This is a genomic window from Pedobacter glucosidilyticus, assembly GCF_002483235.1.
Taxonomy (GTDB): domain Bacteria; phylum Bacteroidota; class Bacteroidia; order Sphingobacteriales; family Sphingobacteriaceae; genus Pseudopedobacter; species Pseudopedobacter glucosidilyticum_B.
The window spans coordinates 1-57,671 of sequence record NZ_DLHN01000023.1 but is presented as its reverse complement, the minus strand read 5'-3'; the positions used below and the strand labels follow the sequence as shown (position 1 = coordinate 57,671).

Annotated in this window: 57 protein-coding genes (1 of these 57 running past the window's edge); 15 read left to right on the top strand and 42 right to left on the bottom strand. The window is 34.4% G+C overall.

Features of this window, described 5'->3' with window-relative positions:
• The 7 genes from B2745_RS09205 to B2745_RS09175 all read right to left on the bottom strand — a co-directional run.
• Positions 1-162, bottom strand: partial view of a cytochrome-c peroxidase gene (locus B2745_RS09205; protein WP_304065636.1) — the 5' end (the start) only. Its footprint begins 978 nt before the window's first position; the window shows 162 of its 1,140 coding nt (coding positions 1-162); its start codon is at positions 160-162; the stop codon falls past the left edge of the window.
• Positions 159-800, bottom strand: a complete 642-nt coding sequence (locus tag B2745_RS09200; RefSeq protein WP_304065633.1) for a hypothetical protein — start codon at positions 798-800, stop codon at positions 159-161. Before B2745_RS09200 ends, B2745_RS09205 begins: the two co-directional genes overlap by 4 nt.
• 10 nt (positions 801-810) lie before the next feature.
• Positions 811-2,244 carry a RagB/SusD family nutrient uptake outer membrane protein gene (locus B2745_RS09195; RefSeq protein ID WP_304065630.1) on the bottom strand — a complete coding sequence of 478 codons (1,434 nt, stop codon included), beginning with the start codon at positions 2,242-2,244 and terminating at the stop codon, positions 811-813.
• A 10-nt stretch (positions 2,245-2,254) separates the two neighbouring features.
• Positions 2,255-5,530 (bottom strand): SusC/RagA family TonB-linked outer membrane protein, encoded by a 3,276-nt coding sequence (locus B2745_RS09190; protein WP_304065628.1) that lies wholly within the window; start codon positions 5,528-5,530, stop codon positions 2,255-2,257.
• The gene (locus tag B2745_RS09185; protein ID WP_304065626.1) at positions 5,531-6,547 is read right to left on the bottom strand and encodes a FecR family protein; all 1,017 of its coding nucleotides are present in this window, start codon (positions 6,545-6,547) and stop codon (positions 5,531-5,533) included.
• A gap of 14 nt (positions 6,548-6,561) precedes the next feature.
• Positions 6,562-8,571 carry a T9SS type A sorting domain-containing protein gene (locus B2745_RS09180; RefSeq protein WP_304065624.1) on the bottom strand — a complete coding sequence of 670 codons (2,010 nt, stop codon included), beginning with the start codon at positions 8,569-8,571 and terminating at the stop codon, positions 6,562-6,564.
• Positions 8,572-8,671: 100 nt separating this feature from the next.
• Positions 8,672-9,232 carry an RNA polymerase sigma factor gene (locus B2745_RS09175; protein WP_304065623.1) on the bottom strand — a complete coding sequence of 187 codons (561 nt, stop codon included), beginning with the start codon at positions 9,230-9,232 and terminating at the stop codon, positions 8,672-8,674.
• Positions 9,233-9,394: 162 nt separating this feature from the next.
• On the opposite strand from B2745_RS09175, the gene hemW reads away from it, so the two are divergent.
• The 4 genes from hemW to B2745_RS09155 all read left to right on the top strand — a co-directional run bounded on the left by hemW (position 9,395) and on the right by B2745_RS09155 (position 12,690).
• Positions 9,395-10,534: a radical SAM family heme chaperone HemW gene (gene hemW, locus B2745_RS09170; RefSeq protein ID WP_304065622.1), complete on the top strand. Its 1,140-nt coding sequence runs from the start codon at positions 9,395-9,397 to the stop codon at positions 10,532-10,534.
• Positions 10,524-11,318: an SDR family oxidoreductase gene (locus B2745_RS09165; protein WP_304065619.1), complete on the top strand. Its 795-nt coding sequence runs from the start codon at positions 10,524-10,526 to the stop codon at positions 11,316-11,318. The genes hemW and B2745_RS09165 overlap by 11 nt, the downstream gene beginning before the upstream one ends.
• Positions 11,319-11,420: 102 nt before the next feature.
• On the top strand, positions 11,421-11,969 hold the full coding sequence (locus tag B2745_RS09160; RefSeq protein WP_304065616.1) for a fasciclin domain-containing protein: 549 nt from the start codon (positions 11,421-11,423) through the stop codon (positions 11,967-11,969).
• Positions 11,970-12,105: 136 nt separating this feature from the next.
• Complete coding sequence (locus tag B2745_RS09155; RefSeq protein ID WP_304065614.1) at positions 12,106-12,690, top strand: hypothetical protein; 585 nt, start codon at positions 12,106-12,108, stop codon at positions 12,688-12,690.
• A 413-nt stretch (positions 12,691-13,103) separates the two neighbouring features.
• On the opposite strand, the gene B2745_RS09150 is transcribed toward B2745_RS09155, so the two are convergent.
• The gene (locus tag B2745_RS09150; protein WP_304065613.1) at positions 13,104-13,421 is read right to left on the bottom strand and encodes a DUF1016 N-terminal domain-containing protein; all 318 of its coding nucleotides are present in this window, start codon (positions 13,419-13,421) and stop codon (positions 13,104-13,106) included.
• A gap of 280 nt (positions 13,422-13,701) precedes the next feature.
• Here B2745_RS09150 and B2745_RS09145 point away from each other — a divergent pair, with 280 nt between their 5' ends.
• From B2745_RS09145 to B2745_RS09120, 6 genes are all read left to right on the top strand, one after another.
• Positions 13,702-14,799 carry a vWA domain-containing protein gene (locus B2745_RS09145; RefSeq protein WP_304065611.1) on the top strand — a complete coding sequence of 366 codons (1,098 nt, stop codon included), beginning with the start codon at positions 13,702-13,704 and terminating at the stop codon, positions 14,797-14,799.
• Between the two features lie 136 nt (positions 14,800-14,935).
• Positions 14,936-16,417 carry an AAA family ATPase gene (locus B2745_RS09140; protein WP_304065609.1) on the top strand — a complete coding sequence of 494 codons (1,482 nt, stop codon included), beginning with the start codon at positions 14,936-14,938 and terminating at the stop codon, positions 16,415-16,417.
• A 5-nt stretch (positions 16,418-16,422) separates the two neighbouring features.
• Positions 16,423-17,070 carry a hypothetical protein gene (locus tag B2745_RS09135; protein WP_304065606.1) on the top strand — a complete coding sequence of 216 codons (648 nt, stop codon included), beginning with the start codon at positions 16,423-16,425 and terminating at the stop codon, positions 17,068-17,070.
• A 29-nt stretch (positions 17,071-17,099) separates the two neighbouring features.
• Complete coding sequence (locus B2745_RS09130; RefSeq protein ID WP_304065605.1) at positions 17,100-18,347, top strand: metallophosphoesterase; 1,248 nt, start codon at positions 17,100-17,102, stop codon at positions 18,345-18,347.
• 17 nt (positions 18,348-18,364) lie between these two features.
• Entirely contained in the window at positions 18,365-19,240 is an 876-nt protein-coding gene (locus tag B2745_RS09125) for a hypothetical protein (protein WP_304065603.1), read from the top strand.
• The gene (locus B2745_RS09120) at positions 19,237-19,899 is read left to right on the top strand and encodes an MOSC domain-containing protein (protein ID WP_304065602.1); all 663 of its coding nucleotides are present in this window, start codon (positions 19,237-19,239) and stop codon (positions 19,897-19,899) included. The genes B2745_RS09125 and B2745_RS09120 overlap by 4 nt, the downstream gene beginning before the upstream one ends.
• Here B2745_RS09120 and B2745_RS09115 read toward each other — a convergent pair whose 3' ends face one another.
• The 5 genes from B2745_RS09115 to B2745_RS09095 form a co-directional block, all read right to left on the bottom strand.
• A complete protein-coding gene (locus B2745_RS09115) occupies positions 19,900-20,529 on the bottom strand; it encodes a response regulator transcription factor (RefSeq protein WP_304065599.1) in 630 nt (209 codons plus the stop codon).
• A 1-nt stretch (position 20,530) separates the two neighbouring features.
• Positions 20,531-21,799, bottom strand: coding sequence for a sensor histidine kinase (locus tag B2745_RS09110; RefSeq protein WP_304065597.1), 1,269 nt, complete (start codon positions 21,797-21,799; stop codon positions 20,531-20,533).
• A 246-nt stretch (positions 21,800-22,045) separates the two neighbouring features.
• On the bottom strand, positions 22,046-22,732 hold the full coding sequence (locus tag B2745_RS09105) for a response regulator transcription factor (protein WP_304065720.1): 687 nt from the start codon (positions 22,730-22,732) through the stop codon (positions 22,046-22,048).
• A 2-nt stretch (positions 22,733-22,734) separates the two neighbouring features.
• On the bottom strand, positions 22,735-24,405 hold the full coding sequence (locus B2745_RS09100) for a sensor histidine kinase (protein WP_304065594.1): 1,671 nt from the start codon (positions 24,403-24,405) through the stop codon (positions 22,735-22,737).
• Entirely contained in the window at positions 24,406-26,328 is a 1,923-nt protein-coding gene (locus B2745_RS09095) for an alpha/beta hydrolase family protein (RefSeq protein ID WP_304065591.1), read from the bottom strand. It abuts the gene before it with no gap.
• Between the two features lie 125 nt (positions 26,329-26,453).
• Between B2745_RS09095 and B2745_RS09090 the strand changes: the two genes are divergently transcribed.
• The 3 genes from B2745_RS09090 to rfbC all read left to right on the top strand — a co-directional run bounded on the left by B2745_RS09090 (position 26,454) and on the right by rfbC (position 29,291).
• Positions 26,454-28,271 carry a tetratricopeptide repeat protein gene (locus tag B2745_RS09090; RefSeq protein WP_304065589.1) on the top strand — a complete coding sequence of 606 codons (1,818 nt, stop codon included), beginning with the start codon at positions 26,454-26,456 and terminating at the stop codon, positions 28,269-28,271.
• 163 nt (positions 28,272-28,434) lie between these two features.
• On the top strand, positions 28,435-28,746 hold the full coding sequence (locus B2745_RS09085; protein ID WP_304065586.1) for a DUF4286 family protein: 312 nt from the start codon (positions 28,435-28,437) through the stop codon (positions 28,744-28,746).
• Positions 28,743-29,291, top strand: coding sequence for a dTDP-4-dehydrorhamnose 3,5-epimerase (rfbC, locus tag B2745_RS09080; protein WP_304065584.1), 549 nt, complete (start codon positions 28,743-28,745; stop codon positions 29,289-29,291). The genes B2745_RS09085 and rfbC overlap by 4 nt, the downstream gene beginning before the upstream one ends.
• Positions 29,292-29,360: 69 nt before the next feature.
• Here the strand turns inward: rfbC and B2745_RS09075 are convergent, their stop codons facing one another.
• From B2745_RS09075 to B2745_RS08940, 28 genes are all read right to left on the bottom strand, one after another.
• Positions 29,361-30,233 carry a hypothetical protein gene (locus B2745_RS09075; RefSeq protein WP_304065581.1) on the bottom strand — a complete coding sequence of 291 codons (873 nt, stop codon included), beginning with the start codon at positions 30,231-30,233 and terminating at the stop codon, positions 29,361-29,363.
• Positions 30,234-30,236: 3 nt separating this feature from the next.
• A complete protein-coding gene (locus tag B2745_RS09070) occupies positions 30,237-31,421 on the bottom strand; it encodes a hypothetical protein (protein WP_304065579.1) in 1,185 nt (394 codons plus the stop codon).
• The gene (locus tag B2745_RS09065) at positions 31,422-31,949 is read right to left on the bottom strand and encodes an N-6 DNA methylase (RefSeq protein WP_304065577.1); all 528 of its coding nucleotides are present in this window, start codon (positions 31,947-31,949) and stop codon (positions 31,422-31,424) included.
• Positions 31,934-32,236: a hypothetical protein gene (locus B2745_RS09060; RefSeq protein WP_304065576.1), complete on the bottom strand. Its 303-nt coding sequence runs from the start codon at positions 32,234-32,236 to the stop codon at positions 31,934-31,936. The genes B2745_RS09065 and B2745_RS09060 overlap by 16 nt, the downstream gene beginning before the upstream one ends.
• On the bottom strand, positions 32,233-33,228 hold the full coding sequence (locus B2745_RS09055; protein ID WP_304065573.1) for a restriction endonuclease: 996 nt from the start codon (positions 33,226-33,228) through the stop codon (positions 32,233-32,235). The genes B2745_RS09060 and B2745_RS09055 overlap by 4 nt, the downstream gene beginning before the upstream one ends.
• On the bottom strand, positions 33,228-33,992 hold the full coding sequence (locus B2745_RS09050; protein ID WP_304065571.1) for a DNA-methyltransferase: 765 nt from the start codon (positions 33,990-33,992) through the stop codon (positions 33,228-33,230). The genes B2745_RS09055 and B2745_RS09050 overlap by 1 nt, the downstream gene beginning before the upstream one ends.
• A 3-nt stretch (positions 33,993-33,995) precedes the next feature.
• Positions 33,996-34,322, bottom strand: coding sequence for a helix-turn-helix domain-containing protein (locus tag B2745_RS09045; protein ID WP_304065568.1), 327 nt, complete (start codon positions 34,320-34,322; stop codon positions 33,996-33,998).
• A 665-nt stretch (positions 34,323-34,987) separates the two neighbouring features.
• A complete protein-coding gene (locus tag B2745_RS09040; protein ID WP_304065567.1) occupies positions 34,988-35,824 on the bottom strand; it encodes an OmpA family protein in 837 nt (278 codons plus the stop codon).
• 39 nt (positions 35,825-35,863) lie between these two features.
• Positions 35,864-36,535 (bottom strand): DUF2461 domain-containing protein, encoded by a 672-nt coding sequence (locus tag B2745_RS09035; RefSeq protein WP_304065565.1) that lies wholly within the window; start codon positions 36,533-36,535, stop codon positions 35,864-35,866.
• The gene (locus B2745_RS09030) at positions 36,519-36,911 is read right to left on the bottom strand and encodes a DUF983 domain-containing protein (RefSeq protein WP_304065562.1); all 393 of its coding nucleotides are present in this window, start codon (positions 36,909-36,911) and stop codon (positions 36,519-36,521) included. Before B2745_RS09030 ends, B2745_RS09035 begins: the two co-directional genes overlap by 17 nt.
• A gap of 1 nt (position 36,912) precedes the next feature.
• On the bottom strand, positions 36,913-37,179 hold the full coding sequence (locus B2745_RS09025; protein WP_304065559.1) for a hypothetical protein: 267 nt from the start codon (positions 37,177-37,179) through the stop codon (positions 36,913-36,915).
• A gap of 8 nt (positions 37,180-37,187) precedes the next feature.
• A complete protein-coding gene (locus tag B2745_RS09020) occupies positions 37,188-37,760 on the bottom strand; it encodes a DUF420 domain-containing protein (RefSeq protein WP_026904155.1) in 573 nt (190 codons plus the stop codon).
• A gap of 7 nt (positions 37,761-37,767) precedes the next feature.
• Entirely contained in the window at positions 37,768-38,469 is a 702-nt protein-coding gene (locus B2745_RS09015; RefSeq protein ID WP_304065555.1) for an SCO family protein, read from the bottom strand.
• On the bottom strand, positions 38,466-38,807 hold the full coding sequence (locus tag B2745_RS09010) for a cytochrome C oxidase subunit IV family protein (RefSeq protein ID WP_039450003.1): 342 nt from the start codon (positions 38,805-38,807) through the stop codon (positions 38,466-38,468). Before B2745_RS09010 ends, B2745_RS09015 begins: the two co-directional genes overlap by 4 nt.
• A 19-nt stretch (positions 38,808-38,826) precedes the next feature.
• Positions 38,827-39,525, bottom strand: a complete 699-nt coding sequence (locus tag B2745_RS09005) for a cytochrome c oxidase subunit 3 (RefSeq protein WP_304065552.1) — start codon at positions 39,523-39,525, stop codon at positions 38,827-38,829.
• Between the two features lie 35 nt (positions 39,526-39,560).
• Entirely contained in the window at positions 39,561-40,139 is a 579-nt protein-coding gene (locus B2745_RS09000) for a cytochrome c oxidase subunit 3 (RefSeq protein ID WP_304065549.1), read from the bottom strand.
• Positions 40,140-40,985, bottom strand: a complete 846-nt coding sequence (cyoE, locus tag B2745_RS08995) for a heme o synthase (RefSeq protein WP_304065546.1) — start codon at positions 40,983-40,985, stop codon at positions 40,140-40,142.
• Between the two features lies 1 nt (position 40,986).
• A complete protein-coding gene (locus B2745_RS08990) occupies positions 40,987-42,048 on the bottom strand; it encodes a COX15/CtaA family protein (protein WP_304065543.1) in 1,062 nt (353 codons plus the stop codon).
• A 75-nt stretch (positions 42,049-42,123) separates the two neighbouring features.
• The gene (locus B2745_RS08985) at positions 42,124-44,016 is read right to left on the bottom strand and encodes a cytochrome c oxidase subunit I (RefSeq protein WP_026904148.1); all 1,893 of its coding nucleotides are present in this window, start codon (positions 44,014-44,016) and stop codon (positions 42,124-42,126) included.
• A gap of 17 nt (positions 44,017-44,033) precedes the next feature.
• Positions 44,034-45,212 carry a cytochrome c oxidase subunit II gene (locus B2745_RS08980; RefSeq protein WP_304065541.1) on the bottom strand — a complete coding sequence of 393 codons (1,179 nt, stop codon included), beginning with the start codon at positions 45,210-45,212 and terminating at the stop codon, positions 44,034-44,036.
• Positions 45,213-45,233: 21 nt separating this feature from the next.
• Entirely contained in the window at positions 45,234-46,454 is a 1,221-nt protein-coding gene (locus tag B2745_RS08975; RefSeq protein ID WP_304065538.1) for a quinol:cytochrome C oxidoreductase, read from the bottom strand.
• 16 nt (positions 46,455-46,470) lie between these two features.
• Positions 46,471-47,052 carry a c-type cytochrome gene (locus tag B2745_RS08970; protein WP_304065535.1) on the bottom strand — a complete coding sequence of 194 codons (582 nt, stop codon included), beginning with the start codon at positions 47,050-47,052 and terminating at the stop codon, positions 46,471-46,473.
• Positions 47,045-47,581: a DUF3341 domain-containing protein gene (locus B2745_RS08965; protein WP_026904144.1), complete on the bottom strand. Its 537-nt coding sequence runs from the start codon at positions 47,579-47,581 to the stop codon at positions 47,045-47,047. The genes B2745_RS08970 and B2745_RS08965 overlap by 8 nt, the downstream gene beginning before the upstream one ends.
• Positions 47,582-47,583: 2 nt before the next feature.
• A complete protein-coding gene (gene nrfD, locus B2745_RS08960; protein ID WP_026904143.1) occupies positions 47,584-49,056 on the bottom strand; it encodes an NrfD/PsrC family molybdoenzyme membrane anchor subunit in 1,473 nt (490 codons plus the stop codon).
• Positions 49,057-49,080: 24 nt separating this feature from the next.
• A complete protein-coding gene (locus B2745_RS08955; protein WP_304065532.1) occupies positions 49,081-52,101 on the bottom strand; it encodes a TAT-variant-translocated molybdopterin oxidoreductase in 3,021 nt (1,006 codons plus the stop codon).
• 43 nt (positions 52,102-52,144) lie between these two features.
• Positions 52,145-53,509, bottom strand: coding sequence for a cytochrome c3 family protein (locus B2745_RS08950; RefSeq protein WP_304065530.1), 1,365 nt, complete (start codon positions 53,507-53,509; stop codon positions 52,145-52,147).
• 253 nt (positions 53,510-53,762) lie between these two features.
• Complete coding sequence (locus B2745_RS08945; RefSeq protein ID WP_304065527.1) at positions 53,763-54,743, bottom strand: deoxyhypusine synthase family protein; 981 nt, start codon at positions 54,741-54,743, stop codon at positions 53,763-53,765.
• Positions 54,744-54,915: 172 nt separating this feature from the next.
• Complete coding sequence (locus B2745_RS08940) at positions 54,916-56,304, bottom strand: SGNH/GDSL hydrolase family protein (RefSeq protein WP_304065524.1); 1,389 nt, start codon at positions 56,302-56,304, stop codon at positions 54,916-54,918.
• A 521-nt stretch (positions 56,305-56,825) separates the two neighbouring features.
• Here B2745_RS08940 and B2745_RS08935 point away from each other — a divergent pair.
• Together B2745_RS08935 and B2745_RS08930 are read left to right on the top strand one after the other, a co-directional pair.
• The gene (locus B2745_RS08935) at positions 56,826-57,176 is read left to right on the top strand and encodes a type II toxin-antitoxin system RelE/ParE family toxin (protein WP_304065521.1); all 351 of its coding nucleotides are present in this window, start codon (positions 56,826-56,828) and stop codon (positions 57,174-57,176) included.
• A complete protein-coding gene (locus B2745_RS08930; protein WP_304065519.1) occupies positions 57,160-57,465 on the top strand; it encodes a helix-turn-helix domain-containing protein in 306 nt (101 codons plus the stop codon). Before B2745_RS08935 ends, B2745_RS08930 begins: the two co-directional genes overlap by 17 nt.
• A 63-nt stretch (positions 57,466-57,528) precedes the next feature.
• On the opposite strand, the gene B2745_RS08925 is transcribed toward B2745_RS08930, so the two are convergent.
• Positions 57,529-57,666: a transposase gene (locus tag B2745_RS08925; protein WP_414691927.1), complete on the bottom strand. Its 138-nt coding sequence runs from the start codon at positions 57,664-57,666 to the stop codon at positions 57,529-57,531.
• Between the last annotated feature and the right edge of the window lie 5 nt (positions 57,667-57,671).

The window sequence follows — 57,671 nt, the reverse complement described above, 5'->3', positions numbered from 1 at the left end:
CTTTACAGATTCGTCTACATCCGGAGCTGGCCATTTGGATGGGTCTCCGCTATATAATGCCCTTAGTTCTGCTATACTGTAAACTTTAGGGTTGTCTTGTAAAAAAGCTGTAGTGATGATAAACGTTATCACAACTACCAAAACACACATAATCTTTCTCATAGATTTAAAGTTAAAGCCGATGGGCTCATTTTATAAATACGTTTTACTGCTGCCGGCCCTCCAATAGCGGTCTCATTAAATATCACTTCTAAATCTATGATAGCGGTTCTTTCATCATAAGTACCTTCCCCGCTGATACCAATTTTAAAAGTGGGTACACCTGGCTCAAAAGTTGAATTTGGATTTTTGCTTACCGTAATATCTTGAGGAACTACTCTTACAATTCCAGTTTTAGCACCTTCAAAGTCAGGGAAAAAACCTATGAATTTATCTACATTTATTTTTGCCGTAACCGCATTTGTACTTCCTATTTGGGTGGCATATAATCTATGCATATCTAAAAAAGTAACCCCACTGGTAGCCACCGGATGTACAAAACCTAAATAATTAGGGTCTTGGGTAGATATAATAGAGAAGTGCCCTATTATTCTGTTAGACCATAGTTTCGTATCTTCATTATATCTATAAACAAATAATTGATAATTTGGTATATTCTGATGAAATACATTAATAGCCGATGAAGATGGTGTAGAAAGTGGCTCTTCTGGATATAAATCTTCCTTAAAAGGTGGTTCTTCTTCTCTGCACCCAGCAGATAAAGTAACCATGAATAATAAAAATATTATAAACTTATTCATATTGTAATGATTAATAATCTGTGTTTTGCTCCATTCCCGGATTTACATCAACGGTATTGATAGGTATTGGCATTACCAATCTATTATCAGTAAAAGGTAAACTACAAGTGGCAGCATTACAATCTACCCTATTGATGTTCTTGCCTTTCCTTAGTAAATCGTAAAGTAAATTACCTTCAAAAGCTAGTTCTTTTCTTCTTTCAAGAAGGATAGCATCAATTAAATCTGCTTTGTTAGAAAAATTAGCATCAGCAGCTGTTGGATCTGCTCTCTTGATGATTAAAGAAAGATCTGCATTAGCTTGTGTAAAGTTTGGCTGTGACTTCTCTGCCGCAGCTTCTGCTCTTATCAAGTATACTTCTGATAATCTTAATACTTTAACGGGAGTAGCGTTAAGACCTCCAGCAGCATATTTTTTTGTAAACGAGTAATTTACATTATTAATAATAACCGTATTAAATAAAGATGAATTTCTACGAATATCATTTGCACTGTATAGGGCTAAAACATCATTGGTAGCCGCGTACATTCTGAAACCTCCGGTATTACTTACCTCATAATATGACCCTAAACTAGAGCCAGAAAAATTGCTTTCCAGAGCAATTTCAAAAATAGACTCTACAGAAGGATTTCTGGTAGCCCAGCTTGCTACATAATTAGCGTTACTTAGCAAGGTGTAGCCTCCGTTTCTAATCACATCATCTGCATATTCGTAAGCTTTATCCCAGTTATTGGCGTATAAATACACTTTTGCTAATAGGGCTTTTGCAACATTTGCAGAAAAATAGGTTTGTGGTGTACCCGATGAAAACACCGGGCTACTATTCTCAAATAAAGCAATGGCTTCTAATAAATCGTTGATTACCGCTTCATAGGATTGTGCAACGGTAGACCTAATCGGTAAAGGATCTGTAATTAATTGGGGCTTAAGTACTAAAGCAATACCTAAGTGTGTTGCATTGGGTGTGCTATTATATGGCTTAGAAAAGATTCTTAATAAATCAAAATGAGCTAAAGCTCTAAAACATTTAGCTTCTGCTAAAATTCTATTTTTTTCTGCCGGTTGTCCTTCGGCACTTGGTGTATAAAAGATAATGTTGTTTACATTATTTAAGTGCTTATACAAATCTGTATAGGTAGCATTCATAGATGACAAATTTGCCCTTTGAGTTAAGTTATAAACATCATCTAAAGCAATATTTACGGTACGGCTGTATTTGATATTTCCACCCATTAAATCAGGGAAAGCCATTAAATTTCTATGGTATAAATTTATTGATAGTAAAGAACGATAAGCTCCGGATAATGCTGTTTTTGCACCAGAAACATCACTAAATAAATCTTCTATAGAAAGCTGTTCTATGGGGTCTTTATCCAACAGCTTTTCGCAAGAAGTAAAGCCTATTAGAAATATGATATTGATATATATGAAAAACTTCTTCATGTTTTTAATTTTATAATCCTACTCTTAAACCTCCGGTAATAGCCATAGTTTCTGGATAAGTAAATCTTCTCTCGGCTATACCATTTCTATTTTTTACGCCTGGTTCTTTATATACGTAAAACAAATTGGTTGCATTGGCAAATACTGATAAATTATTAAGCCCAATTTTTGCAACTGTTTTTAGAGGTAGTTTATAGTTTAATGATACGTTAGATAGTTTGAGATAACTAGCATCCAACACATACCTGGATGAATTACTTACCCTATCTCTATTGATATTTAACCTTGGTATATTGGTAATATCACCTGGTCTTTGCCATCTATCTATCAAATTGATACTTTGGTTTCTATTTTGCAGATTTCTGCCGTCCGTCTCATCAGCATTCTCAAATTTAAAATCTGCACCATAGCTATATAAGATGTTAAATGAAAAGGTAAAATCCTTTATCGTAAAATTATTGATAAAACCTCCTTGGAAATCTGGCAATCTATCACCTATCACAACAGTTTCGGTAATAGGAAGTGCATTAATCTCTTCTGCAGTTTTAATATTTCCATTTTTATCAAAAAATACTTCTAAACCGGTTTGAGGATTTACACCACCCCAACGGTAACCATAAATAGCGTTTGCACTATTACCCACTTTAAAGCCTGCCGCTTCATCTCTACTCCCAAAAAGGGCCGAAAAACCATTATTAAATGCAATAATTTTATTTTCGTTTGAACCAAAATTGAAGGAGCTGCTCCAAGTAAAGTTTTTGGTCTTGATATTTTCTGAACTGATAGACAATTCAAAACCCTGATTTCGCATTTTACTGGTGTTAGATAAAATATTTGTAAAACCTGTTTCAAGGGGTACATTAACATTAGATATTAAATCTACCACCGTGTTATTGTAGTATTCTGCTGTTAATTGAAATCTGTTGAAAACAGTTAAATCTAAACCTAAATTAAACTTAAAGTTTTTTTCCCAGCCTAAATCTGGATTTGGAGCAGAGGTAGCCCCTGGCAAAGAAGAAACATTACCGTTATAGGTACCACCATCAGAAGTTTCTATATTGTACAAACCACGGGCAGCATAAGAACCAATTCTTGAGTTACCTGTTGAACCATAAGTTGCTCTCAATTTCAGTAAATTGATGGCTTCTACATTTTTTAAGAAATTCTCTTTAGAGATAATCCAGCCTAAACCTAAAGAGCCATTTAGTGCCACTTGTCTATCGCCACCAAAAACAGAGGATTGATCTACACGACCATTGATATTGATGTAATATTTCTTATTTAAATCGTAGCCCAATTGAGAATAATAAGAAACCACTGCATTTTCTGAAGGAGAAGAGTTTGCAGATTGTTCTGCAGCGGCACCCAAAACACGTAACCTATCAAAACTAAAGTCAGTACCTGTTCCGCTTAATAAATTAGTAGTTTTATCTTCTACTTGCGTACCTGCAACAAAACTTACTGTATGCTTATTGTTATAAACCTTATCATAAGTAGCTTGTAAAAAGCCCGTATAGCTACGATAATTTCTATCAAAAATGGCAAGCCTACCATTAAGATTTGCTCCTGTTTGGTTCAAAGCAGACATATACATGGTTTGCCTATTCTGATAAAAATCTGCACCAAAAGTACCAGATATTGCCCAAGAATCTGTTATTTTATAGGTTGCATTTAAGTTACTTAACAGTTGTAAACCTTTATGAAAATTATCATTTTGTGCTAAAACAGCTAATGGATTTGGAACACCTTGAAAAGTGGCAAAAGTACCATCCTCGTTATAAGGAGATAAATTTGGAGGTAATAAAACGCCTCCATAATTATTAAGCGCATTTTTATTAGTTAAAGTTGGGCTTAAAGAAAATCCTACTTTAAAACGGTCTGATAGGCTATGGTCTAAACGTAAACGGATATATGTTTTTTGTAAATCGTTACCTATGGAGCTGGCTTGCTGATCTCTGTAGCCAGCAGAAAACCTAAATGTAGTATTTTCTTTCCCTCCGGAGATTTCTAGGTTTGCATTATGATAAGTTGCATTTCTATTGGTTAAATCAAACCAATCTGTATCAATAGTACTGCTTCCTGCAAGTTGTGAGGCTACGGTTACAGACCTACCATCGTTGATATAAGTTTCTCTTAATAAACTGTAATATTGCGGACCAGATAACCACTTAAACTCGTTAATGAAAGTGGCTACGCCAGTATCATAGCTAAAATTTACTTTAGTTTTACCAGCTGTTCCACCTTTTGTGGTGATGATGATTACGCCATTAGCTGCATCGGCCCCATAAAGTGCAGAAGCTGTAGCATCTTTTAAAACCGAAATACTTTTAATATCATCAGGATTTATATTTGCTAAAGGGTTAAGGTTTTCTTCTCTATTAAAAATCTGATTTTCATTTCCTCTCTGCTGTTCGTACATTGGTATACCATCTACAACATATAAGGGTTGAGAAGAAGTATTTGATACTGGTCTTGAAGTCCCTCCAAAAGCAGGTAAAGAACCTTGTCCTCTAATGTTGATTTTTACAGGAGTTCCTAGCTCGGTATTGGTTTCTACATAAACACCAGCCACCAAGCCTTCCATCATTTTATCAAAAGATTCTATTGGCCTATCTACCTGAAGTTGGGCATCGGTTAGTTGCGAAATACTTCCTACCACATCTTCCCTTCTTTTATTAGCGGTATAAGAGCTGGTAACTACAACTTCGTTGATGCCTATAGCATCAAGCTCTAGCTGAATATTAAAAAAGGTTTCTTTACCAACTCTAAATTCTTTAGGCTTGAACCCTAAATAAGTAGCCTCTAAAACTGTACTCTCAATGTTATCACCTATCAACTTAATGGTAAATTCTCCATTGATATTGGTTACAGCACCTTGCCTGGTTCCTTTTATCAGTACGTTAACACCCGGTAAAGTTTCTCCATCTTGTTTAGAAACTATTTTACCTGTTATCATTTTAACAGTTGGTGAAACTGGCCTTTGCGCCCTTCTGATAGATATATTATTACCTACAACACCAAAATCTAGTCTTAACTGCCTTGATAATATGTTAAGCGCATCTTTTAAAGAGCCAGAATGCCTAATGGTAGCTTTTTGGTTAACATCAATAACAGAACCATCATAATTAAACTTTACATTACTTTGCTTTTCTATAGCATTGAGTACATCAATTAAAGCAACGTTATTAAAGTTTAAACTCAAATTGTTTTGAGCTTTTACAACTCCTGTTAAAAGGACAAACAAAAATAATATAGGTAGTAAACTTTTTTGAGCTATTTTATACATTTATTTATTGATATAGAGCGTATCCTGAACTTGTTTATAGGTTAAATTTTCTGAAAAACAGATACTTTTGATCAAACTAACGTAATCTGTATTCTTAAACTCGCCTGTATATTTCCAGTTGGCATGTTTACTTAAATTTATAAGGGTTATCCCATAGGTAGCATAAACCTTCTTGGCAATCTCTTCAAAAGAAGCATTTTTAAATTTTAACACACCATCTTTCCATGAGGTTAAAAGTTCAGCATCAAAATCAGACTTGATGATTTTGTTAGTTGCCTGGTCAAATACCACTCGTTCTTGAGGCTGTAAGGTTAAAGTATTACCCGTTAACTGATCATTAACTTTAACACTTCCTTCTATTAAAGCTACTTCAATTTTACCTGATGCTAACTGGGTATTCACATTAAAAGAAGTGCCTAAAACTTGTGTAGTTAAAGCACCTGTATGTACTACAAATGGCTTTTTAGGATTCTTCATCACTTCAAAATAGGCTTCGCCTTCCAATTCTACATTTCTGATAGCCCCAAAAATTTTAGGATACTTGATAGTACTATTGGCATTTAACGTAACTTTTGTACCATCACTTAACTGGATGATACTTCTTTGTCCGAAAGAATTATGTTTGGTGATATAAGTTTGAGCAATTTCCTTCGCTTTTGTAAAACGCTTCACACCAATAAAAAGGGTTGGCACCAATATGAGGAGTACTAGCACTACATAAACACCATTTATAGAAAATTTTGAAGGCGAGCTAGTTAATAGCGCTTCTGGCTTAGCTTCCTCTGCCTTCAAAAAAGATTCAAATTTATTCAACTCTACATCCAGCTCATGCTCTGGAAGCTGCAAGTGCAGCATATCCAATAAACGTTCTGCTGTTAAAACTTCATCCAGTTTTTCTGGATTACAGCTGATCCACTCTGACCAAAAACTCACATCATCAACATTACTTTTGAGATAATAATTGATAAATGATTCGTCTGATGCAAAATCTTCTGCCGTATAAAGGTTATAGTGCATAAATTTTATAAATATTATATCTTGATGATTTTTTTAGCGATATAATTTAACTGGTTAGTTAAAGTTAAATAATACGTACCTGCGCTAAATGAAGATAAAGATACACCTAAATCATTTAAACCTGAATTTAATTCGATAGCTTTCTCTAGTACCACTCTACCGCTTTGGTCTACAAATTTAATTTGATAATTACCCGCTTTATTGATGGTGATATTTAGTCTGTCTGAAGTTGGGTTAGGATAAACGCTTATTGCATCTGAATTTAAAGCGTCTATTTGGACAGTTTTTACGTCAGAATAAGATAAGGTAGCATCAAAATCTTTGGCTTTAATGCGATAATAGTTATTCCCTAATAATGGATTTTTATCAGTAAAACTGTAAGTGTTTAGTTGTTGAGCTTTTAAACTTCCGATAGTAATAAAATCTCCAGTTTCTCCTTTTCTTTCTATTAAATATTCATCTGTATTAATTTCAGAAGCAATATTCCAAACTAAAGAAACTTCGTTTAAAGTGTTTTTAGTAGCGGTAAAGGAGGTGTAGGTTACGGGTAGGGTGCCGGTAGAACTAATTCTAGCTGCATAAATTTCGCCATTTGTTGAAGTTCTTGAATCTGTCCATGCTGTAATAAAACCACCAGAACCATCTGCTATAATAACTGGCGTTCTTTGATTTCCTGTAGCATCAGATACAAGTAAACCATTAGCTGCAAATTGGATAGCACCTGTTGTATTGATATATTGGCTGTAAACACCATTATCTGTACCTCTAGCATCGTCCCAAACTATAAAAGCACCACCTAAACCGTCGCCTTGTAAAACTACTCCGCTAAACGTACTAGATGTTGGTTGATTTCCCGTTGCTGTGCAAATAGCTATACCATCTAGTGCCGTACCTCCAGATGGTGTCCATTTTAAAGTACCAGACAAGTCTAGCTTTTGTGCATATATATTTCTATTAGTCGCCCTTGGATCTGACCATATACATACGAATTCATTATTCGAATTTACTACATAAGGATTAGATTGAAAACCAATTGCATCAACCACTTTTACATCGTTTACCCAAACCTTTGCACCATTACTATCAAACCTTTGTGCGTAAATATCGCTTCCTCCATTAGTGCCAGATCTTGCATCAGAAAAAACTGCCACCAATCCTCCAGCCCCATCTAAAGCAATTGAAGCTGTTTGTTGTATGCCTGCCACAGAAATTAATGGTAAACCAATGGTTGATGATGTTGCCCATAATTTAGTTCCAGAATTATTTAATCTTTGACCAAAAATATCTCTATCCGAGGTTAAAGTAGGTGTACCCGAGGGATCTGTCCAAACTATAAATATTCCATTATTTCCATCTGGGAGTATAGCAAGTTCCGTTTGAGTTCCCAAAGCGTCAGATAATTGAATATCATTGGCACCCCATTGTTTAGAACCATCACTTATTAAAATTTTATTAGCGAAAGGATCTTGGTCTCTTACAAACTCAGTGGGATTACTTGGTTTTGGCACTAATCTTCTTGAGTCTCGCCAAACAATAACCGCTTCAGTAGCATTTATCATAGAGAGTATTGCAGAGGTTTGTGTATCATCCCCATTAGCAATAATTACCCCATTTGCTGCCCACAAAATATTACCAGAGGCATTAACCCTTTGTCCATAAATATCAGTACCTGTTGTTGCGGAGTTCCTATTATCATCCCAAACCAATATAGCACCACCTGCTCCATCAGAAGTTAAACTAACATTAGACTGCCCTTCAGCTGCATTACAAACAATTTTCTCTGCTCCCCAAGGTAATGTTCCATCTTTATTAATTTTTTGGATATAAATATCTGTACCCGTAGTTGCAGAATTTCTGGCATCCACCCATGCTATAATCATATTGCCATTACCATCATTAATAGCAACTGGAGCTGTTTTAGCTGTAGTATTACTAGTGGTTACAATAGGAGTCGCACCATTCCATTGCCCTTTAACCGCTATACAAGAAATTAAAAGGGGGATAAAAAGTAAAATTTTCTTCATCTTAGTTTGTTTAGTTTTCTGACTTTTATATACAGTGCAAAAAACCTTTACTTTTTACCAGAAATTTTTTAACTTTTTTTCAGAACAGCTTAAAATCACTTCAAAAAAGGAAGAAAAAGAATATAATGAATGATTTTAGCAGCTTTCTTAATACTTGTAGTGCCTCATAAACATGATTATAAACCGTACGGGGTTGCAAATTAAGTGCAGAAGCAATTTGCTCATAGTTTAAACCCTCGTAAAACTTGAGTTTGATGATTTCTCTTTGATTTTTAGTCAAATGATCTAAAGCTAACCATAGCTTTTTCTTCTTTTCATCGCTCTCTTGGGCTTCTATCAATAAGCTTTCATAAGATTTTTCCTTGCCTATACCCTCATCAACTTTAGTTAAGCCCTCGTGATTATGGTTTTGATAAATTTCTTTGAGTAGCTTTCTTTTTAAGTAAGTACGGAGATATGCTTTCACTTGCTGAACTTCTGCCAGAGCATGACGTTTTTGCCATATCTCACAAAACATCTCATGAATACAATCTTTTACCTGCTCTTTGTTAGCACAAATTCTAAAACCAAAGGCATACAAATCCTGATAGCTCTCTTTATAAAGTAGCATCATGGCTTGCTGGTCGCCCTGTTTTATATTATACCAAGTTTGAGCGTTCATGTTTTTAAATTGCTAAATAAAGCAACTTTTCATTATAAATATCTTAATCTTACTTCAAATATAAAATTAAATCATCAAAAAAATTAATCCTCACATGTAAATTTTAAATCTCCTTTTACTTTAATTAAATAAGTTTACCTAACATATCCTTACATTTGCAAAATGGCAGGTATTTATATCCATATTCCTTTTTGTAAACAGGCTTGCCATTATTGCGATTTTCATTTTAGTACTTCTTTAAAGTATAAGGATGAAATGCTGGCAGCTATCCTTAAAGAAATTCAAATTCAGAAAAATTATCTTGAGCAAGAACCTATAGAAACCATTTATTTTGGTGGCGGTACGCCTTCTATTTTGTCTGAGACGGATTTAAACCATATTTTCCACACCTTATATCACACTTTTGAAATAGCCGATACAGCAGAAATTACACTAGAGGCTAATCCTGATGATTTAAGCCCTACAAAAATCAAAGCTTTAAGAAATACCTCCATCAACCGTTTTAGTATTGGTGTACAATCTTTTTTTGAGGAAGATTTAAAATGGATGAATAGAGCGCATGAAGCCAAAGAAAGTGAATATGCTATTAAAACTGCTCAGGATGCTGGTTTTGAAAACATCACCATCGATTTAATTTACGGGTACCCTTTATTAAGTGATGAAAAATGGCTGGCTAATATTAACCAAACGCTAGCATTGGATATACAACATATTTCTTGCTACAGTATGACGGTTGAGCAAAAAACAGCTCTAGCTTCTTTTGTACAAAAAGGTTTGCAGAAACCTATGGATGATGCCCAAAGTGCCCGACAGTTTCAAATTTTGATGGAAAAGCTAGCAGAACAAGGCTTTGAACATTACGAGATTTCTAACTTCGCTAAAAACAAAAACTATTCTAAGCACAATACCAATTATTGGAAAGGTGTTAAATATTTAGGTATCGGACCATCGGCACACTCTTTTAACGGCATAAGCAGACAATGGAATATAGCCAATAATGCTAAATACACCGATGCTTTAATGCAAAATACCATTCCTTTTGAGCTAGAAGAATTAAGCTTTGCTAACCGTTTTAATGAATATGTAATGACTAGTCTAAGAACCATGTGGGGTATAAATTATCCAGAGGTTATAGCTAAATTTGATACTGATACATCTGAAAATTTAAAGCAAAATATAGAAGAATTTGTTAACAGAGGTTGGGTTACGCTTGTAGAAAATCATTTCATTTTAACACCCAATGGCAAGCTGTATGCAGACCATATTGCTGCCGAACTTTTTATAGAAGACCATGAACTTTAAAAATAAAATTGTTTGGATAACAGGTGCTTCCTCTGGTATAGGGAAAGCTTTAAGCATTATACTTTTTCAGCAAGGTGCTAAAGTTATTTTATCTGCCCGTAGTAGAGAAAAACTGTATGATTTAAAGCAAAAACTAAAAGGTAATCCTTTAGATATTCATATCCTACCTTTGGACTTAGAGCAAAAAGAAACTTTAGCTCAAAAAGCAGAAGAAGCCTGGAAAATTTATGGCAAGATAGACCTGCTCATTAATTGTGGAGGGATTAGTCAGCGTTCTTTAGCGTTAGAAACCACCACTGCCACTGAAGAAAAAATCATGAATACCAATTACTGGGGAACGGTAATCTTGAGTAAAGCTGTAGTAGCAAAAATGATCAACCAAAAAAGTGGGCATATTGTAGTGATGAGTTCTTTGGTAGGGAAATTTGGCACTCAATATAGAAGTTCCTATGCAGCATCTAAACATGCTTTACATGGCTATTTTGATTCTTTAAGGAATGAAGTTTATCAGCATGGTATAGCTATTTCTATCATCTGTCCAGGTTTTGTTCGTACGGATATTACCCTAAACTCTGTTACCGGAGATGGTTCTCTCTACAATAAAATGGATAAAAACCAAGAAGAAGGCTTATCTGCTTTAGACTGTGCTACACAAATTTTAAAAGCTGTTGAAAAGAAAAAAGAAGAAGTTTTAATTGGCAAAAAAGAAAAATTTGCGGTGCTTATAAAGCGTTTCTTCCCGGCTTATTTTTCTAAAATGATTAGAAAAAGAGAAGTTATTTAGACATACAAGCCATTAACTATCAGTGAGATAAAAATATTTTTCATTTTTTAAAATCCAGAGTTTGTTTTACAGCGTAAATGCTCCCAAACAAACAAGAAGAAAATGAAGAAAATATTTTTAGCTGTATTTGCCTTAGTAGCTATGGCAACTACAAATGTACAAGCACAAGAAAACCCAATGGTAGGTGGTGCACCTATGTATGCCTCTAAAGACATTATTGATAATGCGGTTAAATCTAAAGATCACACTACTTTAGTAGCTGCTGTAAAAGCTGCCGGTTTAGTAGAAACTTTAAAAGGTAAAGGTCCGTTTACGGTATTTGCACCAACCAACGCGGCATTTGAAAAATTACCTGCCGGAACGGTAGAAACTTTAGTAAAACCAGAAAACAAAGCAAAATTAACTAGCATCTTAACATACCATGTTTTAGCAGGGAAATTTTCTGCTGCTGATGTAGTTAAAGCTATTAAAGCAGGTAACGGAAAAGCAACTTTTACAACCGTTAATGGTGGTAAATTATACGCTTCTTTAGATGGTGATAAAGTAAAACTTTGGGATGAAAACAAAGGAACTGCCTATGTTACCATTGCAGATGTGAATCAAAAAAACGGCGTTATCCATGTAATTGATAGCGTAGTATTACCAAAATAATTTTTTCGTAATAGTGATGTGGGTAAAAGCCTGGCTGTAATAGCTGGGCTTTTTGGTTTTAGAAAGCATTCTATGAATATATTTATAACTATTTTTTTTCATAAGACAAATTATTACTTTAGTAAATAATTACCTTATGGAAGCACTAAATAGATTTATTGAATCTAACTTATTTAATAATATCATAACCGGACTGTTTTCTTCTGGGTTATTCTTATTAATTCTAGCACTTTTAAAGCCTAGAGTAGTTATATGTGATAAAATCGCTCATAGTTATGACGAATCACAACCTTTAGAAACCCAAAACAGTTACTTTTTTAAAATAATAAACAAATCTTTATTTTTTAGAATATATGATATTCAAGTAAGAGTTTGGAATACTGAAATAATACCATCAAAAAATGCCGAGAATTTCCATTTTAAAACTATTCCGCTTGTTAAAGATTTTCAATGGGTAATCAATAGATTGTATATAGGACATCTATTTCAAAATCTCATTCTTGGTGAAAAGAGATTAGAAAAAAGAACTGATTACGCGGCACAATTTTTGACCTATACAGACATACATCATTTAATAAGTAAGAAAAATTTCATAACTATTGAAGTTATTGCTAAACATTCATTAACAGGTTTTACCAGAGTTATTAAAAAAACCTACAAGCATAAAAATGATATTGTGAAAGGAGAATTTTTTAGCGGAAACTCTTGTAAAGTAAAGTAAAGTAAGCATATACCTAATCACAAACAATTGTTATTATTTTTTGTAATTAAAGTGTTAATACATATATTTATACAAACAACATTTAAAACTATGGATATCATCGTAAAATAATTGATTGATTTTAATTGAAAATGTACATTAAATATAAAGCCCTACAAGGGCTTTTTTTATATGAAATAAATACATGATATATTAAATCTCTACTAAAAACACTTGTAAAATTACCATAGCAAGTAGATGTTATAATAAAGGTCAAAATGAAATACTTGTGCTGATCTATCTTTACTCATTTGGGTTGTTTCTTAGGTTTAGTAAGGTTTAACACCAAATAATTTTAATTCTCTACACAGTGTGTAGATTTTTTTATTCATTTATTTTACTTTTTTGAAAGTAATAGAGTTTATAAACTTTATCTAATTACTGCTAATATTTTTCAATTTTGCAGACAGTGTCTGCAAAATCTCAGCATCCGGAAAAGTGAGATAGAATTGCCTAAAATTACGGATATTCCTTTCAGAAAAACCCCTTCCAAATTCATCGGAAAGTTCCTTAGAAATAGTTTTAATGATGGCCTTACCATAATCAGCTCGGTCTTTACCATTCTGCTCTTCTAAAACAATCTTCTCGCCTATTCTCCAATAAGCTTCTATCATAGCTGTGTTGATGGCTTGATAGCTTCTTTGCCTTGCTTGGGTTAAAATTTGTTTTATCTCTTGTATGTATTGCATCATTTATCTAAAACTAGTTTTTTATATATCGTGGGTAATTGAAAGTGTTATTCATATTGCGACTGAGCTAAATTTTAAATTCTTCTAAGCTCATTTATTTATTCATAGCATCCAATATTAATGAAATTATGCTGCTTAAAATAGCTTTTTAAGAAAATAAATGAAGTAAGAAATTAATAGAGAGCTTGGTAGTAATATGACAGCAATTTAACCTAAAAACTTAATCACTCACCTTACAAACTTTTAACTTTATCAATCGTTAAATAACCAAACATTTGCAGCAATGAGAGGATACGGGTTTTCTAAATTTTCTGAAGAAGAATTGCCAAGAGGTGGGTTTGAACAACTGCTTAAGCTTTTTCTTGAACTTCTAAACTATACCGCCGGAGACGCTAACGAAGCTTTGGCTTGGCTTAACGAGTTGGATAAGCAACATAAGCTTACCAATAACGATTATGGCATGGGCGATTTTATTGAAGACCTTAAGAATAAAGCCTATTTAAGTGATGATGACCCTAAAGGTGGTTTTAACATTACTGCAAAGACCGAGCAAACCATTAGGAAATCCGCCTTGGAAGAAATTTTTGGTAAGCTTAAAAAATCTGGAAAAGGCAACCATAACACCAATAGCTCTGGCAGCGGAGAAGAGAAAAATGCCGATAGAAGAGAATATCAATTTGGCGATAGTTTAGACCAGATTGATATGACCAGCTCTATCCATAATGCGCAAATCAACCATGGCATCAACGATTTTATGATGACCGAAAAAGACCTCGAAGTAGAAGAGAGAGATTATAAAACCCTAACTTCTACCGTCTTGATGATTGATATTTCTCACTCCATGATTTTGTACGGAGAAGACCGTATTACACCAGCAAAAAAAGTAGCTATGGCTTTGGCAGAGCTCATCAGTACTAAATATCCAAAAGATACCTTAGATATTGTTGTTTTTGGTAACGATGCATGGCCTATCAGCATTAAAGATTTACCTTATTTACAAGTTGGCCCTTACCACACCAATACTTATGCAGGTTTAGAATTGGCTACCGATATTTTACGCAGAAGAAAAACGCATAATAAGCAAATCTTCATGATTACAGATGGGAAACCTACCTGCCTAAAAGAAGGTTTAAAATATTATAAAAACAGCATTGGCTTAGATAGAAAGGTGATTAACAAAACCTTAACCATGGCGGCACAGTGTAAAAAATTAAATATCCCTATCACCACTTTTATGATAGCCCGCGACCCTTACCTACAACAGTTTGTAAGACAATTTACAGAAGTAAACGGCGGCAGAGCTTTTTACAGCTCTTTAAAAGGTTTAGGCGAATACATATTTGAAGATTATATCAAAAACAGGAGAAGGACAGTAAGGTAGGAGTGTGGATTAGTTCATTAGTAATGAGGATTAGTTCATTAGTAATTAGTCGATGGACTATGGACGATAAACAATGGACGATAGCAAAGTCTAACAAACTAACCAACCAGAACCTAACAAACTAGCAACAAAAAAAATGACAACATTAGGAGAACTAAAAAAATCGGGATACAAGAGCAGATCCATCAAAGAAGAGCTAAGAGAGAATCTGATTAAAAGATTAAAAAGTAAGGATTTAGGTTTTGAAGGCATCATTGGTTTTGAAGATACCGTTCTTCCTGATTTACAAACTGCAATTTTGAGCAGGCACAACATATTATTATTAGGTTTAAGAGGACAAGCAAAAACCCGTATTGCCCGTTTAATGGTAAACCTATTAGATGAGTATGTACCTTATATTGTAGGTTCTGATTTGTATGATGACCCACTGAACCCTATCAGCTGGTTTGGTAAACATACCGTAGAGACCCTAGGCGATGATACACCCATTGCCTGGTTACACCGTAACGATAGGTATACAGAAAAATTGGCTACGCCAGATGTTACCGTTGCAGATTTAATTGGCGATGTTGACCCTATCAAAGCTGCTACGCAAAAATTAAATTATTCTGATGAACGAGTAATTCATTTCGGTTTAATCCCAAGAGCGCATAGAAGCATCTTTGTCATTAATGAATTGCCTGATTTACAAGCTCGTATACAAGTAGCACTATTTAATATCTTACAAGAAAAAGACATTCAAATAAGAGGTTTTAAATTACGCTTACCGCTTGATGTACAGTTTGTATTTACCGCCAACCCAGAAGATTATACCAACCGTGGATCTATCGTTACGCCTCTAAAAGACCGTATAGAAAGTCAGATTTTAACGCATTACCCTAAATCTGTAGAAATATCAAGAAAGATAACGCAGCAAGAAGCTGCCCTTACAGATGAACAGCGCTTAATTGAGGCAGACGGCCTAGTAAAAGATTTGGTAGAGCAAATAGCTTTTGAAGCCAGAAACTCCGAGTATATTGATAAAAAATCAGGTGTATCGGCTCGTTTAACGATTTCTGCTTATGAGAATTTAGTCTCACATGCAGAAAGAAGAATGTTGCTGAATGATGAAAAATCGACTTTTGTACGTATTACAGATTTCTTGGGCGTTATACCTGCCATAACCGGAAAAATAGAATTGGTTTATGAAGGAGAATTAGAAGGACCAGCAAAAGTTGCTAACATTCTTATTGGCAAAGCTATACGTACTTTACTGGCTACTTATTTCCCAGACCCAGAGAAGATGAAAAAATCTAAAACTGGGAATTTATATGCAGAAATCATCAATTGGTTTAGTGCGGGTAATACCATCCATATTTTAGACCATTTAACGCAGAAAGAATACGAAAAACAATTAAACAGCGTTCCTGGCTTGAAAGATTTGGTAAAGAAAATACATCCATCTTTAAGTAAAAACCAACATCTATTATTGATGGAATTTGTTTTACATGGTTTGGCCGAATTTTCTTTAATTAGCAAAGGCTTTTTAGAAACTGGTTTTGAGTTTAAAGATATGTTTAACAGCTTATTCACAGCCGAGTTTGAAGACGATGAAGAAGATTATGATGATAATTATTAATGGATATGAAATTTAGATCTATATGTTTTATAATCTTTATTGCAATTTCTAGCTGTAATAATGAAAGTAAGAATAAAGAACATCAAAGTTTATCTTCTGATTCAAAAATTATAGATTCAATTTCAAAGGTTGAGGAAACTGTTTTAGATGGAGACATATTAAGAGACTCTATTTTAAATAATAAAGAGTATTTAGATTTCACAAAAGTTAAAATCAATGGTAAACTTCCTTTAATTACAGATACCCTCTCTTTATACAACTTAATAGGTAAACCAGATCAAGTAGTCATTCCTAATATGGATGATGTATGTGTTTCATTCTATAATAAGAACTTTAAAGAAGTACGCTATAAAAGCACTAATTTTGAATTATATGGCGATACGATTGTATTGAGTAGCATGAATTTTAAGGATAGTCCAAATCTCTATTTAAAAATAGGTAAACTCCTATTAAACCATCAAACTACATTAAAAGAAATTGAGAAAATTTATCCTAAAGCTGTAAAATTTAAAGGCCACATAGATGTTCATCAATTAGGAAATTTTACATCCGTTTATTTAAAGATTAGTCAAAATCAACTAGCAGATTCCTCATGGATCTTATTTTTCAACAAAGAAAAGCTCATTAGGATTGACCATTTTATACCATGTTAACATTACTCATCAAATCAAAAATAATTTAAATGGGCAGAATATATTCTTTAATCATCATTTCCATTTTACTAGTGGTTTTTGATGTTTATATCTACAATGCAATTCGTAGCATTTTTCCGAACTGGTCTGAAAAGAAGAAAAAACGCTTCAAAAATATCTGGTGGGGTTATACCATCATTTTATTGATTGGAGTTCTCATATCCATATTTTTCAATATCAAATTAGGAATACGTTCGGTTACTTTGGTAGCGTTTTTCTTAACCTTTGTAAGCAAGTTTTTCTTCATCCCTATTTTATTGATAGATGATTTTAGAAGACTCATCATTTGGTTTAAAAGAAAATCAAATAAAAAAGAAGTTCTTGTAGAAAACCCTCAAAACGAAAACAACATCAGCAGGTCTGATTTTTTGGTAAAAACGGGTATGGCCGTTGCCGCTATTCCTTTTGGTACATTAAGTTGGGGTATTGCCTCTGGAGCACATGATTATCGCATCAAAAGGCAAACTTTAATTTTACCAAATTTGCCTAAAGCTTTTGATGGGATTAAAATAGCGCAACTTTCTGATATACACTCGGGTAGTTTTTACAATAAAAAAGCCGTTTTAGGTGGTGTAGAAATGTTGCTGAATGAAAAACCAGATATTACTTTCTTTACTGGCGATTTGGTAAACGGAAAAGCATCAGAACTTAGAGATTATCAAGATATTTTCTCGAAAGTGAGAGCACCTTTAGGTGTATTTTCTTGCTTGGGTAACCATGATTATGGCATGTATGAAAAATGGCCATCACAAGCTGCACAAGACAAAAACCATCAAGACATTATCAAAAGCCATAAAAATATGGGTTGGGATTTATTGATTAACGAGCATCGCAGAATTAAAGTGGATAACGAAGAGATAGGTATTTTAGGAATAGAAAACTGGGGTGCTGGACGTTTTCCTAAATTTGGAAAGATGGAAGAAGCGGTAAAAAATACCGATGATTTGCCGGTTAAACTGCTCCTTTCTCATGATCCATCACACTGGAAAGCGCAGGTCTTAAAAGATTACCCTCAAATAGACGCTATGTTTTCCGGACATACCCATGGCTCGCAATTTGGAATTGATACAGGAGATTTCCAATGGAGTCCCGTTCAGTATATTTATGAACAATGGAAAGGCTTATACCAAGAAAATAACCAACAGCTTTATGTTAACGTAGGCTTTGGTTTTATTGGATACCCAGGTAGGGTTGGAATGTTACCCGAAATCACGATATTTGAATTGAAGAGTGCTTAAAAAAAAGCACTAAAACGATGATGAACCAGCTTAAAAAATTTCTTGATTTTTTACTGTTCAGCAATGTTTTTATTGCTTTAGGTGCTGTTGCACAGGGTTTAGTAACTTATTATTTATTAGATATAAAGCCAGTTTATACCATACTGGCTTTTTTATTTTTTGCTACCCTAACCATTTATAATTTCAGCATCCTGATTCAAAAACCTCAGGATTATTTAAACTCGCCTTACTGCAGGGTGCGGTGGATTTTTAGTCATTACAGATTAAACATCTCTATTACCTTAATTGCCGTATTATCATTAATTCCATTATTTTTCTTACTGAGCTTTGCTTCTAAAGTATTATTATGTTTGTTAGGCTTGGTTTCTTTTGGCTACTCTTTACCCCTGTTTAGCCTCAACAATCAAAAGTTTGGTTTAAGAAATATACCAGGGTTAAAGCTTTTTTTAATTGCCGCTGTATGGGCTGTAAGTACAGTTGCTTTGCCTATTTTAGAAATTAACGAGTTACACATCAGCTTTATATCTTTACAGGATACCACCTTGCTAACAGCTAAAAGATTCTTATTTGTTGCAGCTATTACTGTCCCTTTTGATATTAGAGACCTTTTTCAGGATAAAAATTCTGATTTAAAAACCATCCCTACTATTTTTGGAGAAAGTAAAGCTTACCTATTTTGCCAATTGTTACTAGCTTTATATTTAATCATGCTATTTGTTTTCAATAGTGGCTTTAATGCAAGTTTTTTTGGTTTGATGTTTACCATAGTGCTTGCTGGTTGGCTCATTTTAAAATCAACATGGGAGAAAAACGAGTATTATTATTTCTTGTATCTGGATGGCACTTTAATTTTACAATACCTGATGTTACTACTTTTTAACTTAGCGATATGAGTATCATCCCTATTAAAACTATCAATATAAAAGGTAAGGCAGAGCGTTTGGTTGCCGACCATCAATCTACCCGAACAGCTTACAATAAAGAGCCTATTAGCACTCCTGAAATTTACCTCACCCTAACAGGTTTTGAAGGGGATACAGTAGTGCACACTAAATATCACGGTGGTAATGATAAAGCTATTTGCTGTTATAATGCCGATAGATTTACATATTGGAATGAAACCTTACATCTGGATTTACAAAGTGGCGCTTTTGGCGAGAATTTAACTTTAACGGGTGATAACGCATTAGAAGAAAATGTTTTTATTGGCGATAGATACGAACTTGGAGAAGCTGTAGTTGAAGTTTCTGAGCCACGTGGTCCATGTTACATCATTGGTATCAGACACAATTTAAAGCAATTTCCGGTACTATGCCAAGAAACCGGCTTTACAGGCTTTTATCTGAGAACCATAAAACCCGGTAAAGTAAACGTAACAGATAAATTGGTTAAAATTTATAGTCACCCAGCTAAAATTTCGGTGATGGATATCAACCGTATTCGTTACCACGACAATAAAAATAAAGCTTGGTTAAAAAAGTTAGTTGCCTTACAAGAGCTTACTGCCGAGTGGCGAGAAAAGTTTCAAGTACTCTTAAACAAGTTGAAATAGCTATATATATTTAAATTCTTTTGCTCTTGCGATAGCATCTTCTTTATTATTTACCTGTAATTTGATATAAATATTTTTAATATGGAACTTTACTGTATCCACACTAATATCTAAGTTTACAGCAATAGATTTATAACTTTTACCTTCTGCAAGCTGTGTTAAAACCACAGTTTCTTTTTTTGATAGCGGATTTTCAATAACATTCTTTTCAAAAGACTTTACTATCATTCTAGCGATATTGGCACTCATAGGCGCTCCACCTTTAGAGGCCTCATCCAAAGCTCTTATTAATTCTTGGTAGCCATTGTTTTTGGTAAGATAGCCAACCGCACCAGCACACATAGCTTCAAACACGCGTTCGCTATTTTCAAATACTGTAATTATAATGATGTCTATTTTAGGATAGCTCGTTTTGATGATAGATGTAGCTTCAATACCACTCATTCCCGGCAAGTCTATATCCATCAAAATAATATCAGGCTTTAACTTTTTAATATCCTTAATTGCATCTTCGCCATTATCATAAACCGCAACTACCTTGTAATTTTCACTATTATTAATCAAAAGTTCAAATCCTTTAGCTACATCGCCATTATCCTCTACAATGATAATTTTCCTTTTTAAAACCATATTAATCTTTTGATGCTAAGGGGGCCCACACTGTAAATGTGGTGCCTTCATTTAAAGAAGAAGAAACTTTTAAAATAGCTCCAATCTTTTTAATTCTGTTGTTGATATTATTGATACCACGTTTACAAACTTCATGATCACTAAAACCTGACCCATTATCAGAGAAATAAATTTCTACACCACCATTAAGCTCTTTCATTTTAAAAACTATTTGTGTGGCATTTGCATGTTTGGCGGCATTAGTCATCATTTCTTTAAAAATGTAAATCAGCTGCCTGCTTACGGTAGCCTTAAACCTTAAGTTATCCTCTGGTTTAATAGCAGATGCTGAATAAAAGCTAACTCCTAGTTTTACAAAAAAATCTTCTCCAAAATCTCTCAAATAGATAAATAGCTCATCAGCATAATCACTTTTAAAATCTATAGACCAAATAAAGTCTTTTGTACCATGATACAACTGCATAGAACGCTCTTCTATACTATGTAGAAGTTGCTTTATCTCTTCTTCATGCCCTTCCGGATTGTTGATTCTTAAACTTACAGACTGTGATAAAATGGTAATACTGGCTAGTTTGTTACCCATCTCATCATGAAAATCTCTAGCTAATTCATTTCTTAATTTACTCAGCTCTTCTGTTTTAGCTTTAATTTTTTCTTCCAGTTCCTGAATTCTTTCTTGCTTTAAACTTTGTATTTTATGGTTAGCTTTTTCTAGTATTTTTTTGAAAGCGATAATCAATCCTGATAAAAACACAATCACAAAAATATAGGTAAATACATTGTGGGTTGATGTATGCTGAACGACATAGGCTTTAAATGGAAATGTTTGATAGATATCCAGCATGTACAGCGTAATCATAAACGCCACCACAAAACCTGATAAGATGTTACCTACCGTTACATTGGTAAACAAGTAAGCACAAACAATAAGTAAAAGCAGCCATATATTATCAACAGAATATATACCGCCTGTATGGTAAACACTTACTAAAACAGGTAAGGTACAAATGAACATAAAAAAGCCTAATGAACTGCTTAAATCAGACTTTAATCTAAAATAGATAGCGGCAATTAAAAACCCTAGATAACCTAAAATATTAGTGGCAATTTTTATATGGTCTTGATGATGGAATACAAAAAAGTAAGCCAGGTAAAAAATCAGAAAAATATTTGTTACCACAAGTGCATAAGCAAAAATTACTGCCTTTTTATAATCTTCATGTAAAGGGTTATTAAGCTTGGGATGTATTAAATACTGTATCAAACGCATTTTTATAACATTACATTTTATTTAAATGTAATGCTAAAATATGAATGAGACCTCAAAAAAAAACTACCCGTTTTGGGTAGTTTTTTTTCGGTATTAAGGGTGTAACTTTAGCCATTAATTTTTAGATATGAATAAATCATCCACAAATAATAAAGGGTATAAAGTTTATCAGTTTTTTTCTTTTCTATTTGGCTTCATCAAATTTATTTTCAACACTTTAAAAATAAACTAGGGTAAAAGTTTGTATTAAACGTGAAATCTATAACCTACGCCTCTAACTGTTTGTAAAAACTGCGGGCGGTCTGGGTTGTCTTCTATCTTTTTTCTTAACCTAACAATGTGCATATCTAGGGTTCTGGTATTTACATCAGAATTATAGCCCCATACTACCATCATTAAATCATCTCTACTGATAATACTATTTACGTTTTTCAAGAAATAAAGTAAAATCCTATTCTCTAGAATGGTTAACTCAATTTTCTTATTGTTTTTCAATAAAGAGTGGGTGTTTGGGTGATGCTCCATATCACCAAATTTGCTGATTTCAGATTTATCGTGGCTTACCACATACTTAATCTTACTGTCTAACATAGCTACCAAAACATCCATATTAAAAGGTTTGGTTACATAGTCTGAAGCTCCAAAATTATAAGCATCTATTTTATCCGGGTCTTGTGCTTTAGCTGTCATCATGATGATGAGGTTTTCAAAGCCTTTAGCTCTAAGTCCTGCACATATTTCTGAACCCTGTTTTCCAGGCAGCATCCAATCCAGAAGCACTATAGCAGGCTGCTCGGTTAAAACCATTTCTTCTGCCAAGTTACCATCTGCACATTCTACTACCTTATATCCTTCTGTTTGTAAACGGTGCGAAACTAAAAATCTAAGATTTTCATCGTCTTCAATAATTGCTATTTTAATATCTTTCTGCATCATTATTTATCGTATGGCAAGGTTATTTTAAAATGCGAGCCTATGCCGGGCTTGCTGGTTACGGTAATATCGCCATCCATAAAATTAACCAGTTCTTTACAAAATGCCAAACCTAAACCTACACTGCCCTGTTGGTTATATTGGCTTTGGATGCGATAAAATTTCTTAAATATATTCTTTATTTCCTTACGTTCTATACCTATACCTTTATCTTCAAAAGAAAAAATAATATTCTTTCTGAATTTATAAATGGTTATTTTCATGAATTTACTTCCTGGCTTGGCATATTTATAAGCGTTTTCGATTAAATTATCAAATAAACTACCTAATAACAACGGATCTGACTTAAAAGTTTCAACTCCTTTTATCAGCAAATCTATCTCATAGTCTTTGTATTTAATTTGAAAAGAATCTATGATGTTTTGAGCAAAAACCTCTAGGTTAATTTCTTCATTTTTAAGCTTGATAGCCCTATTTTCTATCTGAGTAAAAGATAACAACCTATTCATCAAATCGTTCAGCCTATCGGCTTCTTCATCTAAAATTTTCCCATAATGGTTTTTCTCCCTTTCTGATAATTCCTTAGCACTTTTAATATTGTTACCAGCAATTTTGATTACAGAAACAGGCGTTTTAAACTCGTGTGTAAAGTTGTTTATAAAATCATATTGTAGTTTAAATAGTTTTTGGTTGATGTTGAGATTACGGTAAATCAAAAAAGTAATTAACGCCAGTATACAATAAATAAAAAACACACCAAAGGCAATTGGCATAAATCTTCTGCCCACTTCTTTAATCAAGAAATCTTTCTCACTGGCGAAATAAAGCTTGTAATCTGCAAAGGGGCCTGACAAAGAAATATCTGTAGTTAATAGGTTTGGTTTTTCTAAGATAGGGTCAAAAGATTGCTTACGAATATTTATAAATTGGTAAATCTCTGGATGTGGATTTTTAATAACTAATTGATAAGGGTTAAGCTCAAAAGTAAAAATATCCTGTTGGTACCTTGGTGATGGTGGTAGCTTTTTTAACATTAAATCTTTGTAAACTTTAATCTCCTCCCGCCGCGGCACATTCATGTAAGTAATACGGTTAGGGATAATGTTATAAAAAGTTTTAAAAATTGTTTCTTCTGATAAAGCCTGGGTAGTATCTGCCTGCTCTATATAGTTACCTAATTTTAAACCTGCCTTATTAAGCTCTTCTGCATTATTTAATGATAAACCACCCGGATTAGAATTATCAAAAATCACGATAGAGTCTTTAGAAATATTACGCCCATATCTAAAAACATTCTTTATACCCAAAGAGAAATTACCTAGTGTTAAACCATCTGCTATAGGCCTGTTGCTAATTTCGGCATCGTAAAAGATAATACGCTCTACAAAACGGTATTGTTGAAGTACAGAATCTGCATATTTAGAGGCGGAGGTAGAATCTAAATAACCTTGATAGAAAGAAACCTCTGGAACAGTATTTTGAAAAAAAGTATTAAACGGCGCTAACGTTTGTTCTAAAACTTCAATCTTATTTGATGAAAACTCGTTTTCAACATATTTTCTAGTAAAATTATAACCCAAAAAAAGCGCTACTATCAAAGAAACAGAAATTAAAACCATAAAAACGACAATCAGAAGGAAGTTTTTACGATATCTTAACTCTTCTGCCTTCATTTATTTAGAACGGTTTAAATATTTATCAAAAAACAAATCTACTTGTGTATAAAAATTTATTTTATTTTTCTCGTCGCTCAGATAATGTCCTTCTGTTTTATCAACAATATAATTTACTTCTACTTGATTTTTACGCAGCTCCTTTACAAACTGGTTGGTCTCGCTTAAATTAACTTTCGGGTCTTTACCACCCTGCCAAATAATTAATGGCGTTTTAATTCTATTGGTCTGAAAAACCGGTGATGAGTAGCGTAAATATTCTACATCCTTTTCTGGGTTGCCAATTAATACATCAAGCATTTGTTGGTAAGGCTTATAATAAGCCGGAAAACCTTTTAAATAAGTAAACAAATTGATATATCCAGAATATGAAGCTGCACAAACGTAAAGATTGGGGTTATAAACCACTTGGTTTAGAGCAGAAAAACCTCCGAAACTATAACCAAAAATAGCAATACGGTTAGCATCAGCTAGCTCTTCTTTAATTAACCAATTTACACCATCAGTAATATCATGCTGTATATTTTTACTCCAGTTTTTGAAACCTTGTTTTAAAAATGACTTGCCAAATCCGGTAGATCCTCTAAAATTAATCTGAAAAACTGCATAACCTCGATTAGCAAAAAATTGTACCTCTGGAGAGTAGGCCCATGAATTTCTTAGATTTGGCCCGCTGTGTGGATAGATAACTACAGGTAGATTTTTAGATCCTCTGCCTTTAGGTAAAGTTAAAAAACCTTCTATCTCTAAACCATCTCTGTTTTTAAATTTTACATGCTTCATCTCGCACATTTCAGATGGCTTAATATCTGGGTTTACATCTGCCAGCTTCATCAAATTTCTATCCTCCAAATTATAGAAATAATAAGAACCCGGGTCTCTGTCTGTAAAAGTTCTGATAATTAAATGCTGCTCCTTTTGGTCTTTATGTATCAGCCTTATTTCATCATTACTTAATTTCTTTTTAATATCAGCGAAAGCGTCTTTTAACTGCTTATCAAAAAAATAAATTTCTCTTTTCGGATTTTCAAAAACAGCAAAATTTAACGATTGGCTTTTCCTAGAATAACTTACCTCCAGCACATCTCGTTCTTTATTCTCATACAGCACTTTGGTTTCTTCTCCGGTTAAGCAATTAAGTTCTACCACCGCTTTTTTGTCTCTATTGATATCAGAAAGCGCAAAAATATGATGCATTTTACTACTAAAACCAATAGGTTTTAAGGTATTGATAAAATTGCTTGATTTAACAGGTTTAAAAGCTTTGCTTCCTTTTTCACGGTAATATAAAGTTTCGGTTACCCCATCGCTACCAATAGCCATCCTTATCTCACCATCATTATCTGCTATCCAATCTATAATACTACCCGGGTTTTTCTCTACCAATATCTTTTTACCCGTTTTTAAATCTAAGCTGTAAACATCAAAATTCTCAGGGTTACGCTCGTTAATAGCTAGCAGAATATCATTAGAATCATACTTTAAATAATCTAAAAAAGTAACTTTAGTATTAGGTTTAAGAGATATCTTGATGGTTTTACTACCATCATAAACAGAAGAAAAAAGCTGAAAATTCTCTCTAGCGCCATTGTCTTTATAATAAAGCAAATGTGTATTGCTGGCCCAAAAGTAATTACGTACAGATTGATCTGTAAAAGAACTTATCCTGAAAGATGCTTTTGAGGTTAAAGATTGTACAAAAAGATTAAGCTTACCTTGGTAAGGTTTTAAATAAGAGATAAACTTACCATCCGGAGAGATTTGAAAATTAGATTGCTGAGGGTTTTTAAAAAAAGTTTCTACCGAAACTTTAGCCGGCTTTTCTTCGTTACTACAAGAAACCAGAAAAATAAATAAAAATAAACCAGATAAAATTTTTAAAAAACTTCTCATCATCACTAAATAATCTGCTATCGCTTTCAAAAATTTAAAATAGCTAAAACAAGGCAATCAGCGTTATACATTTTAGTAACATTTAAAATACAAGGTCCGTTCTATAATTCGTCAAAAACCGTAAATATCACATAATAATTTCTAATTTAGTAGAAATGAGCATAAAGAAACTCATATTACTATTTGCCTTTTTAAGTTGTTGCACTACATTGTTACAAGCGCAGCAAGAAAGCGCTATGATACAAGCGCAACAATACTTCTTTAGTGGCGATTACCAAAACGCCATTAAGCTTTATGAGCAGCTTTACCAAAACCAGCAATACCAAGTATTTATATTCGACAATTATTTTAACAGCCTTTTAAAAATCAATAATGTTGATGAGGCTACCAAACTGGTAAAAAAGCGTATCAAAGAAGAAGGTAATACACCTGGTTTGTTGCTGTATTTAGGACTTATACAACAACACAAGGGGAATACTGCAGAAGCAGATAAAATTTATACTGATGTGATTAAAAACCTACCCGCAGATGTTTTTACCATCAGTACCATTGCTAGCAATTTCAATAATATCAACAACATAGAAATGGCTACCAAAACATTTCTGGCTGGCCGTAAGCTTTTAGGTAATGATACCCAATTTAGTATAGAGCTAATCAACATTTACCGTTACACCAAAGATAAAAACAACCTATCGGCAGAAATTCTTAACGTTATAGAAACTACACCAGAATACTTGCAAATAGCAAAATCTAACTTACAACGCACTTTTGATAGCACAGAAGATTATCAAACATTCAAATCCATCCTCCTTAAAAGAGTTCAAAAGGTACCGCAAAATATTGCCCTTTCAGATTTACTAGCGTGGACATTTACCCAACTTAAAGAATATGATTTAGCACTCATCCAAACCATCGCTATTGATAAAAGAACACAAGATAACGGTGCTAAAGTATTTGCCCTAAGCAACATCCTGGCAGATAATGAAGCTTACGATGCTGCCATAAAAGGCTACAATTATGTTGTAGAAAAGGGTAGCCAAAACAGTTATTATAGCCCTGCTAAGCTAGCCTTGCTTAACCTTCAAAAAGAAAAACTATTAAACAGCAACCACAGCCCAAGCTTAACCGAATTAAAAGAACTAGCCAATAGCTATGAAGATATTTTAGAAATGTTGGGTAAAAATGCTCGTTCCATAAACGCATTGGTAGAACTTGCTCGCCTAAAAGCCTATTACCTTAACCAAACTCAAGAAGCCGAATTACTTTTAGAACTTGCCTTAGACATCAAAGGACTTAACCCAGAAGATTTGGCCGAATTAAAAATAGAATTAGCTGATATTTATACCCTTAATCAAAATTTCTGGGATGCCTCACTCCTACTTGGGCAGGTAGAAAAAGCGTTCCCCAACCATCCACTAGGGCAAGAAGCTAAATTCAAAAACGCAAAAATATCTTTCTATAAAGGCGATTTTAAATGGGCAAAATCTCAATTAGATGTTTTAAAAGCTTCCACATCGCAACTTATTGCTAATGATGCGCTAGATTTAAGCCTACTTATACAAGACAACACAGTTGAAGATACTAGCGGAATCGTGTTAAAAGTTTACGCCCGAGCAGAGTTTCTTCGTTTTCAAAACCTAAACACGCAAGCACTATCGTTACTAGATAGCCTTACAAAAGCCTATCCAACACATGCTTTAGACGATGATATTTGGGTTTCCAAAGCCCGAATTTTTACCAATATGAAACAATTTGAACAAGCCGTAAGTGCTTATGAAACTATAATAGAAAAACACAGCCAAAGTATCTGGGCAGATGATGCTTTGTTTAATTTAGCCCTCCTAAACCAAGAAAAACTCAATAATAACCAAAAGGCAAAACAATATTACGAGCAGCTTTTAGAAAAATTCCCTGGCAGCTTATACGTCATAGAAGCCAATAAAAAATACCGTTTACTAAAAGAAGCTATTTAATTTTTGTAGCGCAACAGCAGTGCAAACCATTTACTTTGTTCCCGCTATCCGCTATACTCCTCGCACCCTCTTAAAATCGGGCGCTGTGGGGTGCCGCTACTATCGGGGCTAAAATGTATGGATTCTGCTATTGATTAAGCATCCAAAAACTTACCTTTGCAACATGATTATCTATAATGTTACTTCTATCATAGAAGAAAATATTCAACAAGAATATTTGGAGTATATGTACAACATCCATATACCAGAAGTACTCTCTACAGGTAAGTTTTCAGATGCTAAACTATTTCTCCTTACCGAACCACAAAATGAAGGTATTACCTATTGTGCCCAGTATTTTGCTAAATCTAAAGAAGATTTAGTGTATTACAGAGAACATTATTCGCCCAAATTACAAGCAGATATCAAACAAAAGTTTGGCAATAGCCTACTTTCTTTCAGAAGCGTTTTAGAACTTACACAAGCTACTATATGAACTTTATAGAAACCCCAATAAAAGATTTAATCGTTATAGAACCTAAAGTCTGGAAAGATGAAAGAGGTTATTTTTTCGAAAGTTTTAATCAGAAAACATTTACTCAGGCTGGTATCAATTTAGAATTTGTACAAGACAACCAATCCTTCTCACAAAAAGGTACTTTAAGAGGTTTACACGCACAAGCTCATCCCTTTGCGCAAGGTAAATTGGTAAGGGTTATCCAAGGCAGGGTATTAGACGTAGCTGTTGATATCAGAAAAAACTCGCCAACTTATGGGCAATACCATGCCGTAGAGCTAAGTGCCGATAATTTTAAAATGTTTTGGGTACCACCAGGCTTTTTACACGGTTTTGTAACCCTAGAAGACCAAACGATATTTGCATACAAAGTAACTGGCTTTTACGATAAAGACTCAGAAATTGGCGTGATGTGGAACGACCCAGACTTAAACATCGATTGGAAAATTAAACCCGAAGAAGCCATCTTATCAGAAAAAGACAAACAACTTCAGAATTTTAAAGATTTGAAAGCGTTTTTTTGAGGTATAGGGAGTGTATAGTTGATTATTCTACTTTTAAACCGTAATGTTTTTGGGGGAGCTTACACACACTTACACCTGTGCATTGGGTTTGTTGTTTGTCAATTGATAAATAGCTGCTTTTAGAACTTGCCAACAAATTCTTGCTGTATGCTCGTCAGGATTAAATCTTGAGCTTACTTGTTCGTAGGGATGAATATAATTTCTAAAGTCACGCAATGAATGGCTAAATTTCTTTACGTCCTCTTTCAAAATTCCAATATCGTGTGCTGTGTCAATGAAATTACTAAGCGTCCACTCGTGATAAGGCTTTACTTTACCGCTTTGGTCTTTTGGTGATGATTTTGATTGATTAAATTCTCTCGGGTGTTTTGATGCCATACCTAACAATATTCCTTCAAGTGAACTGCCACATAGGAAAATAACCGACATTGGGGCTTTTGCATTTAAACATTTTTTTATTTCGTCAAAACGAATGTTTAATGTTTCAGTAATTATGCTGTCCAAACCTAATTTGTCAAGTGAAATATCGCTAAACTCCTTTTGTAAAAAGTCATCCTCTTTTGCTTCAACCTTTTCTTCAAATTTTATTTTACCTGCTTTGGAAAATGTTATTTCAGTTTCCCTTCTTAAAACTTGCCATCCGTCAAATGCAAGATATTGATTGAAGTCTGTAATGAATTTGTCTAATTCGGTAAACCGACCAATGAAATTTACAGGTGCAAAAAGTTTACGAATACATTTGTCAAGCTCAGGTGTTCCGTTGATTTTAGATAGTTTCTCGTCCGTATAAATCCATCTTGAAGGAAATCCACCACCTCTGTTGTAAGTGTCGTTTGCTCCTAAACCATTAAAGAAAGTAACGAGTTTAGGACCTGAACGATACTCCGTTTCCTCGTTGATTAAGTTTCTCAATTTCTCTAATGTCTTTTGTTGCAACTGCATTTATTAATTGATTTTTACCGCAAATCTGATTCTATAAAGATGTAACAAGGATGATTTTATTGCTTGGTAATATTCAGAAATTCCGAATGCTTCAAAAAGAACTGTTTCAAAATTTACTCTATCTGCTTGTTCGACTTCTTGTTCTAAATTAAACCTACTTCTATTTGCCAGTGGTTGAAAAGCACTGATAATATTCTGTTTTTGTTCGTGAGATAAAAGTTCAAAATTCAACAGTTTAAAATCACGCTCAAATTTTGTCGCTCTTAAATCAAGTGCACCTAAACCTCTACCAAAACCGAAACTTTCAATAAAAAACATACTTAGAACACTGTTTAATAAGGCAAGCAGTAAAACTCTATTTTCCCCTTGATGCTCCGCTTTAATTGAAAGTCCAATCATTCTTTGGTCAATGAAAGAGCGATTAACAAAGGTTGCAATGAATAAACTTTTATCGTAATTCACATTGGCGACAAAGTCAGCCATATTATCGGTTTTCATCTCATACCAAAACATATTAGCCCTACGCAAAGATTGAGTAAGCGGAACGCCTGTTTCGTTGTTTTGATTTTCAAAACTTCTAATCCATTGCAAAGCACCTGTATGATTGAGTTGCTCTAATTCTTCAATACTTCTTGAACAACAAAATGCTTCTCCATCTGCTGAACAATATAGTCCTGATGTTCCTCTAAGGTTTTTTAGAACTGGTCTTATGTATTCTGCTTCAATGTTGTTACCAGATGCAGGATAAAATAAGGGATTCCAACCTCTTCTTTCACCACGAGTAAACTTGAAAATCTGATTGCAATCAATTAGTTTTTCTGAAACTTCTGTAAGCCAATTAAGATTTGCAAAGTAACCGCACCAAGGAACACCAATAGTTTCAAAGTTGGTTATCTCATTTACTGAATAATTTTGAACAGTTACAAATTGATTATCAGTTTCCAACAAAATATTTTCGCTCAATTGTTTAATATCAGGTATTTCGTTTATGCTTTCTTTTAGGGTGCAAAATGAAATTGTTCTGTTTTGGTTTATTGGAGTATTTGGGTTACGCTTTTTTGCAATTAGGAAAGTAGTTACTACATCTGCATTGTCAAACCATTTTCCTTTGCCTGAAATTACAACAGTTTCAATGTCATAGAATTTTTGAATAAGCTCTAAGAAAATTTCTCCGTAATCAGTTCCCAACTAAGCATTAGAAAGTATAAGCCCAATTTTTCCGTTTTCAGAAAGTAGCTGATGTAAATAAAATGGTATATAAGCGAAAATGTCGCTTTTGCCACTTAGTGATTTTGTAGTATCAGCTTCTTCTTGTATGAAGTTGTGTATTCCTGTTATGTTCGGGTTTAATACTTCAATTTCTTTACTCTTGATAAATGGTAAGTTTGAAACAACATAATCAATAGTTGGGAAAATTTTCACAATATCGTTTCCATTGTTTGGGTCTTTGAAAGTTACATTTTGTCCAGTTGCTAATTCAATCACATCTTTTCTAAAAATGTTTAGCACCTTGCCAATGTTGTTTGGCTTAGCTAATGTGAGTGTAGATAATTGAATAGGGAAAGAATGTTTGTCTGATGCCCAAATGCTGTTTATTATTTCGTCTTGGTTAAACTCGTATTCTTCTTTGAGCAAATATGCTTGATTGATTATTGTTCCTGTTCCGCAACAAGGGTCAATTACAATCCCTTCTTTGTCTTCTAATTGTAATACCATTCTAAAAATTCACGATGTTCAGGATTTTCAGCATCTACGAATTCCTTCAAAGAAGATATTGCTTCAAGTTCAATGCAAGATTCTCTTTTCAAACGTCCTTCATCAAAATTTGAGAACATAAAAACTATCTCACTCATTACAATAACATCTTGCCCAATTTCATTTGCTGTGATTATGTCAAAATCGCCCAAAAAATCAAACAATTCACAGTAATTTCTACCATCTTTCCCGTAGTTGGGATAAGAAATTTTTAAGATTCCGTTTTGAAAAGTTGCATTATCTCTCATAACTTGTTTTCTCTTAGTCTGTCGATTGGATAAGTTTTCCCATCTTTCTCATCTATAAATTTCCAAAATTTCCAACCGTTTACAGGCAATCCATTTTGAACCTTAGTTCCCGCAGCAGATGGGGATTTAAACACTTCATTATTATAAATAACTTTTGAAGGTGTAAAGTAAATTGCGTAGTGCTCTTGACCTTTATATTTGGTGAAAATCTCAATCCCTTCTTCATTAATTTCAACTTGTCCAGGAATATCAATTAGCCCATTTTCATCATCTATGTCATATATAATAACCTCTTCTGATGTAACCCCAATTCCATAATCGCAAAGAATATCAACAAATTCTTTTCCGTTAATCAATGAAATAGGTGCTTTATACGGGTCGTTTGCTTCCTCTATTGAAGGTTTTGAAAAATCTGACGTTGTAATAAATAATCCAGTTTGATGCGGTCTCAAACTTCCACGCAATTCTGAAATACTTGCCCTCTGCACATTATTTCTCCACCTTTTAACCTGAACACATACACTGTTTTTTATAGCTCCAGCAACAACAAGCTCTCCAGTTACATCAATTCCACCATCACCTGATTTGCTTGTGACTGAAATATTTTCAAAGCCAAGATTTCTCAATACTTCACCAACTAATTCTTCAAAACTAAAAGGTGGCATTGCTAACAGTGCTTCAAGTAAGTGTCTTTTAACTTGATTGTTTTTATCTCTTATTTCAGCGAAAATTCCTTTTGGCTCATTTTCGGTTAAACCATATTGACCTTTTCCGTAAGTAATAAATTTAGACTCTTCTCCTTCGATTTTACTTTTTCTGATATCAGCATTTATAGCAGATGAAATATTTCCAGCAATAATTAAATCGTCACTTTCAATTAACCCTTGTTTGAATGCTCTTTTTGCAATTACTTTATAATGAAGCGAACGAGCTTTACTTTCTTCTTTAAGAATTTTGTAAGCAATATCTAAGTATGTCAATGTATCTGCCATTATGCTGCGAATTTAAGTGCGTTAGGGATAGAAGTGGAAAGCCCGCAGCGAAGCGAGGACTTGGAACGGATAGCCCGACCCGATAGGGGAACGCCCAAATAAAAAAAATTGTCAAGCACTACTTCACCAGGGTTTGTGAAAGTTTTTATCAAATATCTACCAAGTTCAATTGGCTTTTGTGTCGGATGTAAAACGGGACCTTCTGATTCTGCTGTTTTCACATATACAAAATCGTCAATGGGTTGTTCTTCATAGCAAACAACATCATTAGGGTATCTATCTCCATTACTTTTGACATGTCTCGGTTTGAAATCACCATAACTTCCAGTGTATTGGTCTTTTCTAATACCTTTGTCGTAAGCCTCTCCATTTGTCATTTGAGGATTATATGTAGGTTGTTTTTTATAGAAAATACAAATGTCTTCGTGTTTACGCAGTGGTTGTTTTTTGGCGTTCAGGAAGTTTGTTGATTTTGATTTAATCCAAACCACTTTGTATTTGAACAATTTTTCATTACTCATAATCAACTTTGCTGTAAATAGTCCCTGTGCAGTCAGTACAATTGCTCCATCATCTTTGATGATTCTTTCATATTGTTTCCAAAGTTGGTCTAAGTCAATTACTGAATCCCACTTATTTTGAGTGGTTCCGTAGGGTAAATCACAAAGAATCATATCAATTGACCTGCTTGGTATGTCTTTCATAACTTCTAAACAGTCGCCTTGAATGACTTTGTTTAAGTATTGTTCTATTGATTTAGCCATTTCTTAAAATTTTAAATTTCCTTGTTTAACCTTTGAAACTCTGTAATATTTCACTTTCTCCTCTGCAAGTGTCAATAGTTCTGTTGAGTTGGGAACACGATAAATCATTTCAGCTATCTTCTCACTATAAAATTCCTTTTCAAGTTTCTTGATGTCCAACTTGAAAACTTTGGCAAGTTTGGGAAGAATTTCTTCTGGAATATTGCGTTTTTGATTTTCAATTTTGGAAAGCGTAGATTGGTCAATATCAAGTGCGGCAGCAAGTTTTGTAAGAGTTAAGCCGTGTTCAACTCTCAAATTGTGAATGTATTCTCCAAATGTTTCTTTCATCACCTTGAAATTTTTATCTTGACAATTTCGTCAAAATTACAGTTTATTTTCATAAACTTAACAAGTGAGTAGAAAAAATTCTCTTTTGATTTTACAGAAGGGCTGGCATTTTATGTTAGAGCAAAACCAAATTTGCAAAATGCAAGAAGACATAAAATTGGTTTAAAATGTGTGGTGGGATTTTTTTAAAACCTTTTAGATTGGCTTGAGTGTCATTAAAGTCAGGTCGACTTGTGTCAAAGAAATGCAAAATTGTCTATCGAGTTAAGGTAGTTTTTTAGTGGTCGTGTCCTCCTTGCTGGTAACGTTTTTCTTATAAGAAGTTGGCGATTTCGAAGCACTTCACTTACTGAGCAATAATAAATACTGTAAGAGGATTCATCAAGTAAAAACATTCACACCACTCAGGATTGTGGATAAAGGTTTATTTAGACAGAACAACTAATACTCCTTAGCCTTACCTGCCTGCCATCAGCAGGATTTTTCTTAGGCATTCATGAACTCGTTCCTCGTTTTTGCTTCTTATCATCAAGGAAAAGAAAGAAGCCGCTATCCGGCTAGGGTTGGAAGGACTTCTGCATTATAACTAGAAAAATCTGAAACACCATTAAAAAAGGGGATTCATTCAAAGATGAAATCCCCCTTTACATAATATTAAATACCTTTTACTGTATCAAATTATACAATTCATCCAACTTTGGTGAAAGTATAATTTCTATTCTTCTATTCTTACTTCTCGCTTCTGGTGTATTTAAATTCTCTACCGGTTGGAATTCTCCTTTACCTGTAGCCGTTAAGCGATTAGCATCCACTTTTTGCTCATCAATCAAAAATCTGGTTACCGAAGTAGCTCTCAGCACACTTAAATCCCAGTTATCTTTTATTTGCCCTAGGTTAACTACCCTTTGGTTATCTGTATGCCCTTCCACCGCAATATTAATCTCGGGTTGTGTATTTAAAACTTTAGCAAGCTCTTTTAAAGCTTGTTTACCTCTTTCATCTATAACAATGCTACCACTACTAAATAGTAGCTTATCGGTTAAAGAAACATAAACTTTACCGTTTTTAATTTCCACTGTTAAGCCGTTTTCAGCAAAACCTAAAAGTGCTTTTTGAAGTTTATTTTTTAAAGCATTCGTAGCCTCATCTCTTTTACGTAACACTTCTTCAACCTCTTTTAATCTAGCTTCACGTTTTTGTAAATCATCTGCTAGTTTTCTTATCTCTGTAGAGCTATTGGTTCTAAGCTTTGCATAGTTATTATTTACATCATCTAAAGAGCTGCTTAAACTTGCAATACGCTGGTTTAAATTTGCAGTATCCGCTTTAAGCTTTGCAATTTCTTCTTCTAAAGATTGTATTTTAACTTTTGCTGCATCCCAACCTGCTGCAATAGAATCTTTATCGGCTAATAATTGTTTATACTTCTTAGTAGACATCACCATACAAGAACTTGTAAATAAAGCTGCTATGATGGTAAATAATAAGATTTTGGATTTCATTTCTTTCATTTTATATAAATATACAAAACTCTTTTAGGCTTATGCTACTATGGCTTCTTTTATAAATTTATTTAGGGGGTAAATCAGCTTCATGCCCTCTAATATCGTTTCTAAAATATTGTCTTTTGTCATCTCCTCATCGGTAAAAGACTTAGAACAAATAAAGCTTTTCAGTTTTAAAATATGAATATAGGGATGGTCTTTAGGATAATCCTTTGGAGCATTTTTTAATTGATCTTCTGTACTTAAATCACCGAAGTAACTTTTAAAAGCTTTAGCTTCTATGATGTCTAAAAAATCAGAAGTGTTGTAATCAATTTCTTGTCTGATAGCTTTCAGATGATGAGCCTCTGGCATCCAATAACCGCCAGCCACAAAACTTTTTCCTGGTTCTATATGGATATAATATCCTGGTAAGGTACCGCCCCTTCCATCAGAAGATATACTTATACCGATATTGCTTTTATAAGGAGCCTTATTTTTGCTAAATCTTACATCTCTGTATATCCTTAGCACACATTTTTTAGCTTGTAAATCTTCTGGTATACTAGGGTCTATTTTTTTAATACCTACCAGCAACTCCTCAGTAAAATCAAGTGCATTTTGCTTGGCTTGTTCATACCTGTTTTTATGGGTATTAAACCACTCTCTGTTGTTGTTGGCTATTAATTCTTCTAGAAAAGTAAATGTATCCTTACTTATCTTCGTCATAATGTGCTACGTATTTTATTTTTGGCGATAACCAGTATAAAAGTATCACTCTTGAGTATCTAAAATTTAATGGCGCCAATAAAAAACTCGCCGTTAAAATACTGATGATATAAATCCAAGGGCTTTTATCTTCTTGAGTGATGAGATAAGTAAGAAAGCCAATACCAACCGCTAAAGCCACGTTAATAGCATAGCCAACATACATTGCTGCATAAAAGTAACCTGGTTCTATTTCATAACGCATACCACAATGTGGGCAATGCTCATGCATTTTCTGGGAAGAGAAACCATACATAGAATTCTGAAACATATCGCCTCTTCTACAACGCGGACATTTAGCCAAAACAAAGGCTTTAATTTCTGGTGTTTTCGCCATACTAGTTCAGATTAATTCTTTCAGATTTTATATCAATGGTAACGTCTTTCTTTCTGTATTTTTTGTACCATAAATAGCCGATACCTAACATCGCTAAATAAGGCGCAGCTAACAAATACATAATACCACTGTTTAAACCTTTTCCAGCTGTACCCCCATTATCTAAATTAGATTCTACTGTGGCTTGGCACATGGCACATTGCGCAAAGGTTTCTGATGATAAACTTATCAAAACAAATAGTACAATAATTATCCCTACTCTCTTCATGGCTTTAATTAAAAATTGTAATATGGAGAAATCATTAAATAAACAATAACACCTGTTACAGTAACATACAACCAAACAGGGAAGCTATATCTTACAAGTTTTCTATGCTTCTCTACCTGCATTTGTAAGCCTCTGTAAAAGCTTAATAATATAAGCGGCAAAACACCTGCTGCTAAAATAATATGTGTAATTAAAATAACGTAGTAAACATACCTTACATTGCCTGCTGCTGCAATTTCTGCAACATCTAAATTTCCATCACTATTAAGATCTCCAAATTTAGTCTCAGGAGCAAAATAATGAAAGATGATATAAGAAACTAAAAACAGGGAGGATAGAAAAAAGGTAAAGATATTTACCCTTTTATGCATGGTGATATTTTTTTGCTTGATAAAATAAAGAGAAACCAATAACAAAACACTACAAGTACCATTAATAATGGCATTTAAAGTAGGTAAGAAATAAACAAAGTCTGGAGTTTCTATGGTTACTGGTATAATCTTACGATTTAAAATAACCACCACTAGAAAAACAAAAATTGATACTCCTGTTACAACCCTGAAAATAAGTTTATCGTTCATCTGCTTATTAAAATTCTGCTTTTATTTTTCTCAACTCCTCTGTTATTAAGATTTTCATTTCATCGCCCATCTTTTTTACTTCCGGTGCTGATGTTGCATCGTAATAACCTCTTATTCTATGTTCGGCATCTAGCAAGACCAATTTCTCGCTATGTATAAATTCTCCTGTTTGCTTGTTTTCCAATGCATTTAAAAAGAATTGATTTCTTGCCAAGGGATAAACAACACTAGTATCAGCATTTAAAAAATCCCATTTACCAGAAACAGCACCATACTGTTTAGCATACTGCGCCAAAACATGTTGCTGATCAAATGTCGGATCTACTGATATAGACAAAAATCTAACGATTTTGTTGTCTTTATATTCCTGATTTAACCATTTTATATTGCTATACATTTGGGGAACAATATCTTGAGAACGACTGTAAAAGAAGTTAACTACTAGGAGTTGCTTTTTTATACTATCTATAACTACTTTATCGCCTTTTTGGTTTGTAGCTTCGAAAGATTTTACCACATGAAAAATAGTATCTGGAATTAGCTTACCACGTTTCTTGGTAAAAGTTTTGGCTACCTCTTTAGGACCGAAAATGGGGAGAGGTTTATACCTGTTTTCTCCTTTAGACTGGAGTAAATAATATAAAAATCCTGGTACCGCTAATATGGTTACCAGGATTAATATTTTCGCTAGTGGAAATTTATTGCTCATATAGGCATGCTATCCTGTATGTAATTACCTTCTGTTAACATCAAAATAATAAAATAGATGATAAAGACAAAAGAAACCAGAATAGCTACTATTAAAGCATATTTTTCAAACTTTAAGTGCATAAAGAATGCAACTATATAATAAGCTTTAAGAAGTGTTAAAGCAATGTATAAAAAGTTTTTAACACCATGAGACATTAACGTTTCTGGAATAGCTAAGGCTATGATAAACTCTATCACGGTAATGAATAGTAAAATAAAGAATACTTTCCAGATTTTACCTTTACTCATGCTTGCATGCTCTTCTGCATGTTCTAAATGTGTATTTTCTTGAGACATGGGATACAGATATTAAAAATTAAACTAAATAGAAGAAGGTAAATACGAATACCCAAACCAAATCAACGAAGTGCCAGTATAAACCTACTTTTTCAATCATTAAATAATGACCTCTTCTTTCAAAAACACCAGCCATCGTCATGAATAAGATAATGATATTGATAACTACACCAGAAAATACGTGGAAACCGTGGAAACCGGTGATGGTAAAGAACAAGTTAGAAAACTGTTGTGCACTTACGCCATCAGCACCTAGAGCTTTTACTGTTTCTGCATCAGGAATAGTTCCCCACCAGAAACCTTCATGGTGTAAATGTGTCCACTCTAATGCTTGGCAGCCCAAGAACATAAAACCACCTACAATGGTAGCTACCATCCACCAGATAACTTCTTTCTTTGCTTTTCTATGACCTGCTTCTACGGCTAATACCATTGTTACAGAACTCATAATTAAAATGAAAGTCATGATACCAACAAAAACCAATGGATAGCCATGGTCTGCTATACCAGGAATTGATTGGAACACGATATCTGGATCTGGCCAGGTTAATTTACTGAAACGCTGTGCTCCGTAATAAATCAAAAATGCAGAAAATGTAAATGCATCTGATAAAAGGAAAAACCACATCATCAATTTTCCGTACTCTACAGAAAATGGAGATCTTCCTCCGCTCCAGGGAGTAGTTTTAACTTCGTCTAATTTTGCTACTGTATTCATCAAAAATTATTGCTTGTAAATTCTTCGTAAAAATTCTACTGGTTCAAAAGTAAGAAAACGTATAAATAAATCCATAGAATATCTACAAAATGCCAAAAAATAGATGCGATTTCCATCCTAAATAAATTAATGACATTTGGTAGCTTCTTATAACTGCTTATTAGCGCTGTAATTATAATAATTAGCCCCGCCAAGATATGAATAATATGTAAAAAAGTAAATGCGTAAACAAAGCTTATGGTGGCGTTAGAATTGATAAAAAACACGCCTAGATTCGTCCAAACAGACCATCCATAAACTTGCATCACAATAAAAACTATACCTAACAATAAGGTAAGCCATAAACCCAAACGCTGGTTGCCAAACTTTAACCTTTTGGTTTGTAAATAAGCCCAATGCATGGTTGCACTACTTAATACAATGACAAGGGTACTGTAAATAAAGGCTTGTGGTAAAGCCACATTGAGTGTTTTACCCGCTCCATCGCCAGAGTAAACAATAAAACCACTTGTTAAACCTGCAAAAAATATGATAGATGATATCATAAACAGCCACATGATAAATTTCTTAGGCTGCAGGTTATACCTGTCTACTTCTTTATTTAAATTTTGCATCTATGTAAGATTAAATAATAAAACTAATTGAACAATTGGTAAATAAATAAAACTAGCAAACATTAATTTTTGTGCTGATTTTACTTCTAAATCCAGATACAGTTTAAAAGCATAGTACATAAAAAGAATGCCAGCTATCAGGGAAACCCCTGCTATAGTATAACCCCCAAAACCATAAATAGTTGGCAATAAACTTACCGGAATTAAAATTATAGTAGATAGTAGCGTTATCCCAGCACTTACCTTATCCCTTTTGGTTGTAGGTAATAATCTAAAACCTGCTTTTTTATAATCATCGTCTAAAACCCAAGCGATGGCCCAGAAATGAGGGAATTGCCAAACAAATTGTATGGCAAATAATATCAAAGCGATATGGTCTATTTTTCCATGTGCAGCTACATATCCAATTAATGGAGGTAAAGCACCAGGTATGGCACCTACAAATACTGCAATAGGGCTTTTTCTTTTTAAAGGGGTGTATATAAATGCGTAAAAAAGGATAGAGAAAACAGATAGCAGACCCGTAGTTAAATTTAAACTTCCTAAAAGATAAGTTCCAAATATCCCCATCATGAGACTTAAAACCAAAGCTTGTCCGTTGGTCATCCTCCCCGAAGGAAGTGGCCTATCCGCTGTTCTAGTCATCAATTTATCTAAGTCTTTCTCTATAATTTCGTTAAATCCATTAGCTGCTGAGGTAACTAAAAAACCTCCAATAACCAATTTAATCCAATTTATCCAATGGATAGCTTCTCTGCTTTCCTCAGCTATTAAAAAGGAGATGGAAGCAGAAAATACTACTAAAAGTGTAAGCCTTAATTTAACCAGATTTTTAAAATCCTTCATATCACTTATCTTGTTTGTTTTGGCTAAACGCTGGCTTTAGCAAGAGTAAAAGATAAAATTGTGCTCCAAACATGAGGGTAGCAAATAAAATATGTAACGACTGTGCAAATGGAGGCATTGCAAATTTATCTAAAATTAAACCACTCAATATTTGTATTCCTATTAAAATAATCATGTAAGTACCGTAAGTAAAGTACCTAGTGCTTCTAAAGCTTTTATATAAAAGATAAAAAATTACACTGTTCACTAAAACTACTGCCAAAGCTAAATCTTTATGATAAGTATAAACCCTGCCAACTTCCCATAGCCATTCTGCTCTTTGTAAATCAGGGAATTTATCTAAAACTGCATCTATTTCTTCTCTTACCTCGGTTCCTAGTGTTATTTGTATCACGGATAAAACCAAAGCTATAAGTGTAAGTGCATAGATAAAGGGTGAAGATTTCGCTTCTTTATGAGTTTCTCTTAATGCTTTTGCCGCATGATAGGTATAAATACAAATAGCAATAATCAGTACGGCTAAAAGCATGTGTAAAGTAATAATCCACGCCACGAGATTGGTAGAAACTACAATTGAGCCTAACCAAGCTTGAAAAACAACCAATACAACATTCAATAAACTCAGCGCAAATATTCTTGTGGCTGATTTTAAATAAACCCTGGAATAAACTAAACAAAGTAATAGGAATATACCTGTAAGAGCTCCAATTAACCTATTGATATATTCTGTATAAGTTTTAGCTGCATTAAACTCCTCAGGAAGTTTAATAGCTTCATCATGACGTATTTTATAAGCTAAATCAGAATAGCCTGCTTTATCAAGCATCTTAGCAAAACGCTCGTTTTTTTGCAAACGCTGTGCAACATACTTTTCTTTATAATCAGCCGGAAGTTGGGATACATCCGTTGGGGGTATATATTGATCAAAACACTTAGGCCAATCAGGACAACCCATACCAGAACCAGTACTTCTTACTACTCCACCCGCCAAAATCAATAAAAAGAGAGCTATTATTGTAATTAAATTAACCCTAATAAATCTACTTTCACCCTTAAGCATCATGATTCTTTATATAAACATGGGGTATCGGTAAGCTTATACTTACAAGATACCCCATGCTATCTAGTCTATAAGAAATTATTTAACTTCTTCTGTGTTGTTTACATTTTTAGCATTCCACTCTTCTTGTATTCTCTCTGCTTCTTCATTACCTTCAAAATCATGAGGCATATTAGAACTCATAGTTTCAGAAAGAGGAGTTGTTTGTGGGATAAAATCTGTACTATGACCAGGTTTGCTATAATCATAAGGCCAACGGTAAATCGTTGGAATTTCTCCTGGCCAGTTACCATGTATACGCTCTACTGGAGTAGTCCATTCTAAAGTTGTAGACTCCCAAGGGTTTTGAGTAGATTTCTCTCCAAAGAAAATAGAATAGAAGAAATTCCATAAGAAAGCTACCTGAGCTACTGCTCCTAAAATGGCTGCCCATGTTACAAATACGTTAACAGATAACCATTCATTCATCGACTCAAACTCTGTAAAAGAGTAATATCTACGAGGAACACCATCTAAACCCATAAAGTGCATTGGGAAGAATACCAAGTAAGCAGAAATAAAAGTTAACCAGAAATGTAGGTAACCCAATTTAGCATTCATTAATCTTCCAAACATTTTAGGGAACCAGTGATAAATACCAGACAACATGCCAAATATAGCTGCAGAACCCATTACCAAGTGGAAGTGAGCAACCACAAAATACGTATCGTGTAAATTGATATCTAAAGCAGCATTACCTAAGAATATACCCGTTAAACCTCCTGAAATAAAGAAAGAAACCAAACCAATAGCAAATAACATTGCTGGCGTAAATCTGATATTACCTTTCCATAAAGTTGCAAGATAGTTGAAAGTTTTTACCGCTGATGGAACCGCAATAATCAAGGTTGTAATCATGAATACACCTCCAAGGAATGGATTCATACCTGTTACAAACATGTGGTGACCCCAAACGATAAATGATAATACGGTAATACCAATTAAAGAGTAAACCATTGCATGGTAACCAAAAATAGGCTTACGAGCGTTTGTTGCGATTACTTCAGAGGTAATACCTAATGCAGGCATCAATACGATGTAAACTTCTGGGTGACCTAAGAACCAGAATAAGTGTTGCCAAAGGATTGGGCTACCACCTTCATTAGGTAAAGCTTGTCCAGCAACATAGATGTCTGATAAATAGAATGATGTTCCAAAACTTCTATCAAAGATTAATAATACTACCGCAGCAACTAATACTGGGAATGATAATAAACCTACAATAGCAGTTAAAAAGAATGACCAAATGGTTAAAGGCATTTTCCAAAGGTCCATACCTTTAGTACGCATGTTTAATACCGTAGAAATATAATTGATACCTCCAATTAAAGAAGAAGCAACAAATAATGTCATAGATACTAACCACAAAGTCATTCCTAGCCCAGAACCAGGCATAGATTTAGCAACAGCAGATAAAGGAGGATAGATAGTCCATCCAGCACCAGCAGGTCCTGATTCTATAAAGAAGGTTGAAAGCATAATCACACTAGCAGTAAAAAAGAACCAGTATGAAAGCATATTCATGAACGGAGAAGCCATATCTCTCGCTCCTAATTGTAAAGGGATTAATAAGTTTGAAAAAGTTCCACTTAAACCAGCAGTTAATACAAAGAATACCATGATGGTACCGTGTATCGTAACTAGAGATAAGTAAAAATTAGGATCTAATCTACCTTCAGGAGCAAATTTACCTAGTAAAACTTCAAATAAAGGGAAGCTTTGGTCTGGATAAGCTAATTGAATCCTAAATAGAATAGATAAAATCATAGCAATAACCCCCATCACGATACCCGTGATTAGGAATTGCTTTGCAATCATCTTATGGTCTTGGCTAAATACATATTTAGTCAAGAAAGTCTCATGGTGATGAGCATGATCATGATGCTCATCGTGATGTGTTGCAGTTGGGTTATGAATAGCAGCTGTTGCCATATCTCCTTTTATTATAATTAGTTATTTAACGCAATTTGATTATTAACAGAGTTTTGTTTGCTTAAAGCTAACTGGTACTCTTTCTTCATTTCCTCAGTAACAATTGGTTTTTGCTCTTTCAACCACTCTTGATATTCTTTTTCAGAAACAACTTTTACCAAAAACTTCATGTTGTAATGAGAACCTCCACAAATTTTAGCGCAGTACAACTGATAATTGAATTCAGGATTGTTAGTTTTCTCTTGCATTTCTGCAGTAGTAATTTTTGGGGTAAACTGGAAGAAAGTTGGCATTCCAGGAACAGCATTCATCTGAACTCTAAAATGAGGCATGTAAAAGCTGTGTAATACATCTTGAGAACCAATGGTAAATCTTACTGATTTATTAACCGGAAGCACAATCTCGTTCACTTTTAAATCGTCATTATTTCTATTATCAGACAAATCTAAACCCAAATTGTTTAGCCCATTTAAACTTCCAATAAGTTTATAATTCTTTCTACCATTTACATTATCTTTTCCGGCGTACCTAACGTCCCAAGCAAACTGGTGCGCAGTAACATCAATTTGTATTGCACTAGCCATTTGGTCTTTTGGAATATTGGTGATGCCTCTCCAAATAAAGAAACCCATTAAAACCAATACCGTTAAAGCTATAGCAGGAATAATAGTCCAGTATTTCTCTAAAGTATTGTTATGAGGATAATAATAAGCAGTACGCTTTTTGCTATGTTTATACTTGTATGCAAATAAGAATAGTATGATGTGTGTTACCACAAACACAAAAGTGGTAATGATAAGCGTAACATTAAACATACTGTCAATAGCAACCCCATGCTCTGAGGCAGACTCTGGCAATATTAAACTACCATGTTCTGCATAAGACCAATAAGCACCATACAAACCTAAGATTAATGCCGCTGCAAACATTGCACCGTTGAATTTATCCCAGGCAATACCGCTCTTCTTACCTTGAATTTTACGGGTTAATTCATAAACCTGTAAAACTTTACCAATAATACCAATAAACACACACGCTAATAAGAATAATAAGATATAGTAAGAAACAGTCTTACCCAAACCTTCATTCTTAGCAGCTTCCTCTGTAGCTTGAGCCATAACCTGTCCTAGCGATAAACCTACTAGGGCAAATGCAGTAAACAAGCTTTTTAAATTAAAATACTTTTTCAAGTTCATATCTCTAAGTATCTATAAATATTAAATGTGATGATGTACACTTTCCTGTAAGAAAGGATGATTTTTAGGCGCTAAAGCAGCTTTACTAAGTGCATTTAACATGAAGAAAGTAAATAATCCAACAAATCCTAAAAACGTTCCTACTTCAATAATTCCGAAACCTCTATGCGACTCAACAGTACCAGGCATAATCATCATATAATAATCTAACCAGTGTCCACAAATGATAACGATACAAACAAACAATAACATATTTGTCTTACGCTTAGCATCTCTGGTCATTAAGATTAACAACGGAGCAACAAAGTTTACAACGATATTAACCCAAAACCATGGTAAATATTCAGGCTCAAATCTCTTATAGAAATACACAGTTTCCTCAGGAATGTTTGCATAATAAATCAATAAAAACTGTGCAAACCATACATAAGTCCAGAAGATAGAGAAAGCAAAAACAAACTTTCCTAAATCATGTAAGTGGTTTTCGTTAATCCAACCTAAGTAACCTGATTTTTTTAGTAAAATTACTGTAATGGCTATAGTCGCTAAACCAGTTACCCACATTGCAGCAAAGTTATACCAACCAAACATGGTAGAGAACCAGTGAGCTTCTAAAGACATGATCACATCAAATGCCCAGATTGGAGTAGTAAATCCGAAGATTACTAGAAATATAGCAGAATATTTAATACTCTTTTTGTAGCTATTTAAGCCTCCTTCTAAATCCTCATTATTAGATAATTTTGGTAGAAGAACGGCAAAGATGCAATATAAAGCTAAAAAGAACACCAATCTTGTTAAGAAGAAAGGAACATTTAGGTAACCTGCTTTCCCTGCAATTAACGCATCGTAATTAGGAGAAGTTGGATCTGTTATACCCTCATGGTTCCAGTGGTGGTAAAGATTATGGCTAAATAAACCAGCTGCTACAACGATTACTAAAATAATGCTGGCAATAGGTAAAACCTTAGCAAATGCCTGAGGTATTCTTATTAAACCTGCAGACCAACCTGCCTGAGCTACGAATTGTACGGCTATGAAAAACAATCCAGCAGCACAAATACAGGTAAAGTAATAACTCATTAACAACAGATTAGCAAAAGTGCGTTCTGCGTGTCCAGTTAAGAAACCAAAAGCTATAGCAGCAATACCAATAACGATAGCTATTAAACTGTAAGTTTTGGCTTTTCCAGAGAATTCATACTGCTCTGAAAAATTGTATGTATGATGATGAGCTCCCATTTTATATCTTAATCAATTATTGTATTTTTTGTAATTCACGAACATACATTACGACTTGCCATCTTTCCTCAGGAGAAAGTTGCGAAGCGTAAGATCCCATTAGGTTTATACCATATTGAATGGTATGGTAAATTTTACCATCTGTTAAATCCTTCATGGCACCACCTCTTGAGGATACACCTGTTGAATATGATGGAGGCGCAGGATATTTACCCAATTCTACAATAGAACCATTTCCTTTACCTTGAGGACCATGACAAGGACCGCACATAGCAACGTAAAGTTGTTTTCCCTCTTCCAGATTCTTTTGAGTTACAGGAAGTGGATTTACCACACCAGCACTTGCTGCATCGTAACCTTCTCTTGTTTCTGGATAGTTAAAACGAGCATAACCTATTGGGTTGGTTCCGCTAGGTGGAACTTGTGCTGTTTTACCATCTGCGAAATTTGGGTTCTTCTGATCCGGATTGTAAGCTATTGCGTCATACATATTCGGAGCATACTCTAAACCTGGTTTACTCTTATCTTTGCAAGAGCTCATCACGGTTATAGCGGTAATGGCTAAGAATGCCAAACCTAATATACTGGTCTTATTCATAACTTACATATCTCCTTTCATTGTGCTTAATTTCTACAGCACCAGCATCTTTTAATAGCGCATTTATTCTATCATGATCTGCATTTTCATTAGCATCAACTGCAATGATGAAACGATCATCTGTTGCTCTTAAATCCATCACTCTAGGCGCTCTTCCTGGGAACAAATGTGTTCTGAAGAAGAAAGCTATACCCATACCGTAAGCACAAAATAATACGGTTAACTCAAACATGATAGGAACAAAATCTGGAAAAGCAAAGGCCGGTTTACCACCAACATTCATCGGCCAGTCATGTACCATCATATAATAAATCATGGAGAAAGCTGTAAAAGTTCCGGTAATACCACATATAAATGCTACAATAGGTAACCTACTTCTTTTAACACCTAGCTTGTCTTCTATACCGTGTATAGGCATTGGTGTGTAAGCATCGTAAATGCTAATATTATTTTCTTTTAGCTTGTCGATCCCATGCATCATGTCATCCGGATCTTCAAAATGTCCTAAAATATACTTGATATTGCTCATTGTTAAATTTTTGCGTAATCTGCCTGATCTACACTATCAAACTTGGTTAAAGACTCTTTGTAATACTCTGCTTCTTCTGGCTTAATAACTCCAGCATCTAATAGTTTCTTTTTGCTTTGTTCAGAAGAAGTTTTCACCAATAATTTTACCTCTGCCATAGCAACTGATGGTAATACTCTGATGAACAATAAGAATAAAGTGAAGAACAAACCAATTGAGCCAACAAATATGGATATATCTACCCATGTTGGATAAAACATAGCCCAACTTGATGGGATGTAATCTCTGTGAAGTGAGGTAACGATAATCACGAAACGCTCAAACCACATACCGATGTTTACAATAATCGATAGTACCCATGAAATAGGAATACTTGTTCTAATCTTTTTAAACCAGAATAACTGAGGCGTGATTACGTTACAAGTCATCATACACCAGTAAGCCCACCAATAAGGACCAGAAATTCTATTTAAGAAAGCATATTGCTCATACTCAACACCAGAATACCAAGCAATAAATAGCTCTGTTAAATAAGCTACACCCACAATAGAACCTGTTAATACAATGATTTTATTCATTGATTCTATATGGAACATGGTGATGTAATTCTCTAAACCTAAAACTTTACGAGCAATTAATAATAAGGTTTGCACCATCGCAAAACCTGAGAAAATCGCTCCCGCAACGAAGTATGGAGGGAATATAGTGGTATGCCATCCAGGAATTACTGAGGTAGCAAAGTCCATAGATACGATAGTGTGTACCGATAATACCAGCGGTGTAGAAACACCTGCAAGAATTAAAGAAACTGCTTCAAAACGTTGCCATGTTTTTACCGAACCTGTCCAACCGAAAGAAAGGATAGAATAGATTCTTCTCTTTAAACCTGTTGCTCTGTCTCTAATGGTTGCAATATCAGGTAAAAGACCTGTATACCAGAATAAAAGAGATACTGAGAAGTAAGTAGAGATTGCAAAAACGTCCCATACTAATGGTGAGTTGAAGTTCACCCATAATGAACCGAATTGGTTTGGTAATGGTAAAGGCCAGTAGGCTAACCAAGGACGTCCCATGTGAGATACTACATAAGTAGCAGCACATATTACGGCGAAGATGGTCATCGCCTCCGCAGAACGGTTGATGGAGTTACGCCAGTTTTGACGGAATAGTAAAAGTACTGCTGAAATTAGGGTTCCAGCGTGACCAATACCTACCCACCATACGAAACCGGTGATATCCCAAGCCCATCCAACAGTCTTGTTTAGTCCCCAAGTTCCAATTCCGTAATAGAAAGTATAACTTACAGCCCCTACCCAAAGTAAAGCGCCTAAAGCTGATACGATAAAACCTATCCACCAGGCTTTATTTGGTTTATTTTCTACAGGTAAAAGAACTTCATTCGTAATTCTTGCATACGTAATGTCCTTTCCTGTAATTAACGGTTCTCTTAATATTGATTCGTTATGAGATGCCATATCTTGATGCTATTATTTTAAATATTAAGCTTCCTGTAATCCAGTGTTAGTAATTTTTGTCATATAACCTACTCCAGGCTGAACGTTAAGTTCTTCTAAAACATAATAAGTTCTCTCGTTCTTTAATGCTTTAGATACCTCTGAGTTAGGGTCGTTTGCGTCTCCAAATATAATTGCGTTGGTAGGGCATGTTTGCTGACAAGCAACTTTGATGTCTCCATCTTTGATTTCTCTCTTAGCAATTTTAGCCTCTAATTTACCAGCTTGAATACGTTGGATACACATAGAACATTTCTCCATAACACCACGGAAACGTGTAGTTACATCAGGGTTTAACACTAACTGTGTAAACTCATTGTTTAGATAGTTATCAAAACGAGAATCATTCCAGTAGTTAAACCAGTTAAAACGACGTACTTTATATGGACAGTTGTTTGCACAGTAACGTGTTCCTACACAACGGTTATAAGCCATGTGGTTTAAACCTTCTGATGAGTGAACAGTTGCTAATACAGGACAAACAGTTTCACAAGGTGCATGCTCGCAATGTTGACAAAGCATTGGCTGATGAACAACAGAAACATTTTCCATTGTACCCTCTATCGCCTCAATCTCTTTCTCTTCAGTAACTTTTTTACCTTCCTCGTTGAAAGTGTAGTAGCGGTCAATTCTTAACCAGTGCATCTCACGACGACGACGAACTTCATCTTTACCTACAACTGGAACGTTATTTTCTACGTTACAAGCTACTATACAAGCACCACAACCGGTACAAGCATTTAAATCGATAGCCATTACCCAATTGTGACCTGGCTGATCGTACTTGTTCCATAAATCGTAAGTTTTATGTTTTGCACCATGATTACCACTACCATGTGTAGCGTCATGCTTATACTCCGCAAAGGTTGCTTCTCTAATCACATTTCTACCCTCAAAAGAGTGGTGAGTTTGTGTTTGAGCTAATTCTTCAAAGCCACCTGTTTTAGTGATGCTTACAGAGTTTACACCTTGTAAAGTACCATTGATATAGCTTAGGAAAGGATAAGCATTTTTACCTACCGCATCTCCTACCTTACCAGCTTTTACTCTACCATAACCTAAAGCTACAGAAACAGTACCATGAGCTTGTCCTGGTTGGTATAAAACAGGTAAGTCAATCGCATAATCTCCACCTTTTAAGGTTACGATATCAAACTGATTGATACCTAAAGACTCTGCATATTTAGGGTTAAGTGCAGCATAGTTATCCCAAGTTACTTTAGAAACCGGATCTGGTAACTCTTGTAATAATGGGTTGTTTGCTTGTGCACCATTACCAATCGCAACTGATTCATAAACCTGTAACTCTACATCTTTAGCAATTGCTTTTGATGCTTGTGCAATTGAAGCAGCAGCAGCATTAACATTTCCTGCGAAAGTATATGCAACAACTGGCTTAGCCGCTAATTGTACAGAACCTGTTTGTAAAACATCATCCCAAGTCTTACCAGAAGCAACTAAAGCTGTTTTAGCCCAGTTGTTTTTAACATAAGTATAATACTCTTGAACAGGATTATTAGACCAAACTAATAAACTTTCTTCTGCCTGACGAGTATTATATATAGGATTGATTGTTGGTTGAACTAAAGTATAGTATCCTTCTACTGGATTTGCATCACCCCAAGATTCTAAATAGTTATGGTTAGTAGCAACCACATTACATACAGCAGCTGTTTCATCTTGTCTATCAGCAAAAGAAACTTTTAAAGCAACTTTGCCTAAAGCATTAACTAAATCTGCTGATTTTGGATAAGTAAATACAGGATTGCTATCTAAGAAGAAAACAGCACCTACTTTACCTGCATTCATATCTGCAACTAAAGCGTTAAAATCTGCATCTAGACCAGTGTATTGGTAAGAAGGATTATCTAAATCTATTGTAGTACCGTAAGCACCTAATAAAGCGTTGATAGCATTTACTACAGTTTGTGTAGCGATATCATTAGAACCAGAAACTACTAAAGCAGCTCCTTTAGCATTTAATAATTCTTTAGCTGCAAGTTTGATTGCACTAGCAGCACCAGCATTACTTAAAGTAGCACCTTGTACAGCAGCACCAGTTAATGCAGCATACAAACTTAAAACTGCCGCACCTTCTTCTGAAACTTTGATAGCAATACGAGAATCAGCATTGGTACCCGTGGTACTCATACCAGACTCGAACTGAATGTGTCTAGACATTCTTTTAGCTTCCAGTGATTTGATATCACGGTTGCTAGCGTATTGCTTAGAGAACTGTGTTGGGGAGATCCAGGTACCTAAGAAGTCTGCTCCGAAACTCACAATTACCTGAGCTTTTTCAAAATGATATTGAGGCAAAACAGCTTTTCCGAAACTAGCTTCGTTTGCTTTAATGATGCCTGTGTAAGAAACTGGATCAACAGTTACGTGTTTTGTAGCAGGATATTGTGTGATAAAGTCTGCAATAACCGCTTTAGCAGAAGGACTATTAACCGTTGAGCTTACAATAGCAATTGCTTTTCCTGAAGCTTGAACTTTATTTAATTCTCCTTTTACGAAACTATCAACGTCAGCCCATGAAGCTTCTGAACCAGATAGTAAAGGACCTTTTAGTTTAGAAACATCATAAAGATCTAAAACAGAAGCTTGCGCTTGTGCATCTAAACCTCCGCCATTGATAGGGCAAGAAGGATTAGGCTCTATTTTAATAGGACGACCTTCACGAGTTTTAACCAATATACCAGCACCTTTATAACTTGATGCATAATAATTAGGTATACCAGGAGTTACATCTTCTGGTTTAATCAGGTAAGGAACTGCTTTACGAACCGGAGCTTCGCTACATGCTGCTAAAGTAACAGCACCTAAACCAAAGCCCATTGCTTTTAAGAAATCCCTACGCGGAGTAGCTGCTGCTAATCCGGTACCTTCTAATACTTCTTCTATAGGAAGCGGTTCAGAAAACTCGTTTTTATTGTTTTCTACGAATTCTGGAGTTTTTTGCAGCTCCTCTAAACCTTTCCAATATTTCTTTGTGCTTTCCATTTAAGCTATATAAGACTGTATTGTTTATGCTAATTATTTATTATTAATAGTGACACTTACCGCACTCTAATCCACCTAACACTGCTGCAGTAACTTTCTCACCTTTTTTAATCTGGTCATGAGCAGCAATTACTTTGTCATAGTAAGCGTTTCCTTCATGTTTAACCTCAGTTTCTCTGTGACAGTTAATACACCATTTCATGGTTAAAGGAGAATACTGATAAACTTCTTCCATTGTCTCTATCGGACCGTGACATTTTTGGCAATCAATACCAGCCACTTTTACGTGTTGAGAGTGGTTGAAGTAAGCTAAATCCGGAAGATTATGAATTCTAACCCACTCGATAGGACGAGGATTATCTCCGTAAGCCTGAGTTTCTGGATTATAATCTAAAGCAGTATAGATTTTCTTAATTTCTGGTGAAATTTCTCCATCATACTTTTCAGTAGCTTGTACGTATTTGTGGCAATTCATACAAACGTTAAGAGATGGGATGGTAGCATTTTTAGACTTCCAAGCACCAGAGTGGCAATACTGACAATCGATTTGGTTAGTACCAGCATGCAACTGGTGAGAGAATTTAATTGGCTGTACGGGTTGGTAACCTGTATGAACACCTGTGTTCCACATTTCTACCGTACCAAAAGAAGCTAATAAAACTACTAAGCCTAAAACCACAAAGAAAACCAGTTTCTTGTTTTTAGCCATTCTCTTTAAACCAGCAAACTTATCTTTTGCCTCTTCTTCAACCTCATCTTCTTCTGCTAAAATAGCTTCGCCTTTGTTTAATAAAAGACGTTCTAAAGTTGCAATAACACGGTTAAGTACTAAAATTACTAAGAAGGCAATTAAGATTACGGCTATAAGACCAATAATCATAAAATTGCTTACACCAGTGTCAGCACTTCCTTCTCCACCACCAGCAGTACCACCTGTAGCAGCAGCTTCTGGCTTTTTATCTCCCTCAACTTGTATATAAGCTAAGATGTTTCTAACGTCATCGTCAGAAAACTGAGGAAAAGGTGTCATGGCTGCTTTGTTGTACTCTTCGTAAATCTTAACAGCTCTTTCATCGCCCGAAGCCACCATGGCCGGAGCGTTTTTAATCCACTTAATCAAGTAGGCTTCATCGTTGTACTTTTGGTTTATACCTGCCAAAGCCGGACCAAGTACACGCTTATTGATGGCGTGACAAGAAGTACAGTTAGCTTTGTAAAGGGCTTCACCAGCTACAGGGTCTCCATTTACCGCACTACCACCTGCTGCAGGCGCTGCCGCACCAGCCGCTTGAGTAGAATCCGCAGGAGCTCCTTGCCCAGACACCATACCCGAAGTACCTAAAGTGATAGCCGTAACTATCATAATGGATCTTACCAATCTTCTAAAATCAGATGAGAAGTTTCTCATATTGAGTTTGTTATACTAAAATTTAAATGTTTCCTGATTGAAAATGCGAGTAAACTGCGTGTTCCACCTCATTTTCGAATCACAAAAGTAAAATTAAAAACCTTTTGGCTGACAATTTGATGACTGATTTTAATAATTTAAAATCATTCTAAACAAGATTAAAAATTGCGCTAGATAATATGAAAAACGCATTTTTTATTTTAGGTTGACCAGCATCACATTTTTTCATCCTAAAAATTCTTGTTTATCTAATTTATTGTTTTAAAAGCCATGCAAAGATCAATGGTGCAACTATAGTTGCATCAGATTCTACAATGAATTTAGGGGTATCAATATCTAATTTACCCCAAGTAATTTTTTCGTTTGGAACAGCACCAGAATAAGAACCATAAGAAGTTGTAGAATCTGATATCTGACAGAAATAACTCCAGAAAGGAATATTTTCCATTTCCATATCCTGATAGAGCATAGGCACTACGCAAATAGGAAAATCACCAGCTATACCACCACCAATTTGGAAGAAGCCTATACCTTTACCCTCTGAGTTTTTCACATACCAATCTGCCAACCAAGCCATATACTCGATACCGCTTTTCATGGTTGTTGCTTTCATTTCTCCCTTAATCACATAAGAAGCGAAGATATTGCCCATGGTAGAGTCTTCCCATCCTGGCACAACGATAGGTAAATTCTTCTCGGCCGCAGCCAACATCCAAGAGTTTTTCGGATCTATCTCATAATACTGCTCTAAATCTCCGCTCAATAACATTCTATACATAAATTCGTGAGGAAAATAACGCTCTCCAGCATCATCAGCATCCTTCCAAATTTTATGTATATGCTTTTGCAATCTTCTAAAAGCTTCTTCCTCAGGGATACAAGTATCTGTAACGCGATTATAGTGATTCTCTAGCAAGTCCCACTCGTCTTGCGGGCTTAAGTCACGGTAATGAGGAACTCTTTTGTAGTGAGAGTGTGCTACCAAGTTCATGATATCCTCTTCTAGATTAGCTCCAGTACAAGAAATGATAGAAACTTTATCCTGACGAATCATCTCTGCTAATGAAATTCCCAGCTCAGCAGTACTCATGGCACCGGCCAGCGTAATCATCATCTTGCCTCCTTCGTCTAGGTGGGTTTCGTAACCTTTTGCAGCATCCATCAGCGCTGCGGCGTTAAAATGAAGGTAATTTTTTTCTATAAACTGTGAAATAGGTCCTCTTTGTACGCTCATGATATTAAAATTTTGTGCAAAAGTACAATTTTGATTCAGAATTAAGCCGTGTATACAAATGATTAATCACAGAACTAAATCTTCGTCAATCAATAATCAGGTGTATACAAACAATACTTGTAAGAATTTTAGCAAAAGATTTTCTGGAAATATTCATGAAGGTCAATATTCCTTATTTCAGAAATAATTCTGGCATCATATCATAAAACTTTTTTGCTATTTGCTCATGAGCATAAATTGAAGGATGAACCCCATCTGTTAAAGAAAAACCAGGCTTCCATATTGTAGAAGATTGATTTTCTGCAACAATATCATTCAAATCTAAATAAGGATATTCATAAACATTTCTGATGTAATGATTAGCTTGATTTATAACTGCCTCATACCCTAGACGTGGAGCTCCTGTAACCAAAACAGGAACCGCATTTTTCTTCTTAATTTCTTGTATGATATAATCCATATTATTTTTCCAACTCTCAAATGATGTTTCATTTGCAATGCCATCTACAACTACATATTTGGGCGTAAATGGATATAAATCCATATCTAAAACATTAATTAAATGGTTTGTTTTAGCGCCTCCCATACCTGCTATCACAGCATTGCCCGACAAAGCATCTTTTATCAAAGAAGCGTAACGAGCTTTATAACCAGGAAAAATATTTGATAAAGAATTACCCTCTATAAAAGAGTGCCCGAGAAATAAAATTTCTGGATTTAAAGTATCTAAGCTTCTGTAAACTACCTTTTGTATTATAGTTTTCTGATTACTTTCAGCTCTTATAAAACCATACCCCCACATGCATCCGTTTGATTGGAGATTGGATCTTCCCTCGCAGGTTAAAACAGCACCGGTTTGCAAATTTTCAATTTTAATATGATTAAAGTTGACATCCTTAGTTATGGTTAAGCGTAAATTAAAACTTTCCCAATAGTTCTGTTTAACATCCCCAAAAAACTCAGTTATAGGAATAGTTTCAGATTTGCTTCCCACAACAGCATCATCTCTTGATGATGAAATTGAAGAGCTTGTTAATCTATAAAGCTCTACATATACTCCAGACGAAGTAATCTTTAAACCAAATACGGTTCCAGCTATGCCAAATAAAGATTTTCCTGTATAAATAGTAATATCTTCAAGCTTAGCCTTAAAGGGAATTTTGTTATTTTTTAAGGTTGCAAGACTTAGTTCTGTATTTGTAGTCGATAAATATTTAACATTAGGCTTAATGACAATTTCTGAGATAAATTGTACCCTATCTTGTATAGATGGTTTGCTCATCTTAAAAGGAACAGAGCGGTCTAACAAGATACCACTAGATATCACCTGCTCATTACCACCACCTTCAAGCTCCTTTGGTAATTCATTCATGCTAGACAAGCCTGTTAAATTGGTTTTGAATATGATATTTTGATCATCTTGATCTGGAAAAAATAATTCCTTTTCTGGTTCTAAAATGATGTCTTCAGTTTCTGAAACTTCTAAATTTTCCTTTTTACAAGCTACAGAAAAAATAATTAGCAAGGCAATAGAGATACCCCTAAGGGTTTTAAATTTCATAAGATGATGATATTTTTCTTCTGGATATAAAGATAAATTTAAAATTTTGAGCTTAAAATTATATTTTAAAATTTTGAGTTCTGTTCTTGAAGATAATTAGAAAACTTTCCGCTTTTTGCCTTCTGCTTTAAGCTTTCTCCCTACCATGTTCGGGACTTGTTCGGGAAATGGCCTGTTTTTCCGAAGGTGTATCGGAGAAGCTCCGGAGAAGCACCGAAGGAGATATGGATAAAACGTGGATAAAAGGTGGGGTATAGGTGGGCTATACGTGGACTTAAGGCAATAAATTTTCTTGATTGTATGGTTTATTAAGAAGGGATTAACAAATATAGAAAATATAACAGCTCATTAAAACTAAATGAAGTATAAATATGAAACCCTTAAAGTGAATTTTTACTCTCCAATCGGTATGCTGGACTTCAAATTTGACGACTTACAATAGGTAATTGCTCCCACCAGAACTTCGATAAATAAAGATATCAACTATTGTATTTTGTTGCCTTATTAGCTAACTTTGGTTTGTGGTTCAAAAATTTATTAGAGAAATATTTTATTATAAAAACTATTATCTCGACTTTTTTAATAACCTAAAGCCAGAAGTTCAAAAAAAATTGAACTGGACTTTACAATTATTATCAACTATAGATCGAGTTCCAGAAAAATATTTTAAGCACTTGACAGGTTCATCTGGTATTTTTGAAATTCGGGTTGAAGTAGGTTCAGATATCTTTAGAGTTTTTTCATTCTTCGATAAAGGAAAATTGATTATTCTACTGAACGGCTTTCAAAAGAAATCTCAAAAAACACCTAAGAACGAACTTGAACTTGCAGAAAAACTTAAAAAACAATATTTCGATGAAAAAGACAAATAATAACCTCACTTCATTTTCCGATCATTTGGATAAACAATATGGAAAAGTAGGAACAGAAACACGAGAAACTTACGAAGAAGGTTTTGAAGTCTTTAAATTAGGGGTAATGATTCAAGAACTTCGCAAAGAGCAAGGTTTAACCCAAGAACAATTAGCTAATAAATGCGGTACAACCAAGACTTATATTTCAAGAATTGAAAATAATGCTAGCGATATCAGACTGTCTACGCTAATGCGAATTGTACGAGAAGGTTTGGGCGGGCATTTAAAATTAAGTGTAGACATATAAGGTTGGCAAGAAATGTCTCTCCACAACTTTTACGGGATCAAGCGTAAAAGTTTGGGAGAGACATTAAGCATATATTTTAGCTAGTCTAAAAAGGAAGAACTTCACATTTCTCACGCCTCTGAACTGCGAGCGGAAAGCTTTTATCTTGGCATTGAAAGATTCTGCAGATGCATTTGTGCTTTTGTTATCAAAATAGTTCAATATGG

Bases quoted from the DNA above. Each gene is read 5' to 3' on its own strand.
- B2745_RS09160 (WP_304065616.1), top strand. From the start codon at position 11,421: ATGAAGAAAATATTTTTAGCTGTATTTGCCTTAGTAGCTATGGCAACT.
- B2745_RS08955 (WP_304065532.1), bottom strand. From the start codon at position 52,101: ATGGAAAGCACAAAGAAATATTGGAAAGGTTTAGAGGAGCTGCAAAAA.
- B2745_RS09005 (WP_304065552.1), bottom strand. From the start codon at position 39,525: ATGAATACAGTAGCAAAATTAGACGAAGTTAAAACTACTCCCTGGAGC.
- B2745_RS09075 (WP_304065581.1), bottom strand. From the start codon at position 30,233: ATGCAGTTGCAACAAAAGACATTAGAGAAATTGAGAAACTTAATCAAC.
- B2745_RS09130 (WP_304065605.1), top strand. From the start codon at position 17,100: ATGGGCAGAATATATTCTTTAATCATCATTTCCATTTTACTAGTGGTT.
- B2745_RS09105 (WP_304065720.1), bottom strand. From the start codon at position 22,732: ATGCAGAAAGATATTAAAATAGCAATTATTGAAGACGATGAAAATCTT.
- B2745_RS09065 (WP_304065577.1), bottom strand. From the start codon at position 31,949: ATGGTATTACAATTAGAAGACAAAGAAGGGATTGTAATTGACCCTTGT.
- B2745_RS09185 (WP_304065626.1), bottom strand. From the start codon at position 6,547: ATGCACTATAACCTTTATACGGCAGAAGATTTTGCATCAGACGAATCA.
- B2745_RS09050 (WP_304065571.1), bottom strand. From the start codon at position 33,992: ATGGCTAAATCAATAGAACAATACTTAAACAAAGTCATTCAAGGCGAC.
- B2745_RS08930 (WP_304065519.1), top strand. From the start codon at position 57,160: ATGAAAAAGACAAATAATAACCTCACTTCATTTTCCGATCATTTGGAT.
- B2745_RS09040 (WP_304065567.1), bottom strand. From the start codon at position 35,824: ATGAAATCCAAAATCTTATTATTTACCATCATAGCAGCTTTATTTACA.
- B2745_RS09030 (WP_304065562.1), bottom strand. From the start codon at position 36,911: ATGGCGAAAACACCAGAAATTAAAGCCTTTGTTTTGGCTAAATGTCCG.
- B2745_RS08940 (WP_304065524.1), bottom strand. From the start codon at position 56,304: ATGAAATTTAAAACCCTTAGGGGTATCTCTATTGCCTTGCTAATTATT.
- B2745_RS09110 (WP_304065597.1), bottom strand. From the start codon at position 21,799: ATGCGTTTGATACAGTATTTAATACATCCCAAGCTTAATAACCCTTTA.
- B2745_RS09055 (WP_304065573.1), bottom strand. From the start codon at position 33,228: ATGGCAGATACATTGACATACTTAGATATTGCTTACAAAATTCTTAAA.
- B2745_RS09135 (WP_304065606.1), top strand. From the start codon at position 16,423: ATGAAATTTAGATCTATATGTTTTATAATCTTTATTGCAATTTCTAGC.
- B2745_RS08965 (WP_026904144.1), bottom strand. From the start codon at position 47,581: ATGAGCAATATCAAGTATATTTTAGGACATTTTGAAGATCCGGATGAC.
- B2745_RS09085 (WP_304065586.1), top strand. From the start codon at position 28,435: ATGATTATCTATAATGTTACTTCTATCATAGAAGAAAATATTCAACAA.
- B2745_RS09125 (WP_304065603.1), top strand. From the start codon at position 18,365: ATGATGAACCAGCTTAAAAAATTTCTTGATTTTTTACTGTTCAGCAAT.
- B2745_RS09145 (WP_304065611.1), top strand. From the start codon at position 13,702: ATGAGAGGATACGGGTTTTCTAAATTTTCTGAAGAAGAATTGCCAAGA.
- B2745_RS09175 (WP_304065623.1), bottom strand. From the start codon at position 9,232: ATGAACGCTCAAACTTGGTATAATATAAAACAGGGCGACCAGCAAGCC.
- B2745_RS09165 (WP_304065619.1), top strand. From the start codon at position 10,524: ATGAACTTTAAAAATAAAATTGTTTGGATAACAGGTGCTTCCTCTGGT.
- B2745_RS09190 (WP_304065628.1), bottom strand. From the start codon at position 5,530: ATGTATAAAATAGCTCAAAAAAGTTTACTACCTATATTATTTTTGTTT.
- B2745_RS08975 (WP_304065538.1), bottom strand. From the start codon at position 46,454: ATGGGAGCTCATCATCATACATACAATTTTTCAGAGCAGTATGAATTC.
- B2745_RS09150 (WP_304065613.1), bottom strand. From the start codon at position 13,421: ATGATGCAATACATACAAGAGATAAAACAAATTTTAACCCAAGCAAGG.
- B2745_RS09000 (WP_304065549.1), bottom strand. From the start codon at position 40,139: ATGCAAAATTTAAATAAAGAAGTAGACAGGTATAACCTGCAGCCTAAG.
- B2745_RS09035 (WP_304065565.1), bottom strand. From the start codon at position 36,535: ATGACGAAGATAAGTAAGGATACATTTACTTTTCTAGAAGAATTAATA.
- B2745_RS09060 (WP_304065576.1), bottom strand. From the start codon at position 32,236: ATGAGAGATAATGCAACTTTTCAAAACGGAATCTTAAAAATTTCTTAT.
- nrfD (WP_026904143.1), bottom strand. From the start codon at position 49,056: ATGGCATCTCATAACGAATCAATATTAAGAGAACCGTTAATTACAGGA.
- B2745_RS09180 (WP_304065624.1), bottom strand. From the start codon at position 8,571: ATGAAGAAAATTTTACTTTTTATCCCCCTTTTAATTTCTTGTATAGCG.
- rfbC (WP_304065584.1), top strand. From the start codon at position 28,743: ATGAACTTTATAGAAACCCCAATAAAAGATTTAATCGTTATAGAACCT.
- B2745_RS08950 (WP_304065530.1), bottom strand. From the start codon at position 53,509: ATGAGAAACTTCTCATCTGATTTTAGAAGATTGGTAAGATCCATTATG.
- B2745_RS08990 (WP_304065543.1), bottom strand. From the start codon at position 42,048: ATGATGCTTAAGGGTGAAAGTAGATTTATTAGGGTTAATTTAATTACA.
- B2745_RS09200 (WP_304065633.1), bottom strand. From the start codon at position 800: ATGAATAAGTTTATAATATTTTTATTATTCATGGTTACTTTATCTGCT.
- B2745_RS09140 (WP_304065609.1), top strand. From the start codon at position 14,936: ATGACAACATTAGGAGAACTAAAAAAATCGGGATACAAGAGCAGATCC.
- B2745_RS08980 (WP_304065541.1), bottom strand. From the start codon at position 45,212: ATGAACTTGAAAAAGTATTTTAATTTAAAAAGCTTGTTTACTGCATTT.
- hemW (WP_304065622.1), top strand. From the start codon at position 9,395: ATGGCAGGTATTTATATCCATATTCCTTTTTGTAAACAGGCTTGCCAT.
- B2745_RS09015 (WP_304065555.1), bottom strand. From the start codon at position 38,469: ATGAGCAATAAATTTCCACTAGCGAAAATATTAATCCTGGTAACCATA.
- B2745_RS09120 (WP_304065602.1), top strand. From the start codon at position 19,237: ATGAGTATCATCCCTATTAAAACTATCAATATAAAAGGTAAGGCAGAG.
- B2745_RS09100 (WP_304065594.1), bottom strand. From the start codon at position 24,405: ATGAAGGCAGAAGAGTTAAGATATCGTAAAAACTTCCTTCTGATTGTC.
- B2745_RS09025 (WP_304065559.1), bottom strand. From the start codon at position 37,179: ATGAAGAGAGTAGGGATAATTATTGTACTATTTGTTTTGATAAGTTTA.
- B2745_RS08985 (WP_026904148.1), bottom strand. From the start codon at position 44,016: ATGGCAACAGCTGCTATTCATAACCCAACTGCAACACATCACGATGAG.
- B2745_RS09045 (WP_304065568.1), bottom strand. From the start codon at position 34,322: ATGAAAGAAACATTTGGAGAATACATTCACAATTTGAGAGTTGAACAC.
- B2745_RS09020 (WP_026904155.1), bottom strand. From the start codon at position 37,760: ATGAACGATAAACTTATTTTCAGGGTTGTAACAGGAGTATCAATTTTT.
- B2745_RS08970 (WP_304065535.1), bottom strand. From the start codon at position 47,052: ATGAATAAGACCAGTATATTAGGTTTGGCATTCTTAGCCATTACCGCT.
- cyoE (WP_304065546.1), bottom strand. From the start codon at position 40,985: ATGAAGGATTTTAAAAATCTGGTTAAATTAAGGCTTACACTTTTAGTA.
- B2745_RS09195 (WP_304065630.1), bottom strand. From the start codon at position 2,244: ATGAAGAAGTTTTTCATATATATCAATATCATATTTCTAATAGGCTTT.
- B2745_RS09010 (WP_039450003.1), bottom strand. From the start codon at position 38,807: ATGTCTCAAGAAAATACACATTTAGAACATGCAGAAGAGCATGCAAGC.
- B2745_RS09090 (WP_304065589.1), top strand. From the start codon at position 26,454: ATGAGCATAAAGAAACTCATATTACTATTTGCCTTTTTAAGTTGTTGC.
- B2745_RS08945 (WP_304065527.1), bottom strand. From the start codon at position 54,743: ATGAGCGTACAAAGAGGACCTATTTCACAGTTTATAGAAAAAAATTAC.
- B2745_RS09115 (WP_304065599.1), bottom strand. From the start codon at position 20,529: ATGGTTTTAAAAAGGAAAATTATCATTGTAGAGGATAATGGCGATGTA.
- B2745_RS09155 (WP_304065614.1), top strand. From the start codon at position 12,106: ATGGAAGCACTAAATAGATTTATTGAATCTAACTTATTTAATAATATC.